A 57671-nucleotide genomic window follows, 5' to 3' on the forward strand; every position below is an offset into this window, starting at 1 on the left:
GGCCATGGATGGCCTATCTAAAGCGTTAGCTATTTTCGAATAAGCATGAAGCTTGCTCGCTTTTCAGAGCAATTTCGTAGGGGCGGCAAAGGATGTCGAGAAGGGAAATGCTGTTGTTTCCCTTTCGTCGGGTGTGGGCGAAGCGCCACGATTTTGATTTTTGATAAGGGCAATATCCGCTTTTTTGGAAGCAAAAAAGGTTAGCCTTTACCTAGCATACCCATAGTCGTTTTGACTTTCTGGTTGCTTGTTCAATAACGAGTTAATCACTTCTTGTTGGCTGACCAACAACTTGCCATTTTCTTCGTTAAACTGTTGGCTTTCTTTTACTAAATCAACCAAGTTGCGCCACAATAACAGTACTTGTTTTTGGCTGGCTTGAGGCAGTCGGGCGATGAGGTCTTCCATACCTTTGCTGTTACCCGTAAAACCTAAAGCAACTAAGGTTCTTGAGCGGTTTTTAGCGCGCTCCATTAGCTTTTCACACAATTGTGTTTGCGCTTCATTATGCAACGCTAAACCAGCATTATCACGGCGTTTCATTAATTCACGTTGGTGGATTAATAAGCCATGAAGCTGTTTGTAGCCATCAATATCCACTCTTATTCCACGCAATAACCCTTGTACTTGCTCCCGCTTAGATACTGGTGCAGCCGAACCTTGATGTGATTGTTCCACTTGATTACCCATGATTTTGCTTCATCGCCTCTGCTATTTTTTTCACATCTAAACTGAATGTGCCGTTTTGCAATGCTTGACGTAATTCAGCCACTTTTGCGGCGTCAAAGTCGTCCATACTGGCTAGGTTAGGCTGGTTTTTTTCAATCAGTTTCCAATCATCACTCACGGTACTTTGCACAGGCATTTTCCGTGTTTTAAGCTCGGCAACTTCATGCTGTTGCGAGGTATTGGATTTGCTTTTCGTTGTGCCCATGTCAGCGGTGACTGCGCTAGAAATTTTGTTGATATCCATAATGGTTCACCATATATGTCGTCGATATCTATTAAAGGCGGCTAATAAACAAGAAAACTAAAATATCATCATCATAAAATCAGCCTGATAACTTAAGCGGATTGATGCGCAATTTAGCCTATGGACGTTGACAAGCTTTGAGCTGTAATACTGAACATGAAATTTGATAGCTAAGACTGAAAAGTTCGCAGGTCAGTGGGTCTATTTGACCTGCTTAAAATAAGGTCTTCACTCTGCCTTTCGCAGTGGGGTAAACATGAATAATTTTACCAGAACTTAAATTGCGGACTCGAATGGTGGATCCTTCTCCGCCAGACTCCAATGCTTCTCCTGGCATATTGGCATAAAAGCCATTCATTTTAGCTTCTATAATCACCCGGTCACCAATATTAATCCATTGAGGATTAGTCACTTGGCTGGTTTTAATCGCTCTGAACCGACGCAGTTTGTGGCTGACTTGATGACCGATTAATTGCGATTTTTGAGTAATAAGATCTCGGTCTGCTGGAGTCAATTTAAGCCATTGCAGCTCAATATCACTGGCAGAAATATGCTCGCCTCTTGCCAATGGTCTATTTGCCACAGGGACATTGGCAGTGACATCAACACGAGCACGAATAAATAAACTCCACCCTAATGATTCACATGTCACTCGACGTTGAACATTGCCAAAAGGCAATCTAGCACCGCTGCTAATCACAAGCGCGTTTGGGCATTGCTGCAAGTTAGCAGCCCCTGAAGGTAAATGCACATCAATCGTGTGTTTGATGGCATCAAGCCCTGCTTGTCGCTGCCAGTTGGCTAGTTCCTTTTCTACCATTTGCGTAAAAGACTGCTTTAGTTGCCCTGTGGCATTGCTGTGATCTTGCGCATGTATTGTCAGCGGAAGCAAACAGGATGCCGCCAGTGTCACACAGGAAACTAGCGTTCCGATCTTATCTTTAAAATAGTCACAAACCATTGATAAAACTCGCTTTAAACTTTTGGCACACTAATTGGATAGACAAGGCAAATATTGAAATCGTCCATACCATACTAGGAGTTTTAATGGCTATCAACCTCGACACCGCCTTAGGCATTCACGCACAAACATTAGATTTTCGAGTCGAGCGAAGCAAGATGTTGGCGGGTAACTTAGCCAATGCTGAAACTCCTGGTTATAAAGCGAAGGATTTAGATTTCAAAGCTGTCATGACGCAAATCAATGCGGGAATGGATGTCGGTCGAGACTACCAAACAGCCTACCGTGTGCCTTACCAAAGCTCTGCGGATCACAATACCGTTGAGCTGGGTAAAGAACAGGCGAGGTATTCGCAAAATGCCATGGATTATCAAACGAGTCTCACCTTCTTGAACATGAAAATTTCCGGCTTACGCTCGGCTATCGAAGGACAATAGGAACTGATATGTCATTTGGAGAAATATACCAAATTGCGGGTGCAGGTATGCACGCACAAACCATTCGTTTAAACACCGTGGCCAGTAACTTGGCTAACTCAGGTGCTGCGGCAGAAAACCCTGATGATGCATATCGTGCATTAAAGCCGGTTTTCTCAACGATCTACAACCAAACCCAAGAAGGCAAAGCCGCTGGTGCACAAGTTGAAATCGCCGCCATTGTCGAAACCGATGCTCCGTTAGATATGCGATACGAGCCTGATCATCCCTTTGCTGACGAACTCGGTTATGTCGCCTATTCAAACGTCAACACAGTTGAAGAAATGGCTGACATGATGGCAGCAAGTCGTTCATTTGAAACCAATGTAGAAGTGATGAACCGTGCTCGTTCTATGCAACAAGGGCTCTTGCAGCTAGGAAACAAATAATGAATGTTACCCCAAGTACAACCAGTAATGACCCTGCTGCAACTGCCACAGAAGTCATGAATTCACCAGGCAATGATGCTTCATCTATCCGCAATGAATTTCTAACCCTGATGATTGCGCAAATTCAAAATCAAGATCCTACCAACCCTATTGATGGCACTGAGTACGTCACTCAACTGGCACAGTTCTCACAAGTAGAAAGTCTTGAGCACATGCGCGCAAATCAAGCCACCAGCATGGTTATGATGGAAAATTTAGCCATTGTGCAATCAGCGCAACTTGTAGGCAAAACGGCCATGGTGCCAGCATCAGAGCTTGAAATAGACGGCTTACCTGTTGATGGCAAAGTCTATCTAGGTAATGCGGTTGAAGAGCTCAGTATCGATATCATCGATGAAAATGGTGATGTGGTACATACCTTAGAGTTAGGTTCTCAAGAGCCTGGTGATGTGGCCTTTACCATTGATCCAGAAGCCCTAGATTTGCCTGCTGGCGAATACAGTATCGAAGCCAATATCACTGCTGATGATGTTACAGAAACCGCAGATACCTTCATCGCTGCAACCATTGAAAAAGTTCACTTTGTCAGTGCTTCCGGCGTCATGATGGCCGAATTAGGTAACGGGCTTGGCACCGTTTCTGTTCTCGAAATCTCTGAAGTCTCATAACAAAAATTAATAGGATTACACCATGTCGTTCAATATCGCATTAAGTGGTTTACAAGCAACAACACAAGACTTAAACACCATCAGTAACAACATTGCTAACGGTTCTACTGTTGGTTTCCGTAGTGGCCGTAGCGAATTTGCAGCCGTTTACAATGGTGGCCAACCTGGCGGTGTAAATACCATGTCGACTAGCCAAAACTTCTCGATGGCAGGCAGCCTTGCGTACACAGGTCGTCAACTTGATATGGGAATTCAAGGTGATGGATTCTTTGTTCTTAGCGGTCAAGATGGCAGCACCATGTACTCACGTGCAGGTATGTTCAATCAAGATGCCAATGGCTATGTAACCGATCCAGCGGGTAACCGTTTACAAGGTTACAGTGTCGGACCTGGCGGGCAATTACAAAACGGTAATGTCACAGACTTACAAATACAAGCAGGCTCATTACCTGCTTCAGCAACCAGTACCATTAGCTTAGTGTCTAACCTCGACTCTCGAGTCGATGCAATCGACCAAACTGACACTCCGTTTGATAAAGATGATGCATCGACGTATCACTCTTCAAGTACTGTGACGACCTATGATTCACAAGGTAATGAGCACGCACTAACGCAATACTTTGTTAAAACGGATGACAATGAGTGGTCAGTTCACTATGTGATGGGCGATGAAGATATTACGCCAGCTGCGGGTCATCAACTGTCATTTGATGAAAACGGTTTACTGACTGCTGGCGCTGATTTTGAATTAGACATCCCACGAGATATTACTGGCGGTGCAGCCGCAATGGTATTGGCACTCAGCTTTGATAAAAGCACCCAATACGCTTCTGACTATAACAACTCAAGCCTAAGCCAAAACGGTTACACATCAGGTGAGCTTAACGGTATTCGCCTTGACGATGGCGGTAACTTGTACGGCACTTACACCAATGGTGAAGAGCAACTTCAAGGGCAAGTGGTATTAGCCGATTTCAACAACCCAAATGGTTTAAGCCCTGTAGGTCAAAATGCGTGGGTTGCCACTAACTCAGCGGGCCAACCAATGATTGGCACGCCAACAACAGGCACCTTAGGGTCAATTAATGCAGGTTACCTAGAAAGCTCAAATGTCGATAACACCGCTGAAATGGTTAACTTAATGACAGCCCAGCGAAACTACCAGTCAAACGCCAAAGTGTTAGATGCCAACTCGACTATGCAGCAAGCATTACTAAACGTTATTTAAGGCTGAACCATGGATAAGATGCTGTATACCGCTGCAACAGGCGCGACCAGAGTCATGGAAGCCCAAGCTATCAGAGCCAACAACCTGGCAAATGCTGATACCACTGGCTTTAAGGCAGATCTTGAGCGTGTGAATGCCAAAGTGGTCACCCCCACAGGTAATAGCTTACACACTCGAGTCTTAGCGCAAACTGAAAGTAGCGGCTTTAGCCAACAGGCAGGTGTCCTCAACCCAACAGGCAGAACATTGGATTTAGCCATCAATGATGGCGGTCTATTTAGCGTGATGACACCTGATGGAGAAGCTTATACCCGCTCTGGTGTCGTCGTGCCTGATGCTGCGGGGCAATTAACCATAGATGGTCGCCCTGTCGCAGGCGTTGATGGTCCAATCGTGCTACCGGAATACCGAGAGCTATTCATTGGTGATGATGGTCGCATCAGTATCGTTGCCGACACAGGCAACATTACCGAAGAAGTCGGTCAGCTAAAACTGGTTAACCCAGACTTACAGCAAATTCGAAAAGGCCAAGATGGACTGTTTTACAGTAACGATGGAATGCCATTAGCCGCAGACGATGAAGTGCTAGTGCGTAGCGGCTTTCTTGAGGCCAGTAATGTTAAAGCGGTAAACGAACTCATAGCGTCAATGGACTTAAGCCGCCAATTTGAAGTGCAAGTGAAACTGATGCAAAGCGCCGAGAAACTGGCTGAATCAGGCAATCGTTTAATGCGTGATGCATAACAAAACACGCATGACAGAATAAAATAAAAGGAATCACATCATGCAATCTGCATTATGGGTAAGTAAAACGGGCCTTAGTGCTCAAGACACTAAAATGACCACCATTGCCAACAACTTGGCTAACGTTAACACCACAGGTTTTAAGCGTGACCGTGTGGCATTTAACGATTTGTTTTATCAAGTACAACGCCAGCCTGGCGGCCAAGTTGATGAGCAAAATGAATTACCTTCTGGATTACAACTAGGTACAGGTACCCGTGTCGCTGGTACCCAAAAAGTATTTACCACAGGCGATATTCTCACTACAGGCCAACAGCTAGACATGGCGATTCAAGGCCAAGGTTTCTTCCAAATCGAAGAAGCAAATGGTGACTTAGGTTATACCCGTGATGGCCAATTTTTCCGTAGTAGCGACGGCTTAATGGTGACATCACAAGGTTTGCCTTTAGTACCCAATATCGAAATTCCGGAAGATGCGTTAACCGTAACCATTGCATCAGACGGCCAAGTGTCTGCACAAATGGCGGGCCAAGCCGAAGCACAAGAATTAGGCCAAATCACCTTAGTTAACTTCACCAACCCTGCTGGTTTAGAGGCGCGCGGAGACAACTTATATCGTGAAACAGGCGCATCTGGTGCAGCGATTGAAGGGGTTGCAGGCGATCAAGCTATTGGCCAAATTCGCCAAGGTTCTCTTGAAGGTGCCAACGTTAATGTTGTTGAAGAGATGGTTGAAATGATCTCGACTCAACGTGCCTATGAAATGAATGCCAAAGTCGTGTCCTCATCAGATGACATGCTCAAATTCTTAAACCAAGCACTGTAAACACTCACGACAGGTATTGAGCAAGGCATAACCTTGCTCAATACCCTTGTAATACTTTGACTCATGGTCAGGTTAACTTCGTCTCGACAAGGAATATTATGCGACATAGCTGGATTGCGATAGTACTACTGCTATCGGGTTGTGCATCTCACCTTCCTGAGCCAGAAACGGCACCGGGTAAGCCAGAGTGGGCTCCCCCAGAAATTGATTACAGCTTGCCAGAAGCCAGTAATGGTAGTGTTTATCGTCAAGGTTATATGTTGACACTTTTTAAAGATAAACGGGCATTTCGTGAAGGCGATATCCTCACTGTGTCACTGGATGAAAAAACTTATTCGAGCAAAAAAGCTGATACCAAAACCAATAAAGAAAGCTCGATGTCTATTGGCGCACAAGGCTCGTCAGGCAACAGCAGTTTTGCTGGCAGCGGTGGCGCAGATACGGGACGTTCATTTAACGGCACAGGTTCAAGCACTCAACAAAACCAATTAACCGGTTCCATTACTGTCACGGTCGCCAAAGTGTTACCTAACGGCGCCTTGCTCATTCGAGGCGAGAAATGGCTCAGGCTGAACCAAGGTGATGAGTACCTTAGATTACTCGGACTGATCCGCACCGATGACATTGGCAACGACAATACTATTTCATCTCAACGTATTGCTGATGCCAGAATTATCTATGGCGGTCAGGGTGCAATTTCAGACAGTAACCAAATGGGTTGGGCGTCTCGATACTTTAATAGCCCTTGGTTTCCGCTGTAATGACACGACTTGCACAGCGTCATCTCATCCAGTTTACTTTTGTTAGTGCCTGCCAATTCGTGCAGGCATGGAGCGTTAAATGAAACAAGCTATCGCATTTTTTGCGAGCGTGTTAATGACTATTTTGTCATTTCAAACCACTGCTGCACCGCAAACAGAACAAGCCATTCAAAATCGTTATTTGATGGATATTGTTGATGTGCAAGGTATCCGTGATAACCAACTCGTAGGATACGGTTTAGTTGTGGGGCTCGATGGCACCGGAGACCGTAACCAAGTGCGCTTTACCAGCCAATCTATCGTTAATATGCTCAAGCAGTTTGGCGTGCAAATTGATGATAGAACCGACCCTAAATTGAAAAATGTCGCAGCGGTCGCTGTACATGCCACTATTCCACCACTGGCAAGTGCGGGCCAAACCATTGATGTGACCGTGTCATCTTTGGGTGATGCAAAAAGTTTACGTGGCGGCAGCTTACTGATGACCCCGCTACGTGCTGTCGATGGTGAAGTATATGCCGTGGCACAAGGTAACTTGGTCGTTGGCGGCATTTCAGCTCAAGGTCGCAACGGTACGTCTTTGACTATTAATACCCCGACCGTAGGGGCAATTCCTAACGGTGCGCTGCTAGAGGCAGAGATCCACAGTAACTTTAACGAAACCGAACACATTGTCCTTAACCTGCGCGATCCCAGTTTTAAAACTGCCCGCAATATTGAGCGAGCTGTGAATGAGTTATTTGGCCCTGATGTCGCAGAAGCCGATAGCAGCGCTAAGGTTTTAGTTCGTGCGCCTGAATCAAATCGTGAGCGTGTGACCTTTATGTCTATCCTTGAAGAGCTGCAAATTGAACAAGGGCGAAAATCCCCCCGCGTAGTGTTTAACAGCCGTACAGGCACAGTAGTGATGGGTGGCAATGTCGTTGTTAGAAAAGCAGCAGTCAGCCACGGTAACTTAGTCGTTTCCATTGTCGAGCAGGAATTTGTCAGCCAGCCCAATGCGCCGTTTATAGGCCAAGGGCAAGGTCAAACTGTGGTTGGTAGTGACAGTGATATAGATATTGATACGGGCGATGGGCATATGTTTGTGTGGCCAGAAGGCATTGCACTCAATGATGTTGTAAGAGCAGTCAATAGCTTAGGCGCCTCACCAATGGACTTAATGGCAATCCTGCAAGCGCTTAATGAAGCTGGCGCATTAGAAGCTGAATTAGTGGTGATTTAATGAAATTAGATAATAACCACGGTTATCTGAATAACCTCAATGCAAAAGACTTAATCGAAGCCAATGGTGAACACGGTGCTTTAGAGCTGGTGAGCCAGCAATTTGAAGCCCAATTTTTACAGACAGTGCTCAAACAAATGCGCTCGGCATCTGATGTCATGGCCGATAAAGACAGTCCATTATCATCTCAAAATGATGGCATGTACCGAGACTGGCATGATGCTGAATTGGCGGGTCGATTAAGTCAGCTACAAAGCACCGGCCTTGCTAGCGTAATGACAAAACAATTGTCCGCTGGGCTTAAGTCGGCTCCTGATAGTGTCGCTTCTAATAACCATACTGAACACGTCACTCAAGTTGAGAATACCAGCGCGCAAATACCTGCAAAAACTGAACACAGTTCAATGATGACTGTGAACACAACAGCCATGCAGCCAGCGTTAAATATTCCACTAATGGCCAAACCGAACAAATAACAGCGGCGAACAATTCGCAATATCGACAGGGTTCGACGCTGTGACATGAGGATTAGATATGAGCATGCTCAATATTGGGATGTCAGGCATTAATGCCAGTATGGCAGCACTCAATGCCACATCAAATAACATTGCCAATGCAATGGTACCAGGCTATTCACGCCAATCTGTATTGATGAGTTCTGTAGGCAGCAGTGCTTACGGTAGCGGAATGGGGGTCATGGTTGACGGTGTTCGTCGTATTTCAGATCAGTATGAAGTGGCGCAACTGTGGAAAACCACCAGTGATGTCGGCTTTACCAGTGTTCAAGCCAGTTATTACACTCAAGCCGAGCAAATATTTGGTTCTGAGGGCAATAACATTTCCGCTGGTTTAGATTTATTGTTCGCTTCGCTCAACTCAGCTATGGAGCAACCCAATGAAATTGCCCATCGTCAGAGTGTATTAAATGAATCTCGTGCCTTGACCCAAAGATTCAATTCTATCAGTGACGGTATCGACTCACAGCTTAAGCAGGTCGAAGGACAAATTAACGCCTCAACTAAAGAAATCAATGCTTTGCTTGAGACGATTGCCAGCTTTAATGCAGAAATCCAATCATCAGGAAGTAATCCACCGCTGTCGTTACTTGATGCGCGCGATGCTGCGATTGATGACTTAGCCGTGATTGTTGATATCCGCGTCGTTGAAGATTCTCAAGGGATGAAGAACATCTCATTGGCTCAAGGACAGCCGTTGGTTTCTGGCACTCAGTCTTCAACGCTATCAACTCAGCCAGATCCTGATAACCCACAATTATCTAAGGTCAGTATCCAGTTTGGTAACTCCAGTTTTCCGATTGATGAAACCGCCGGAGGTAGCTTTGGAGCATTACTCGATTACCGTGATACCAGCTTAGCTGAGTCAATGGCGTTTATTAACGAACTCGCACAAACCGTCGCTGACGAGTTTAATGCAGTATTGCGCGAAGGTACGGACCTTAACGGCGAAAAGCCGACCCTGGATTTATTCACTTACGACCCGAGTAACCCTGCGGGCACCATCAAAATCAGTGACGGCTTTACCGCTGAAATGCTGGCATTTGGTAAGGATGGTACACCCGGTGATAACGACAACTTAAAAGACATATTAGAACTCGCCAATACCGAGTTTACGTTCGAGTCTATGGGTGTCACGACCACTATGGGTGATGTTTATGCCAGTAAAGTCGGTCAACTCGGCTCAGCCTCTCGCCAAGCGCAAATGGCCCAGGACACGGCATTAAAACTGCAAATGGAAGCGCAATCACAATGGGCGAGTACCAGTGGCGTCAGCATGGATGAAGAAGGGGTGAATCTGATTATTTATCAACAATCTTATCAAGCCAATGCCAAGGTCATCTCTACCGCTGATCAATTGTTCCAAACGCTTTTAATGTCTATCTAACTGAAGGAATTCTGTAATGCGCGTTAGCATGATGAATATGTACAGCCAAAACCTACAAAGCATGCAAAACCTCACCAGTGATGTGGCTAGAGTGAATCAACAAATGGCCACAGGTAAGTCCATTTTGCGTCCTTCAGATGATCCTATTGGCATGGCTAAGGTCATCACAACCCAGCGAGATTTAGCGTCTACATCGCAATACTTACAAAACACTGAATCACTTAGTACCAGTTTAGATCGCTCTGAAACCTACCTTTCAAGCATGACTAACCTGCAAATGCGGATGCGCGAAATCACCATCGGTGCCAATAACGGTGCGCTATCTCCTGAAGATAGAGCCGCTTACGCTGCCGAGCTAAGTGAATTATTAGAGTCATTTGTGGATGTGGTTAATGCAAAAGATGACGGCGGAAACTACCTGTTTTCAGGTAACGAGACAGGGACAGCTCCTATCGGTATTGATGCTGATGGTAACTATTTTTATCAAGGCGATGATGGCCACCGAGAAGTACAGATATCCGGCTCAGCTTGGATGACGGGTAACGTGACTGCTCAAGAATTTTTATTCTCATCAGGCGGCACTGATATCCTGAATCAAACCAAGCAATTCATCGACGTACTGAATGACCCAGATTTAAGTCCTGGCGATGATGATTTTAGGCAAGCAGCTGAAGATATGTTAGCGACATTAGATGACTCTTTAGCAAGCATTAGCGGCGCTATTACTGATATTGGTGGTAAACAAAATGCCCTTAGTTTGATGCAAACAACTCACACAGAGCGCATTTTATTCAGCGAAGAAGTCATCGGTGAAACCGAAGGCTTAGATTACGCTCAAGCCACAGCTGAGTTTAATTTGAAGTTGACCACATTACAGGTGACGCAACAGTCTTTTGTGCAGGTAAGTCAGTTATCATTGTTCAACCACATGTAAGTTAGTTAACCAAATCCATGCTTAAAGGTATTTCCGAGAGTCTCAATGTATTGCAGCGCAACCAAACGGTTGCGCCAGCACCTACCGCTGTGCCAAGCTCACAGCCAGCGACAACCAAACCTGCGCCTTCGATTCCAACCCACAGATTAGCAAGCTACCAAAAGTGGGCGAAAGTCACTCAAGGTCAACATGCTATTTCAGCCAATCAAGTGGCTGAGCAAGGCTTACTAAAGGTGTCGCAATTACTCAAAAAACTGCAAGTTCCTCTCAGTAATGCCTCTTTGCAGCATGGTCTGTCAGAACAACAATCTGATACCGCAAAGCAACTCCAACAACAACTAGCAACACTCGATATCAGTTATCAACAGCAACCGTTAGTTGATCACCAACTGAACTTAATCAATAACCAGCGCCCAGCAGCTAAGCATTTCTTTCAACTAAAGTCGGTTGATTTAATTGGGGTAAAAACCCGTGATGAACGCATTACCGTGCAATATGGAAATCAAGCTGCAAGTGCGTTATTACCCGCGCATCAAAATAGCCAGTACTTAGCCAAGCAACTGACTCATGCTTTAAAAGACATTGGGATAACGGTACAAGCACCTGCACGAGATTCAGCTATGCTCAGCAGTGAACATAGTGAATGGCAACAGATACAAGCGGGTTTACTGATGTCAGGCCAAGGACAACGCCTGCCAGCTGGCGAAGCTCGCACAGTAAAAGTGGTAGAGATATTATCTTGGCAAGATCCAAAAGAGTGGCGCTTCGATAAGCCCGAAGACATTAAACAAACACAGGCTAAAATTGCTAAAACTCAGCAAAAAGTGACTCAACAGTTGATGGAGTTACGCAGCAGCAAACAAAAAGTGCAGCAGCAATTAAAGCGAACTAACTACCAAGAACAACTTCATGGCAACCTTGATAACAACATGGCTAAACTCAAAGAGCTGATGCAGCCTACACCTTTTTCTGCCCAGGTGACGTCCTTAATGGCGCAAGCTAATGTCAGCCGTGACCATGTATCTTCACTTCTTACTAGTAACAAAAAGTAATCAATATATTCACTCAACGAAGAGATATGAAGGGTTAAGGTTTATGACACAAATTTTATCACTAATTGGACGCCGCGCCCCTTTACTGGAATCTGATATGCTTAAGCATAAACAAGCGTTAAAACATATCGTCTCTCATGCTAAATTCCTCGTTTTGGGTGGGGCGGGGTCTATTGGACAAGCTGTTACTAAAGAAATTTTCAAACGAAATCCTCAAAAATTACATGTTGTCGATATCAGTGAGAATAATACCGTTGAGTTAGTTAGGGATCTTCGCAGTTCTTGTGGGTATATCGATGGGGATTTTCAAACCTTTGCTCTTGATATTGGTTCTATCGAATATGACGCTTTTATTAAATCCGATGGAAAGTACGACTATGTGCTCAACTTGTCAGCCTTAAAGCATGTTCGTAGCGAGAAAGACCCCTTTACTTTAATGCGTATGATTGATGTCAATATATTTAATACTGACAAAACCATTCAGCAATCAATAGATGCAGGGGTGAAAAAGTACTTTTGCGTATCGACAGATAAAGCAGCGAACCCTGTCAACATGATGGGAGCTTCCAAGCGAATTATGGAAATGTTTCTACTAAAAAGAAGTGAACAAATTTCCATTTCCACGGCTCGTTTTGCTAACGTTGCCTTTTCAGATGGCTCACTTTTACACGGTTTTAACCAGCGCTTACACAAAAGCCAACCCATTGTCGCTCCTCATGATATAAAGCGTTACTTTGTGACTCCGCAAGAGTCAGGAGAATTGTGTCTAATGTCATGTATTTTTGGTGAGAATCGTGACATTTACTTTCCAAAACTAAATGAAGCATTACACCTTATATCATTTGCAGATATTGCGACTAAATTTCTGGCGCAACACAAAATGACTCCTTATCCGTGTAACTCTGAAGACGAAGCTCGCGAATTAGTAAAAACCTTGCCAAGACAAGGACAGTGGCCTTGTTTATTCACTACCAGTGATACGACTGGAGAGAAAGACTTTGAAGAGTTTTATACGAAGGAAGAAACTCTGAATATGTCGCAATATGAGAACTTAGGAGTCATTAAAAATGAAGCCATCTACTCTCCTGAACGAATAGCCCTATTTGAGCAACAGATTCAACAAATGAAATTAGCCCGTAAATGGAGCAAGGATGAATTAGTCAAGCTGTTCTTTATCATGCTGCCTTCTTTTGAATATAAGGACAAAGGTAAGTACCTTGACAGTAAAATGTAGGTACATATCTCGAGAGAAACAGCGGCATTACAAAAATAACAGGAAAAGTCATGAATCAAACATCCATCATCGAATTTATTCGCGACACATATAAAACTAATGACTTTATCCCACTTCATGCCCCCACTTTCTCTGGTAATGAACAAGCATATGTACTCAAAACCCTTGAAAGTACTTTTGTTTCTAGTATTGGGCATTTTGTAGATCAATTTGAACACCAAATTGCAGCATACACAGGTTCCCAAAAAGTAGTTGCAACAACAAATGGTACTGCAGCATTACACACTGCGTTATATATCGCCAACGTACAAAGAGATGATCTTGTCATCACTCAAGCACTTACCTTTGTCGCCACCTGTAATGTGCTGCATCATATGGGAGCTAAACCTATTTTTGTGGATGTATCACCAATCAGTTTAGGCTTATGCCCAAAAGCTGTTGATGCATATTTAACTGATAATGCCCTATTAACTAAAACAGGCTGCATCCATAAACAAAGCCGCCAACCTATCAGAGCTGTATTACCTATGCACACCTTTGGGCACCCTGTTGAATTAGATGAATTAAGTACCGTTTGCCAAAAATGGCATCTTACTCTCGTAGAAGATGCAGCAGAAAGTTTAGGTTCTTTTTATAAAACCAAACATACTGGAACCATAGGAGATTTTGGTGCCATTAGTTTTAACGGTAACAAGATTATTACCACGGGCGGTGGTGGCGCGGTGCTATGTAAAACAACAGTAACCGGTGACCGAGCAAAACATATTACAACCACAGCTAAAACAGCGCATGCATATGAATTTTTTCATGATGAAGCAGCTTTTAATTATCGAATGCCAAATCTAAACGCCGCGCTGGGTTGCGCACAAATGGAAGTATTAAAACAACATCTCAAACAAAAACGCTCACTCGCGAGTCATTATTATAATTTCTTTAAAAATAGTGACTATCAGTTCGTTCTTGAGCCCCATTATGCTCAATCCAACTATTGGCTAAATGCGGTTATTTGCCCATCAAAAGAAGCACGAAACGACCTACTCAAACACACTAATGATGCTAACGTGATGACACGTCCCATTTGGCAATTAATGCACCACCTGCCTATGTATCAAGATGCGCTTAGAGGTGATTTGCCAAATTCTGAACACTTTGCGACGCACTTAGTTAATTTACCAAGCAGCCCAGTCGTACTTTAACTTTGGTTAATTAGAAGCCTTAATCAGAAAACAAGTAAAATAGGAAAGATTTATTCTCGATGAATATTCCATTACAAAGTCAAACAATCACGAGTAAAAATGTCACAGTATTCACGGGAACAAGAGCTGAATACGGCTTACTATTTTGGCTACTAAAAGACATACAACAAGATGTAGACTTAACATTACAGCTACTCGTTTCAGGTATGCATTGTTCATCTGAATTTGGTGAGACTTACCGACAAATTGAACAAGATGGATTTACAATAGATGAAAAAGTTGAAATATTACTATCCTCAAATTCTAAAGTGGGAACGGCAAAAAGTGTCGGTCTTGGTATAATAGGTTTTGCTGATAGCTTAGCCCGTTTACAACCTGATGTCTTAGTGATTCTTGGCGATAGATTTGAAGCATTCGCTGCTGCTCAAACAGCCATGCTAATGCAAATTCCCATATTGCATATACATGGAGGCGAGATCACCGAAGGAGCATATGATGACGCTATTCGTCACGCGATAACAAAACTTAGCTATTTGCATGCCACCTCCAATGACGCCCATCGTCAACGAGTTATTCAACTCGGAGAGTCTCCTGATAGAGTAAAAAATGTTGGTGCAATAGGACTCGAACATATCAAACGCACCCAGTTAATGAATATTAACCAGCTATCGGACTCGCTCAACTTTACCTTAAACTGTCCATTTTTCGTAGTCACATACCATCCAGTGACGTTAGCAGAAGAATCACCAGAAACGAGCTTTCAAGCCCTTCTAGATTCACTCGACTCCTTTCCAGATTACCAAGTAATTTTAACTTACCCAAATGCGGATGATGGCGGACGCCTTATTATCCCATTATTAGAGCAATACGCCCGCGATAACCCATTAAGAGTTCACGCGATTCAATCCTTAGGTCAAGTACGCTATCTAAGTGCAGTAAAACATGCTGCAGCCGTCATCGGCAATTCTTCTAGTGGTATCATTGAAGTGCCAATATTCGACGTTCCAACCGTGAATATTGGTAGTAGGCAGCTAGGGCGCATTGCAGCAAAAAGCGTGTTGAACTGTGAGCCCAACGTCAATAGTATCTGCAGCACAATCAAGTATGCATTAGCTCATGGCTATAAACTCCAAGGTGAAATCATTCAACAACCATATGGACAAGGAAATACCAGCCAAGAGATTGTTGAAATGATCAAAAGCCTCAATTTCAATCCTGTAAAAGTTTTTCACGATCACAAGCCGCATTAATACTAATAAATCTTTAAATTCTTTTACCTAGAAAGAGTAAAAAATAATGACATTAATTATTGCTGAGGCAGGCGTTAATCATAATGGTGATGAAAATATGGCATTAGACCTCATCACGGCTGCCTACCATGCTGGAGCTGACATTGTAAAATTTCAGACATTTAAAGCTAAGAATTTAGTTACTGCAGAAGCTCAACAAGCTGAATACCAGATAGCCAATTCACAACAAAAAGAATCACAATTGGCAATGCTATCTCGCTTGGAGCTTTCTTATCATAGCCATCATCGGCTAATTTCTCATTGTAAGTCTCTTGGTATTGAGTTCCTTTCCACGGCATTCGATGCTGAAAGCTTAGACTTCCTTGTTAACGATCTTGGATTAACGCGCTTAAAAATTCCTTCAGGCGAAATCACTAACGCACCTTTAATACTTGAGCATGCCAGAACAAACTGCGACTTAATTGTCTCTACCGGAATGGCAACTCTTGCAGAAGTAGAGGCTGTATTGGGAGTGATAGCATTTGGATACATTGCAGAGCACAACACTCCTATTAACGAGAGTGAATTTCAACAAGCCTACGCGTCAAAGGCAGGACAACAAGCCCTAAAGCAAAAAGTCACCTTATTACATTGTACAACTGAATACCCTGCTCCTATGGCAGAAATCAACCTAAACGCAATGGAAACATTAAGTCACGCATTTGACTTGCCAACAGGTTACTCCGATCACAGTGAAGGGATCATTATTCCTATTGCCGCCGTAGCGAAAAAAGCTGTTGTTATCGAAAAGCACTTCACTCTAGATAAAAATATGCCTGGTCCAGATCACAAAGCCTCTTTAACACCAGATGAATTAACTCAAATGGTTCAAGCCATTCGCCAAATCGAAACAGCATTAGGCTCTAAAGTAAAAAGCCCCACACTATCTGAAGCGCGAAACAAAGTCGTGGCCAGAAAAAGCCTAGTTGCAGCCAAAAGCATTCAAGCCGGTGAATTGTTTAAACATGACAACATCTGCATCAAGCGACCAGGATCAGGGCTCTCACCCTTTCGCTATTGGGATTTGCTTGATAAACCCGCACATCATTCTTATAACGAAGGTGATTTAATTCTTGAGTAAATCAGATTTAAAGTCGCTTATTGTTATAGGAGGCGGAGGCCATGCCAGTGTGCTTGTTGATATTTTACGTTCACAACAACGCCAAATATTAGCTGTTGTCTCACCAGAAGATATACACCTAAGACATGTCTTTCACGGTTTGACTCACTTAAGAAATGACCATGATGTACTTCAGTTTAATCCAGATGAAGTAATGCTAGTCAATGGTGTGGGAATGCTACCTGGTTCCAAATTAAGGCGACAACTTAGCGAATATTATTTGTTACTTGGCTATCAGTTTGAAACCGTTGTTTCTCTCAGTGCACATGTCTCTAATTACGCCAGCATCGAAGTTGGAGCACAGGTTTTTCCTGGTGCCATTGTACAAGCAGGTGTAAAGGTTGCCAGCCAAAGTATTATAAATTCAGGAGCAATAATTGAACATGATAGCAATATAGGTATGTACAGTCACGTCGCGCCTAATGCAACTTTATGCGGTCAGGTCACTGTAGGCGAAGAGGTTTTTATTGGCGCTGGAGCAACGATAATACAAAACATCACTTTGGCTAACAATACCATCATTGGCGCTGGTGCAACCGTAACCAACAATTTAAATATCAACGAGACTTGCTATCCAAACAGGTCAATCATTAAACATGCAAAATAAAGGTTATCTATGAGCCATTGTTGGAAAAACATATTAATAAAACCAACTAGCACGCTTATCGAAGCATTAGAAACCATGAATAATGAAGCTTTGAGAGTTGTGCTTGTTACAGATGAAAATGCTTATTTAATGGGTGTCGTCACTGACGGTGATATTCGTCGAGGGCTGTTAAAAAAGTTGCCATTAACGACTGAGGTCTCCCAGGTGATGAATATGAAACCATTGACTGCAGATTTAAATACTACTCGCGATGAATTAAAAGCCCTCATGGACAGCAAAGGGATCTTATCAATTCCAGTATTAGATAAAGGTAAAGTCGTCGGTTTAGAAACCTTACATGGTGTGCTCAGTCAGCCCACTTATGAGAACCCTATTTTTTTGATGGCTGGTGGGTTTGGTACTCGATTGCGACCACTTACGGACACCTGCCCTAAACCCATGCTGAAAGTCGGTGACAAACCGATTTTAGAAACCATTATTCGCAGTTTTATGAAAGCTGGTTTTGTTAATTTCTATATCTCGACACATTATATGCCAGAACAAATTGAACAACACTTTGGCGATGGTAAACACTTGAATATTAACATTACCTATGTCCATGAAGAACACCCTTTGGGCACAGGTGGAGCATTGGGGCTACTCCATGAAAAACTGCCACCAGACTTACCATTAATAATGATGAATGGCGATGTCTTAACTAAGGTCGATTTCCAACGTCTATTGGAATATCACATCGAAAATAAAGCTGATGCAACTATGTGTGTACGTGAGTATGACTATCAAATCCCTTACGGTGTCATTCAAGGTAAAGACAACAAAATTACCAGTATGGAAGAAAAGCCGATACAACGATTTTTTGTTAACGCTGGAATATACGTTGTTTCACCTGAAGTGATTAAATCAGTACCGAAAAATTACTCCATTGATATGCCGACCTTACTTGAGCAACATATCAAAGCTCGTGAAAACGTTTTAATGTTTCCCATTCATGAGTATTGGTTAGATATTGGTCGAATGGATGACTTCAATCGTGCGCAAGCTGATATACACAGTTTAGGTTTATGCCAATGATAAACAATCAAAAAGTTCTCGCTATCATTCCGGCTCGTGGAGGCAGCAAAAGGCTACCAAGGAAAAATATATTGCCCTTTATAGGCAAACCACTGATTGCTTGGTCTATAGAAGCCACCAAAAAAAGCCAATGGATTGATGAGGTTTTAGTTAGCACTGATGATGATGAAATAGCCCAAACAGCCGAACAATTTGGCGCCTGGGTACCAGAGCTTCGGCCAACTGAGCTTTCTAGCGACACAGCAACAAGCCAAAGTGTTCTCAAGTATACACTTGAACGGTTTGGTAAGGGGTATGACATCGTTATCTTACTCCAACCGACATCACCTCTTCGCCAAGTAAAGCATATCGATGAAGCATTGACTCTTTTTTTCAAAAAAAATGCGCACTCAATCGTCTCGGTCACACCGTGTGAACACAATCCTTTATGGGCAAATACACTGCCGCCTAATGGCTCGATGCAAGATTTTATACAAACTAGCAGTCACATTCGCTCACAAGACCTCAATGCGTTCTTTCGTCTCAATGGCGCTATTTATATATATAAAACACAATCGATATTACAGGGGAATGGCTTAACTTATACCTCAGATACATACGCATACCAGATGGAAAACATTTACTCTATTGATATTGATAACAAAATAGATTTTGAAATGGCTGAGTTTTTTGCAGAAAAACTAACTACAATCGACTAAAACGTATTAAGTAGCTCGGGCACACCGATTCCATATTTGACAGCCGATGATCATCAAAAAAATGAAAATCAACAAGTAAATAGAATCAATTTTCACTATTTTTGCATTGTTTTTTTACAAGTAGTTCAGTTTTAGTTTCCAGTGTCGTTTTAATTAGTGGTAACACCAATAACTTTAATCCTATAGGAAGACATTATGTTATCTGTACATACTAACAATGCATCTTTGATTGCACAAAACTCTGTCACTAAAAGCAACGATTTAATGACTAACGCGATGGAGCGTTTATCAACAGGTCTTCGCATTAACAGCTCATCAGACGATGCTGCTGGTCTACAAATTGCGACACGCTTAAACGCAAACGTAACAGGCATGCAACAAGCAAGTCGTAACGTAAGCGATGCATCTTCTATGCTACAAACTGCTGATGGTGCACTAGAAGAACTGACTAACATCGCAATGCGTCAAAAAGAGCTAGCAACTCAAGGTGCTAACGGCGTGAACTCTCAGAGTGATATGAAAGCTATCGCTGATGAGTTTAATGAATTAAACGCCGAAGTAACGCGTATTCTTGATGACACAGAATACTCAGGCCAGTCTTTATTTGATGCTTTAGAGAGTGGTGTCGACTTCCAAATCGGTGCTGGTGCTGGTGAACAGTTAAATGTATCTATCAACGCAATTACAGAGCTTGCTGATATTGTTGCTGGTAGTGGTACTGGTGCAGTGATTTCAATTGGTTCTGCTGAGATCCAAGCTGTTGATGCATTCATCGATGCAGTTGGTGAAGAGCGTTCAACTTTAGGTGCAAATATTAACCGTTTAGGACATACAGCCTCTAACCTAACTAACGTAACTGAAAATACAATTGCAGCTGCAGGTCGCATTATGGACGCCGATTTCGCGGTTGAATCAGCAAACATGACTAAGAATCAGTTATTAGTTCAAGCAGGTACAACTGTACTTTCTAACGCTAACCAAAACACTGGTTTAGTTATGGGTCTATTGCGTTAATTTCGTCATTCGTCTCAATAAAAATGCCAATAGTTTTTGCTATTGGCATTTTTTGATTTTTCAGTATTCTTTTATTCTTTCAATTGAGTATTCACTATGTGAATAATTGAAACCAAATCAAACTGGATAAAGTCCGCCATACCACACCAATCTCGCCTCTCTTGCGCGGCGGATATGCTTGACATAGTATTGGCAAGTAGCTGAAGTATAGTATTTTTTAGTTTATCAACCACATTACTTTTATTAATGACCGCTATCAGCTCTTTAATATCACTATTGGTATGATCTTTAAGTTCTACTCCCGCTTCCCATTCATACCCCATTCTGAATTTGTTCGCAGTTAGTAACAATTTTTCAGTAAGGTCACGGGCTGTAAAAATTGTCATCTATATGCACTCCTTGTATTTAGCACCATTAATTTTTGCCCCTTTAAGACTAGTTTGAAAATAACAAACTTGGGATGTTTGACTAATATAAGCCTCTAAGCTGCGTAGATAGCCGCGGAAATTTAAGTTAGTTACGACTTTTTCTCCTCTACTATTAAACACCCAATGTGGATTTTTACTTGTCACAGTGGTGTTAAGCGCACCCTCTTTCCAGTGAGCATGTGTTTTATTATCAGGAAAACAAAAATCAGCACCAAATAATGTCAATTCTTTAGCACCTAAAAGAACAGCCAGATCAACTGCAGGATGAATAACACTACCGCTAGAAAATAACCGAATTTTCTTATTCTCTTCATTTAAATCATCAAATAGTGAAAGCTGTGAATAAGCCATATACTTCGGCCCAGGCCAATTATCAAGCAAATTTGTAGTTACAGTTGGAAAGCATACTAAAGCCGTTTTTTCATCAACATTGTCAGGGAAATACTTCATACTGATAAGAGAATCAATGCTTACTACAATATCAGGAATAATACCATTAGAGGCTAAGGCCATATATGCAGTATCAACAGCCACCAATAAAGGCCTGTCTTTCATTAAGGATTGATTCTTTAAAAAATCATAATGTTCTTCTAAGGTAGGCCCTGCACCAATAACGTAAATATGCTCATGTTTACGTTCTTTAATTAATAACCTTGCATCAGGTATATTCTCAATAAATGAGGCATTATCTTTAAAGCGTTGTAAGTTCTCTCCATGCTTCTTACCATGCTGTTGATTAATAAAAGGAAGTACATTTTCATGTACCAGAACGTCCCTCATTGCAGCATGAGCATCATCAGCCAACTCTAAATCAGGTGCAATAGTAATCCGTGTACGTTTTACATCTAAGAAGTTGGTATCGAATACCAGCGTCACTTTCTTATTCTGCAGCCATTGGGTTTGATCAGTAAAATTTAGTAACATCGCAAATAGCGCATAATTTAACGGGTATACATGGATTATTTCTACGTCTGTAAATAATAACTCTGTAGGAACATCCCCCATCCCAACACCGTATACAGCAACTCGTTTTTTAGTTAAATCCGTATTTCCGATCAATAGCTTAGCTTCACCCACTCTGTCATAACAACTACTGAGCTGAATACCATTAACTCTAATGGTCTGTTCATTACCCCTGACTAAATTGGTTTCCAAATGTTCGAATGTTCGCTGAGAAAGAATCGCTGCAATTGCTGGCCAGCGTTTCGATATTATTTGCATATTTTTCAATAATAATTCTGACATGTAACTTACCTAAACGGGAGGAGATAGACGTAGCTCTAATAGCTTTACTCCAACTAAGGCGACCAACCCCCATAAAAGCTTAAGCTTCTTTAGTTATTCAATTTCCACCATAAAAAACTATCTCTCTTCAGTCCCCTAGCTAATTTGTCGCTATAACTTCTTAGGTTTCTTTACCCTTGCTGCACCAAGAAGGCAGGTTAAGCCACCTGCGGAAAATAAGATTCCTCACGCATCTAACCCAACGGAAGCCACGCTTCCTAAAAGTGAACTTTATTCATTACAAAACAATAACTTAAAGTTGGCCCAAAAATTGATAACCATAATTAAAGAATAGGAGTTGCCATGATTTCAGGTATGAGTGCCGCCTCATTTGCCGAGCAATTAGTTGCTGCAGAACGAATGAGTAAAGATGCTTTATTTAAAAACAACTTAGATAACAGCAAAGCACAAATTGATGCTTATAAAATTTTAGAACGCACCTTAAACAAGATGACCAGTAATCTGGAAAACTTAAACGGTGATGCCTTCGAAGGTAAAACGTCTGAAATTAGCGATGATAGTGCCATCATCACAGTAGACAGTGATGCACCTGCTGGCGTGTACGATTTGTACGTTAAGCAACTCGCTCAAGCCCACCAAATCACTAAATCCTTCACAAGTGAAGATGAAATTCTACCAACCACTGGTGTGGTCAGCATCGATGTCGGTGGTAATAGCATCAACATTGATATGGCTGAGCTTAACGCTTCAGGTAACGCAACGGTGAGTGACTTACGCGATGCGATCAATAATCATCCTGACAACCCTGGTGTCACAGCTTCTTTAGTCAGAACAGGTGGTCAAGTTGAATTGATGCTGACTTCTGATGAAACCGGAAAAGACAACATTGTCACCATGGAGATGGATGACATTGACTGGGGCACTCAAGAAAGAATTAAAGCCCAAGATGCAGAATTTACCCTTAATGGCATTGATATCACCAGTAGCAGCAATTACCTCGATAACGTCATTGATGGCGTCAATATCGAGCTGAAAAAAGCCCATAACGTCGGTGAAAGCGCCACGATTACCATAGGTAACGATACCGAAGGCACCGAAAAAGCCGTTAATGATTTTGTTGATTCTTTCAATGAATTAATGACGCAACTAAACCAACTCACCCGCTCAATGGGGAGCTCGGTTTTAGATGATATTAATGATGACAAAGACAAAGATGATGACGATGAAGACGATGATGATGAAAACTCATCCGTCGGCGAAGATCAGATCGGTATTTTAAAAGGCGATTCAAGCCTACGAATGCTGCAAAACAATATTCGTAATGCCATTTTCGATGAAGCACCCAATGGCATGCGCCTCTCTGATATCGGCATTGAAATGGGTCGTGATGGCAAGCTGTCTGTCGACGATGAAAAGCTCTCTCAAGCCATTAGCAGTGACTCAGAGGCGATCAAAGAAATGTTTACCGCTGACGGTAGTTACATTGATCGTATCGATTCAATCATCGACCCATTTACTAAAAACAATGGCTATATCGATTTAAAGCAAAAGAACCTTGATTCTCAAGTGGAGCAAATCGAAGACAACATGTCTCGTCATGATCAACGGATGAGTCAACGCTACCAAATTTTACTCACTCAGTTTACCGCAATGGAAAACACCATTAACAAGCTAAACACTGCTAGTGGCCTATTTTAATTAGGAAAAATGAACAATGTTGAACGAATACGATCCTTTTAATGCTTACAAGCAAACCACACTAGACGCCAGAGTCGCCTCAGCTAATCCCCATGAAATGGTGCGTATGTTGTTGGACGGTTTACTGGAAGAAATTGAGCGTACCAGTGGATACATGGAGCGACAAAGCTATGAAGATAAAGGGAAAAGTGTCAACAAGTGTCTCAACATTGTTCATGGTTTGGATTCGATGTTGGATTTAGAGAATGGTGGTGAAGTCGCCATCACACTAAACCGCCTCTACGACTACTGCAGTCGTCAATTAGTGACCGCTAGTGTTGAAAACAGCGTCACTGAGCTTACCCCCGTCATTAAGGTAATTACAGATGTCAGAGCCGGCTGGGCCAACCTCAACTAATCAGTGGCAGCAATTTGAAGCTGCACTGATTAAATATGCCAAAGCAAAAGACTGGAAGAAGGTAGAAAAAGTTAATGAGCTAATGATGATGGCGCTTACCGTTCAGGGTAAGCCCAAAACTCAGCAGCAATTATTGGCTCGCCAATCCCTTTCAATAACCCATCAATTGGTGATTGCTCAGGCTACAGCAGAAAAAGACTTGCTGAATAAAGAGATGAAGCAGTTCCAAGCAACAAAAGACGGTATCTCAGCTTATAAGCTAACCAGTCTTTGCGGTGAAATTTATGATAACTAATGTGTCCAATTTATCTGCGATGGCGAGTCATTCATCATCGCAACCTTTTAGTATTTCAAGTGAGACACAATCAGATTTTGAGCATGAATCTCAAGGCGATATGGGATTTGTGATGCCTTTGCCATCATCCCTTGTCTCACCAGATAAAAACGTCGTCACATTGCCTCAAGAAAATGTGACTGTACAAAATAGTGCGATAAGCCACATCCCTGCCCACCTTATCAGTGAGATAAAGCAAAACCCCTATCTTGCAGGGGCGTTATCGGCATTAACAAATGAATTTGATAGTAAAAATCCAGCGGCATTATCTCAGGCTTCAGAGCAAGTTAAGTCAGTTTTAAGCGAACTTTCGTTAATGCAAAATAGCACGAATTCTCCATCATCAATTAGCCCTGAATTACGTGACTTTTTAGCTTTACTAAACCAGCAAGTTAGCCAGTCGTCAGCGCCATCACAAGCCCAGGTTAATCAATTAGCCTCTGGCTTGCCCAATGGTCAACAGCCGACATCGGTAACAACCTCCTTGGCACCACAAAGCATGCAGCCTGCGATGGAAATGCACCTCAATATGGCTCCAGCAGTGGCAATAACACCGCCAGTGACTGACGGGGTAAGCACAGAGTTAGATAATATTAACCAAGTCATTAACCAACTCAGTCAAACCGCAGCTAAAACACAAGCAACGAGCCAGTGGGGCCCTGTTTCAGTGTCTCAATCTGCGCCCATGTTACAGCAGTCAAACGAGCTGCTATCTCCGCTTCGAGATCAGCTCAGGTTTCAAATTGATCAGCAAATTAAATCTGCTGAATTGCGTTTAGATCCACCTGAACTTGGCAAAGTAGAGCTCAATATTCGCCTTGATGGTGATCGGCTACATATTCAAATGCACGCAGCCAACAATAGCGTACGTGATGCCCTACAAATGGGGTTAGATAGACTGCGTCATGATTTAGAAATGGAACATGGTGGTCAAATTGATTTTGAAATGTCGGACACCTCATCAGAGCAGCAACACACATCGCGTGACCCAATAACGCAGCAATTCATTTCAGAAGAAGCGAATCAACAACATGAGCAACAAGACGTTAGCTCACTCACTCAATCAGACTCATTAAAGCCTGAACAAGTTGATTTACTCGCTTAACAAAGGAAAAACACAATGGCTATAGGTAGCAAAAAAATCGGGAAATTAAGCGGATTAACTATGGTATTTCTTGCCTGGTCTGCAGGGATATTCTGGGTAGGTTGGAAGTCACCAGAGTTGTTCGGCGAGCCTTTCACCGCCTTTGAACCCGCGCCTAAGGTGGCGCAATTTTACCCGCTCGAAAAATTCATATTCTCGGTGCCGGGTAAAGACACCTCGCACTATTTGTTATTAGAGATGGCATTAAAAAGCCGATCTGATGATGCTGCCAACATCATTCGAGATGCTGATCCACTGATAAAAAATGCACTGATGAAAATGTTTTCCCAAAAAGAATATGAAGAACTTCATGCCAGCCACCAACTGGAATTACTGCAAACCGAAGCGCAAGTGTTATTGGCAACGGTGCTAACTGAAAACAATTTTTCCATTGAATTAGACGACGTTTTATTTACCAGAATGGTTATTCAATAAAAGGGGCTGTCATATGCAATCCGGTCAACTCGCTTATCAAGAAGCTTTTGAAGAGAAGCATGTCCACCGCTTATCTGAAGCGCAGGTTATGCAGCAATACTTGCCGTTAGTTAAGAAGTCAGTGTCTCACCTTAGAACCCATTGCGGTGCAGCTTTGGCCATAGAGGACATGGAACAAATAGGCATGATGGCTTTACTTGAGTCAGCAAGACGTTATCCGGGTGAATATGACAATGGGTTTATTTCTTTTGCAGGGCAACGGATCCGCGGCGCTATTTTAGATGAATTGCGCCGCCAAGACTGGCGCCCTCGTCCAGTAAGACAGCAAGCACATGAACTCAATGACACGGTCAGAAAGCTCATCAGAGAACTTGGCCGTGAACCAACTGATGTCGAAGTGGCTAAGTCCTTAGGTCTCAATAAGGAACAGTACCGTGATCGCTTATTTGCGACTCAATCAGAGTCAATGAAGAGTCTTGATGAGTTATTAACCGAAGGGGTTAACTTTAAGGATAAGAGTTGCTTTATTGAGCAAATAACCAATAAAGACACATTATTTAAAGCAATTTCGAAATTAAACAAAAGAGAGCAAGTAATCCTGTCGCTTTACTATCAACATGAACTTAATTTAAAAGAAATCGCTGCGACTCTTGGTTTAACTGAAACACGAATATGCCAACTACATAAACAGGCTATTGCGAATCTTCAGCAAATATATCAACAGTGGGAGCGATAATACCAGGCAGGAAATATGAGCAAGTTAATTGGGATATCGATCATTATTTTTTCAGTATTTGGTGGATATGTATGGGCAGGGGGCAGCCTAACCTCATTATGGCAACCTGCTGAAATCCTAATTATCTTTGGCGCTGGTTTAGGCGCATTAGTTATCGCCTCTCCCCGCGCCGTTCTCGATGAAATGGTTGAGCAAGTCAAATCTGTTTTCTCAACCGAAAAAGAAGATCCAGAGCTATACCCGCAGTTGTTTGGTTTAATGGGTATGCTAATGAGCCAAATCCAATCTCAAGGGCTAAAAGTTCTTGATGAACATATCGATAAGCCCAACGAAAGTTCCCTTTTCTTAATGTACCCAGCAGTGCTTGAACACCCTCAAGTACTGCAATTCCTCATCGACAACTTGCGCTTACAGTCGATTGGTAAGCTGTCACCTCACGATCTAGAACATATGCTAGCTGAGGAGATTGAACGGATTGAAGAAGACAGTCTTAGGCCTTCTCATGCTTTAGCCAAAATAGCTGAAGCCATGCCAGGGTTTGGTATCTTAGCCGCAGTAATGGGCATTATCATTACCATGTCTAATATTGACGGTCCAATTACCATGATTGGCGTCAAAGTCGCTGCCGCGCTGGTCGGTACCTTTATTGGTATTTTCGCCTGTTATTGTTTTTTTGACCCATTATCGAAATCTCTTGAACATTTAGTCGATCGTAAAAGTGCACAACTGCGTTGTGTTGCGGCCGCGCTCACCGCCTTTGCTAAAGGCAAACCTCCGATGCTCGCACTTGATGCCGGTCGCAAACAGATTCAATCAGAAAACCGTCCTTCATTTATTGAGCTTGAACGCTGGATTGAGGAGCAACGTGGCTAATGGCAATTCAACCCGAACCGGTGATCATTAGCCGGAAAAAGCGTAAGAAAAAACATGCCGCTCATGGCGGCGCTTGGAAGGTGGCCTTTGCCGACTTTACCTTGGCCATGATGGCATTGTTTATGGTGTTGTGGATCATGCAAGTGGCCGATCAACGAGAACGCACCTTAATCGTGCAATACCTCAAAGGCGACATGTTCTCATCGGGCCCAATAAACCCGTTTGATTTAAGCAACTCATCGTCCATTATCGATTTAGAAGGCGGCATGAGTATCGAAACCTCTATCGTGCCATCAGCAGGACAAGGTAAGAATGATATCGCTATCGATAAGCGTCACGCTCTAGGTGAACAAAGCTCTCCGTCAGGCAAAGGTAATGAGTTGAACTCAATCTTACCGGGTGAGTTTGAAACCCAAGCACAATTAGAGTTGTTGGCGCGCGAAATCGACAAGATTATTGCCAATGTCGATATGAGCGCCAATGTGAACTTACAAATAGTGCCTCAAGGGATTCGAATTCTTGTTCATGACAATGTTGAGCAATTCATGTTTACCCGTGGCAGTGCCACTATCCAACCTTACTTTGAAGATTTACTACTGGCTTTGGGTGAACTACTAGGGCAAATCAATAACGGTTTGAGTATTTCTGGCCATACCGACTCATTGCCATTTGCCGGTAGTACATTCACCAATTGGGAGCTGTCGAGCCAACGTGCATTACTTGCTAGACGTATTCTTGAGGCCGGTGGTGTTGACTATAAGCAAGTCGTACAAGTTACAGGCATGGCAGATCAGTCGCCTTATGTTCCAGACGAACCTGCAGCGGCGGCAAACAGGCGCATTGAGCTACTGGTATTAACCCAAGAGGCTGAAGACAGCCTGAGGATGATGACAGGGCTACAAAGCCGCCACAGTAAAGATAATCAAGATATTAATCTTAAAGTTGATTCAGCAATCAAAGCTGCCGAACAAAACATGCCAAGAACACGGTATCCAAACTAATGAATACAGATCAAGAGCAGGTGACGGAATTTATTGAGCGAGAGCAACGCGAGGAGACCACAGCACCTGTTGTCACAGATAACCGAGATCATATTAGACACAGTCTAAGAGAGTCCAATGAAGAGCTCGCACAAGCTTGCGATGGGATCAGCGTAAAGTTACATCAAAAAATCTGGTTTATCACTCAAGAGTTAGGGATTGCCAATATCAAAGATATTAGCTTAGGCGGAGTAGGATTAATCACTCCTCTTCAGCTTGAGCTAAATCAATCGATTTGGCTCGAAGTGGAGCAATCCTTATTTGAATTTACCATTATGCGACAGTATCCAATTAACCAAAGATTAAACTTTATTGGCGGCAAGTGGAAATCAAAGCCAGACGACATCAACAAACTCTTGGTGTATATCAATAACGCCAAAGCGTAACGACCGTAAACCACTGAATCACTAATGTTTCTGTCGTAAACGATAGGGAGAGAATTATGCGCGCCAGAGATAGAAGAAAAGGACCTGATGGCTTACAAAAGCTCTTTCTTTATCTGATATTGTTGGAATGGTTTTTACTGATTTATACGACCTCAACAATCAGTAAAATGACTTTTCGCCAAGGGCTGTTAACCTTAGCATTGCTTCTGGGTTTTAATTTAATTCTCGGTAAGCTTTGTACCAAAAGAGCTAAACGCACCACGGACGGTTATATTATTTATCCGGTGATTTGTGGCGGCTTACTGTCATTTTTATTGTTGCTATTCTTTATTTTTTAAATCGTTCGTTATTGATTACAAGGTCGAGAGTCTGCTTTACAGGCTGATAAATTAACCTTAATCCCTGTGGCAGTATCTTGCTGTAAAACCTGTAAACTCAATTGCGCTGCTTTTTGTTTCATCGCAATAAAGTCTGCATCATCGACAGAGCGAAAGGACCACAAGTCACCATCATCTAATGGCTCAGCCTGTGTGGCATCTAGGTGGTTAGCATGCCTATCATTTAAATAGGTAAACTCAACATTAAGTATATTATCAACACCTAAGCGGGTAACCTCAGCAGCGGTAATAGCAGCTTCATCACCCCCTGTCGCATTTATCGCCTGTGTATCAATAATCGCATCAAACCGAGATTGATCAGCAAAATGAAACACCATATTGGGCGACAGATGCTTAAAGGTAAACCCCATTTGATTCGTCATGAATTTACCGGCCTGCCAGCGCTGATAAAGTGACGTAAATGAGGCATCTTGCTGCCACATTTTAACGACCTGTGCTTGGTATTTATCTTGTAATAAGGTCCAAGCTGAAGCGACTAGGTTTGGATCAACCTGAATATTAAACGGGCTAAAGAAATCGTGTTGTAGTAGATATTCCGCCAATACAATGTATTGCTCACGCACAATGTGTGGCAATGTCAGGCGCTTTATCGTGGAGTAATCGGAGAGCTCACAATACCCCTTTGTTGCCGAGCGGCGATAATCGCTACATACTTCCACTTCAAGCTTTTTGACATCAAAACGTCGCACCTCAAAGTGACTAAAGTTGACAACATCAATCTGTTTTTGCTCTCTATCTTGTAAAGCATTAAGCGCCGCATGGTGAAAATCGGCATCTGTACGACAATGATTACATTGGATACTAATTTGAGTATTAAATATATTAGCCTGAATAGATCCACTCATAAGCAATAATGCTATTAAAATAAGCCAAGCAAAGTTAACGCTTTTCATTCAAAGTCCATTTCCAACAACGTCTATCATTTGCAACCACCTAGTAAATGATATTAAGTGTTCACTAAAAACCCAGAAGCAATATTGCACCTAGCCTATCGTATAAACTAACAGTATTACATCAACTTAAGACTGCAATCTCTTAATTTCACCCTATGTTTTACAGCCTTATCAAAGGTTAGATGGGTAACACAGTACGACTGAAGTTTTGTTTAAGCACCACAGTCGATTCAATCCCAGCAACACAATCAATGCTCCCTAAAGCTGACTTCACAAATTGCTCATAACTCAATAAATCGGCTGCCACAATTTTTAATAGGTAATCATGTGCTCCCGTCACCACAGAACACGCCATAACTTGTGGCAATTGAGCAACAGTAGACTCAAACAAGCGCGCCGAATTATCAGAATTTTCTTTTAATCGAATAAAAGCGTATACCACGACATTTAAATCCAACTTTTTAGGTTCTAAGTGGGCACCATACCCAATAATGACACCCTGCTGTTCGAGTTTTTTCACTCGCCGTAAACAGGGAGTGTCTGACATATTTAGTTGGTTAGCTAACTCAGATATCGCAATACGACCTTGATGCTGTAGCACATTGAGTAATTGTCGATCCTTTTTGTCCATCGTGAGTAACCCAGCTTAAAAATGAGTGAATTTCACTCAAATTATCACACTTTTGAGTTAATTCCTGCGCAAAGATGAATTTTTAGCCACTCAGTTTGGTGAATTTCCCCCACGGCATAATGCTAGCCTAGATCCCATTCATTAAACCTATACCAGCATAAGAGTGTCATCGATGAAAACACCGACCCGCCATACCCAAGCTTTTGATGAATGGATCCGTCATCGATTTGTGGCGTTAAATGATCAGCTTGAGCAGGCCTATTTTGAGCAAGCTGATAAAAACAATGTCGAAGGTATTGGCGATGACATAAAACAAATGTTACTCACTCAAGGTAATGACTTAATCAGTCATTTATTGGAGGAAGGCAATACCGATCAAGGATTTGACAGTGCCTTCGATTTGCTCGGTAATGTGGGATTATTTATGGCAGCTTGTCGTCGCCATGAAATTACAGAGCCCTCCAGAGAAACCTACTCGCCTCTGAAACAAGCATCGGCATTAGCGATGCATATTGGCGCCTCTATTGGTGTCACGCCCAGATTCGCAACCGCACATTTAACCACCCACAACCGTGCACTTAATGGCACATATAAACGCTTTACCAGCCTCGAAGACGAGCAGATATTTGTCGACTACAACACCAAAGGGATTTTGGCATATAAACGGGCAGCTGATGCCCTACTAAAAATCCAACCTTTAGGTATTTCCCACCCGATTTGCTTCGACCTATTAACCGTCGCAGAACAGGCATTATCTGAAGTTATAGATTCAAATAGCCGCTTATTCAATAAATTAGATGCAGACCGATTTTTCTATTGTGTTAGACCTTATTACAAACCCTATCGAGTAGGTTCACAGGTTTATCGTGGCGCCAATGCGGGTGACTTTGCGGGTATCAACGTGATTGATTTACAGCTAGGGCTATGTGCTGCCAACGACCAATCTTACTCTCAACTTTTAGTCGATAAATTTTTATACATGATGCCTGAGGATCAGCGGATTTTACGCGACTGTATGCGCCGTCAAAGCATCATGGATGACTTCTTACTTCAACGTTCAGCCAGTCAACAAGGTTGGTATCAAAAAAATCTGCAACAATTTCTTGTGGTGTGCCAACGCCATGGTCAAGGCGCCATTCAGCATCACGACCAACTTGTAAGTAAGTATATTAGCCAGCCATCTACCGACATGGCACAACAACATATGGCAAAAGTCACCGCCAGTGGTCCGCCTTTGCCAGTATTGATTGCAGCGCTAGAGAAGCTTCGAGACCGCCGTGCAGCAAACAAACGTGATGATATACACACTCGTTTTGACGATATAAAAACATTACAGGCCAGCTTAAAATGAATCAATCACAAAGCATGAGCGACACGTTGAAACAGGACTTTTGTTTAGCCGATGGCACATATTTGCTCAGCCATTCGGTGGGCAGGCCGCTTATTAGTGCCCAACAAGCCTTCGGGGAAGCGTTCTGGGCGCCGTGGCAACAAAGCAATATTGAGCCTTGGCAGCAATGGCTTGCAATAATAACCGATTTTCAACACGCCCTAGCTAGACTATTTCATCACCAAGCCGATGCGTTTTGCCCCCAGGTAAACTTGTCAAGTGGACTCACTAAGCTAGTGATGTCCATTCCTCGATTGCAACGTCGTAATAGCGTCATTTTAATGAGTGAAATTGACTTTCCGAGTATGGGATTTGCAATAAAGAAAGCATTACCAGACTGTGAAATTCGTTTTATTCCTAAACAGCTAGATATCACCAATGAAGCTGTTTGGCAGTCGCATATCAGCGAGGATGTAGACATAGTTTTTATTAGCCATGTTTATTCCAATACCGGTCAACAGGCACCAATTCGCCATATAATTAACCACGCAAAGCTGCAAGGTTGCCTGAGTTTAATTGACGTCGCTCAGTCAGCTGGGATCATTCCCATTAACCTAAGCGAACTGAACCCAGATTTTATGATTGGCTCTAGTGTTAAGTGGTTATGCTCAGGCCCGGGCGCTGCTTACTTATGGATTAACCCGTGGCAATTAGAAAATTGTCGCCCGCAAGATGTCGGCTGGTTTTCCCATGAAAACCCTTTCGAGTTTGATATCCATCACTTTAGCTATCACCCGAGTGCACTGCGGTTTTGGGGAGGAACGCCTTCGATTTCGCCATACGCTATTGCGACAAATAGTCTGCAATATTTCCACCGTATCGGCATTGAGCATTTGCGCCAGCACAATCAACAAATGATCCAAAAACTCACTAAGGCCCTTGCTGACTTTACGGTATCACCGCGAGATGCTTCACGCCAAAGCGCAACAGTCATTTTAGATTTTGGAGCGCGACAACAACATATTATGACAATGCTTAAAAAGCATAATATCAGCGTTGATGCACGTAATATGGGAATACGAGTGTCACCACATATTTATACTGATGCTGATGACATCCACACTTTTATTGATCGAATCCAAGCAGAGTACTAAACAAAACCAGCAAACTAGCAGCCAGCAAGATCCCTCTCAATTAGTGGGGTTTCGATGGCAGTTTGAGGCTCTGAGTAACGAATTTCACAGTCATTCACTGAGTAATCTGCAGCAGGCCTGATACGTAAGCCACTTCGGCCACCAATATTGTAACGGGTCAGTTCAAAGTCATCTCCATCAACAATATTTATTGCTCGCGCTATACCCGCTTCAGTGTTTCTTGGATAACCATAAGCTAAACTTATTCGTTCACCTTCAACGACAATAGTATTGCTGCCACTTGCTGGCGCAGTTGAGTCACAATCTCGACTGATAACACACGCTGAGTGAACGAGCTCTTTAGCACTACCAATGGCACCTGACACGCCTTGCATTTGACCTGCGTAAGCATCTTGTTTTAAGTCAATGAATTTCGGCGCAGCAATGACAGATAAAATGCCCAAAACAATAATCACAACGACAAGCTCAATTAAACTAAACCCTTGCTCACGTTTAGAAAAACAAGCCATCTGCTGAGGCTTATTAGGCATATAGAGACTGCGCATATCCCCTCCAAAAATAACAACAAAGCATCATCAACTTGCCACCGCAACTTGGTTTTTACCTTGATGTTTTGCACGATACATTGCGGTATCAGCACGATGAATTAAGCTATCCGTGTCTTTATCTTTCCCTATTGATAGCGCAAGCCCAATACAGGCGCTAATTGCTATCACTTTATCCTCAATAATCAATGGTTCACTGAATAATTGTAGTAGTTTTTCAGCGGCACATTCAGCTGCCACGATAGAATCCATATTTGGCATCAGTACAATAAACTCATCGCCACCGTATCGAGCTAATACATCATCAATGAACAAATGTTTATTGACCTTGTCAGCCAAGGTTTTCAATAAGATGTCACCGACTTTGTGGCCGTATTGATCATTGACGGCTTTGAAACCGTCGAGATCTATAAACAATAAAGAAAAGTGTTTACTCTCGTGCAATAACGACGCTATTTGCTCCCTGATTGCCACACGGTTGGCAAGCCCAGTCACTGTGTCATGGTTAGCTAAATGAAGCGCTTTAGCCTGCGCTTGAGCCAAATCAGCGGTTCTGCGTGCTACTCTAATTTCTAGCTCTTCTCGACCATTACGAATTTCTAATGACATTTGTCTAAAACTATCGAATAACTTGGCAAATTCAGCAGTATGAAAACCACGATAACGTCGAGAAACAGTATCGCTAGCCTCTTCGGTAATAAGACGTGTTTTAGCCGTTAAAATATCAATTGGGCGAGTGATTAAACCAACAATCCACCAGCTAATAGCGCAGCACACCAATAACGAAACAAACGCAATCAATAAGGTCACTTTAATCACATCAAATGCACGTTGATCTAACTCAGTCAATGGCTGCGGTATCATCACGCCCCAACCTGTTGCTGGCACAACATCAAATCCCGCAATCATATCTGCTTTCACTGCAGGTGAATAAAACTGGCTCACGCCAGACTCTCCCGCCATCATTTGCTGAACGATACTGATCTTGCTGATGTTTTTAGCTTCAGACTGCCATTGCTTATTCGGGTGCGCCAATACATTTCCTAACTGATCGACAATAGCAGCATGTCCTTTCTCACCAAAAATGACCGCATTTTGCACTTGTTCAATATAAGTCGCTTTTAAGGTAGCTAACCAAATATTCCCATCTGCGGTTTGACGGATCATGTACAAAGTGGGCACAGCGACACCTTGTTTATGTACAGGAGTAAATCGTGCTTGCGCTAGCCCTGTTAACTCAAAAGGATTGAGCTCGCTGGTTAAGTCCTCAGGTTGAGCTTGCTCTGAGCCCAAAAGCACCCTTTTACGCTGACCATTTGGCTGATACATGGCAATAGATGCGACATCAATGGAGTTCAATAGCAGCTGCATATCATTGTCTAATTCAGCTTTGTTGGCGCTGGTATTGGTCACCGCAGTAAATATGGCTAAGGCATCCACAGCATATCGATTTAATGCCGTGGTAATGTTATTGGCAAGCAATAAGTGCTTGTCATAGACCATCTTATATTCGTTTTCGAGGGCAGAATTTGCAGACCAAAATGAAATTGCTGTAATGGGGATTATTGACATAAAAGTCATCACCAGAAACAGTAAATGACGAAAAGGTAATTTCATTGAGATTCCATGCTCAGGTTACTTCGCTAATTTACGATAATAAAACTGCGTATAGAAACGCGGCTCAGTCATGTCATCACGCATTAGCATCTGTTATACGCCTTAAAATGACGTTTATTTTTCTCATACTTAGTCAATTAATCTACATAATGTTGCATCAGCTAAGTGTAAAATAATGTTACAAAATTTGATGCGCATTGTTACATATGCTCAAAGACTGTTCAACCATTAGCGTCGAAAACTGAATAGTTACTCTAGTTGCAATGAATGGCCTATAGCAATAAGCAGTAAAAGCCATTCTCACAATCATCAAACCTCGTTATTTAGATAATAGAACACGCTGATTGATAAACGATTTAACCGACTGATTCGGCCTGATATTGTTTACCATTAATTCGCTCAATAATCTGCGTTGCGGTTAAATCATGCACTACGTTAATCACAGTTGATGCCGCATCTGTAATTGCTCCCAGAATCACCAAGATAGGGATCACCTCAAGGGGCAGCCCCAAGGTGGTGACAATAAAGATTTCTCCAAGAAAAGCGCCTCCCGGCACTCCGCCAATCACAAACGCAGACAATACCGAAATTAAAATGGTGAGCATGAATACCTCAGAGGTAAACTCCATCCCCAGTAACGAGTATATAAACACAATTTTAAGGGCCGTGATCATTGCTGCACCGCCTTTGTTTAAGTTCACCAATAACGGCAAACTTATCTCAGCAATCTGCTCATTCAAGCCCATTTTGCTGGCACTGCGAATATTGACCGGTAAGGTCGCAAGTGATGAACTGGTGCCCAATGCTGTTACTGCTGGTGCCAGCATATGTTGCCAAAAGCGCTTTACTCCCTGAATACCACCACCAAGCCATGCGTATACTGTTGACCCTAAGGTGAGGTAGACCAGAGTCGCCACCAAGAATAATCCTACGGCACGGGCAAAGGTGCCCATTAACTCTGCATCTTGGCTGGCCATAGTGGCAGCAAAATAGGCTCCTAAGCCAATAGGCGCAAGATACATTAATATGGCAATGATTTTCATGATGACTGTATTTAAGCTATCCAATAACGCAGAAACTTTACGTCCATCTTCGCCTGATTGACCAATGGCAATGCCACTAATCACTGACATAATAATTAATGCTAAAATATTCGATTTAGACAATAACCCCACAAAATCATTCGCTGTCAATAAACTTACAAAATCCATACTCCCTGCGGTTTCCACAGTCTCTTTTAGCTCAAGCGTCACCCCTTGAGCAGGATCATAAGCCAGTGCTAACAACACAATGCCAATTGCGGGGATCATAGCCATCATCACCGATACCGCCATGATCGAGGCGAGAATCGCTCCTAATGCTTTTAAGTCAGTCATTTTGGCAATCGATGACATAACGCTAACTGCAACTAATGGCACGATAATCATGAACAATAAATTCAGAAAAATTTGCCCGATAGGTTTAAGTTTTATTGCCATTTCTGGCAGTAAAAAACCCAATATCCCACCCAGCATTAACGCCACAAGTAGAATTATTGATGAGCGATAAGCTTTAAGTGTGTCCCACATAAATCCATTCCATTATTAACATCCGATTTCAATCTTCATTTCAATGATGCAGAAGTGAATAAAGCCTGTAAAAACAGGCTTTATTCATCTGAACTAGCGACGTCCCCTAGCATGACCTTCTCTTGCCATACCGGATTGACGAGCTTGTCGTGAACGATTCAAACTTTGATGATCAAAGCCGCCAGTAGGACGGCTACGGTTAATTGAATTATTCATATTTGAAGGTCGTGTTGTCGGCCTACTTGACGGCATAGTAGAAGGCCTAGACGTGGGCTGAGTCGATGGACGACTAGACGGCAAAGTTGAAGGCTTGCTTACACTGCTAGGTTTACTCAAATCACGAGTAGACGGCGCAGTATTCCATTTACCATCACTGCGATTTTCCCACTTACCTTGATTATCACGAGCCACGTTGCCGTGCTTATCGGCAAACACATCATTTGTACGATTCTTGTTGTGCGTCGCTTTTTTAAGGTTTTGATTAGCAATTGCAGGGCTGGCTAACCGATCTCGGGTCGCAGGGCGTTGATATAAGTTATCTCGACCGACTCGATTACCATCAATATTAGCTTTATTCATTCTATTGGAAATTTTAGTACGATTACCGACATTGATACTGTTCCCAATGTTGATGTCACCAGTATTGATCACTACAGGACGGCGATAACCGCCACCATAGTAACCACCACAACAACGATATGGTCGATGATAACCATAACCTCCGCCCCACACGACGCCTGCACGGAAAAAACCATTACTCCATGTCACACCCACATTCCAGCCTGTCCAGGGGTTATAGCCAACATGCAAGCCCCAGGTTGGTGGACGAGGATAATAATAGCGGCCCCAATAAGGTGGGTAATACCAACCCGTACCGTAAATCGGTACGCCATAGTATGGATACGACCACATATAACCTGGGGTATATCCAACATAAACCACCTCTGGGGTTGAATCATAAACTTGCACATAGGTCGTGTTATAAACAGGTGAGCTAGCCGGTATTTGCGCGATTTCTTCATTCGGGATCTCATCAGCAACAATCCACGGACCTTTAGCCGTTTTTGATGTAAACCACACACCATTATCAACGGCGTAATACACCTTATTAATCAACAAGACTTGGGTAGAGGTATTCACAGCATAAGAAACGGCTGTGCCAGTTACAGCTTCAAACTTAGGTTCGCCGTCATATTCGACTTCTAGCTTGGCTTCATCACGTTTAATGGCTGCAGTTTGTGGAATTTGCGCATCGAGCATCGCTTGATTCGCTTCATCAGTGCCAGCAACTGATACTCTCAAGCCACCAATATCAGACTCAGGTGGAATATCATTAAAGCTTTCAGGTAATTTATCACCTCTCACAAAGGCCCAAGGACCAGCTTGTTTTTTCGACTTAAACCAGCGTCCAGAAAGCAAAACATACATGTCGCCTGAACTGGTTTCTCTAATCCACGGTGTTTCGGTATTACTAACGTACAATAACTTACCATCAATCAGACTCAGCCATTTAGGGGCACCATCTGTCGAGACTAACTCAGTTGGTTCATCAGAAGTAATAATGTGCGGCGCATTAGCCGTACTTTTAGCTGGCTCGTCATCTTCGGTATTAACCATACTGACCAAGTCTTCAGGTGGATAAAGAGTGACTTGCCAAGGCCCCATTGGATCGTCCGCAACGTACCAATAAGTCCCACTGCTCAAGTACAGTTTTTTAGACTTTTTATCTCTAGCCACTGCGAATGGCGTATTCAGTATTCGCTCGTAATCACTATTGTCGATATCACGGAATTGAGGTTCGCCATCATAAGACAGCAACACACTCAGCCTTGAGCTGAAAATAATTTCTGGCGCGTCATTTTTAATATTATCTAAACTGCGTTTAACTTGGTCTGCGGTTTCTAAACTTGCAGAAAGGCGTGCCATTGAGATTTCAAAACTGGTGCTCGCTAATGCTTCAGATACCGTATCGGTAAAGGTTTGCTGATCTTCTTCAGTTGATGACGGCCAGCGGACTTCAGTCACCTGAATATTACGCACCGTAGTGACATCGTCATTAGTATCGATTCTGGCACTAAACCAAAAAGCACCAAATACCGGTTCAGCTTGGTCTTTGACTTCAAATGACATTGCCGCACGACTTTGCAGCACATTACCTTCAAGCGATTCAGGCTGCGGTTGGTAAACAACTAAAGTTCCTAACTTGGTTTCGACTTCTTGAGGCCATTCGAGAGCAAATACAGAAAAGGACATCAACCAAAGTGAGAAAACACCATAGATTAATCCGAATAATGAACGCGACAGTTTTACTTTCATAACAATTCCTTAGGTATACCCCTATTCACTAACGCTAGCATAACTGAATAATTTTTGAACTAATATGAATGTGCTATTTGCACTTTTTTACAACGAACAAATAAAAAAGCCCTTGATGATAATCATCAAGGGCTTTGAATTTAGCCTATGGCCAATTTACATGAGCGTTAAGCCAAGGCTTATAGGCTGTAGTAAAGTTGGAATTCCATTGGGTGAGTAGTACGAGATACTTGCTCACACTCTTCAGACTTAAGTGCAATGTAAGACTCAATAAAGTCTTTGCTGAATACATCACCCTTAGTTAAGAATTCGTGGTCAGCTGCTAAGTTTTCTAGTGCGTTTTCTAGAGACGTTGCAACTTGTGGGATCTCAGCTGCTTCTTCAGCAGGTAGGTCATATAGATCTTTATCCATTGCTTCACCTGGGTGAATCTTGTTTTGGATACCGTCAAGACCAGCCATTAGCAATGCAGAGAATGCTAAGTATGGGTTAGCGGTTGGATCTGGGAAACGTGTTTCAATACGACGAGCTTTAGGGCTTGGTACCACTGGGATACGGATTGAAGCACTACGGTTACGTGCTGAGTAAGCAAGCATTACAGGCGCTTCGAAATGCGGTACAAGGCGCTTGTATGAGTTAGTACTTGGGTTAGTGAATGCATTCAATGCACGAGCGTGCTTGATGATACCACCAATGTAGTAAAGTGCAGTTTCACTTAAACCTGCATATTTATCGCCAGAGAATAAGTTAACGCCATCTTTAGCTAAAGATTGGTGAACGTGCATACCACTACCGTTATCACCAACAATTGGCTTAGGCATGAATGTCGCCGTTTTACCGTATGCATGAGCAGTGTTATGAACAACATACTTCATGATTTGGATTTCATCCGCTTTGTTTGAAAGCGTGTTGAAACGTGTCGCAATTTCGTTTTGACCCGCTGTAGCAACTTCGTGGTGATGCGCTTCAACTACTTGACCTAATTCTTCAAGAATTAGACACATTGCACTACGAATGTCTTGTGATGAATCAACTGGTGCAACTGGGAAGTAACCACCTTTAACGAATGGACGGTGACCAGTGTTACCATCTTCGTAGCTAGTACCTGAGTTCCATGCCGCTTCTTTCGCGTCAACTTTTACGAAAGTACCTGACATGTCAGTACCAAACTTAACGTCATCAAATAAGAAGAACTCTGGCTCTGGACCAATTAATACAGTGTCAGCAATACCGGTAGATTTTAAGTACTCTTCTGCTTTCTTAGCGATTGAACGTGGGTCACGCTCATAACCTGTCATAGTAGAAGGTTCTAAAATGTCACAACGAATAAGACCAGTCACTTCTTCAGTAAACGGATCAAGTAAGAAAGAAGAAGGATCTGGCATCAATACCATGTCAGATTCGTTAATACCTTTCCAACCGTTGATAGATGAACCATCGAACATTTTGCCATCTTCAAAGAAATCTTCGTTTACTTGATGAGAAGGTATAGAGACGTGCTGCTCTTTACCTTTAGTGTCTGTAAAACGTAAATCTACGAACTTAACTTCTAGTTCTTCAATTTGTTTTAATATTGATTCAACTGACATTCTTAAGCCTCCGGTAGGGTAAAGGGTTGTCCCTTAATATAATCTTGTTATTCGTCAGACAAACTATCTGCTTTGCGAATTTGTTCAATTAAAAGCTATTTCCATGCCAGAAAGGTAAGTGATTGATTTAAAGCTTAATAAAAAAATCACTAGCCATAGAAAAAGCCATATTGCACAAATACGGTGCACCACTATGATCACAATTGGTGCAAAAGTCCATTTCGGTGCAGGGTTTTTAGCGCATGAATTGATCTAGTTCATTAAAGCGTCATTTTATTGCGGCAGTATGATCCTTTTTCGTTTTTATCTTCTATCTTTAGTGTTTAATTTTTTATTAAAAACGACCTGTTCAAAAATAATCCTATCTACTCGGCGCTCGGTGGAGTAGAATGGCACGCTTTTTTATAGTGGCTATACTTATCAGCCCTATAAACTCCTATTTTTTATTTGATGGTATAGAGGTTTTATCCGTGTTAGAGAATTTACGTAACATCGCCATTATTGCTCACGTTGACCATGGCAAAACGACCTTGGTAGACAAGCTATTGGCTCAGTCAGGCACCCTTGAAAGTCGAGGCGAAGCCGCAGAACGTGTAATGGATTCTAACGATCTTGAAAAAGAACGTGGTATCACCATTCTGGCAAAAAACACTGCCATCAAATGGAACGACTACCGTATTAACATCGTAGACACTCCTGGTCACGCCGATTTCGGTGGTGAAGTAGAGCGTGTTCTATCTATGGTAGATTCAGTTTTATTATTAGTAGACGCAGTTGACGGCCCAATGCCTCAAACTCGCTTTGTTACTAAAAAGGCATTCGCACAAGGCCTTAAGCCAATCGTTGTTATCAACAAGATTGACCGCCCAGGTGCACGTCCTGATTGGGTTATCGACCAAGTATTCGACTTATTCGACAACCTAGGTGCAACTGACGAACAGTTAGATTTCCCTATCGTTTACGCTTCTGCATTAAACGGTTTCGCGACTCTTGATCCAGAAGAAACAAGCGAAGACATGACACCGCTTTTCCAAGCGATTGTTGAGAAGGTTTCTTCTCCTGATGCAGATGCTGAAGGTGAGTTCCAAATGCAAATCTCTCAACTTGATTACAACTCATACGTAGGTGTTATCGGTGTTGGTCGTATTAAGCGTGGTAGTGTTAAAACTAACCAGCAAGTCACAATCGTTGATGCTGAAGGTAAAACTCGTAACGGTAAAATGGGCCAAGTATTAGGTTACATGGGTCTAGACCGTCACGAAGTTGCTGAAGCCAACGCCGGCGATATCGTTGCGATTACCGGTTTAGGTAACTTACAGATTTCTGACACTGTTTGTGGTGTTAACCAAGTTGAAGCATTACCTGCATTATCAGTTGATGAGCCAACGTTAACAATGACTTTCCAAGTGAACACTTCTCCGTTCGCAGGTAAAGAAGGTAAGTACGTTACATCACGTAATATCCTTGAGCGTCTAGAACAAGAACTAGTCCACAACGTTGCACTACGTGTTGAAGAAACTGATTCTCCAGATCGTTTCCGTGTTTCTGGTCGTGGTGAGCTTCACCTTTCGATCTTAATTGAAAACATGCGTCGTGAAGGTTACGAATTAGCAGTATCTCGTCCAGAAGTTATCACCAAAGAAATCGACGGTGAGATGTGCGAGCCATTCGAAACATTAACTGTTGACGTTGAAGAAGAGCACCAAGGCACCGTAATTGAAAAATTAGGTATGCGTAAAGGTGACATGAAAGATCTACAACTAGATGGTAAAGGTCGTGTACGTATCGACTTCATCATTCCTAGCCGTGGCTTAATCGGTTTCCAAACTGAGTTCATGACTGCAACTTCTGGTACTGGTCTTATCTACCATTCATTCGACCATTACGGTCCAGTGAAAGGCGGTGACATTGGTCAACGTGCTAACGGTGTATTGATTTCTAATGCAACAGGTAAAGCCCTAACATTCGCATTATTCGGTTTACAAGACCGTGGTCGTCTATTAATCGGTCACGCTGCAGAAGTTTACGAAGGCCAAGTGATTGGTATTCATTCACGTTCTAACGACTTAACTGTTAACTGTCTGAAAGGTAAGCAGCTAACCAACATGCGTGCATCAGGTACTGATGAAGCACAAGTGTTAACTCCGCACATCCAAATGACACTTGAGCAAGCACTTGAGTTCATCGATGATGATGAGTTAGTTGAAGTAACACCTGAAAATATTCGTGTTCGTAAGCGTCATTTAACAGAAAATGACCGTAAGCGTGCTAGCCGCTCTGGTAGCTAAGTTTAGCTAACGTAATTTGAATATGAAAACCCGCTCAGGCGGGTTTTTTATTGCCTGTTATTCTAATAAGTACCAGTACAGCAAATAAAAAACTGATTTCATCTAACCTATAACCTAACAGTCTTTATATTCACTTTAAACGAATATATATTCACCCCTACTTATTATCTCTTAGGTTGGAATATCGCAAAATGTCTGTGATTCAAAATGTTAACGTGGCTAACCAAGCCAATATTTACTTTGATGGTAAAGTCATCAGCCGCACAATTCATTTTACTGATGGTAGTCATCAAACCCTTGGGGTTGTGCTACCTGGTGAATATAACTTTGATACCAGCCAAGCTGAAATCATGAATATCACCTCTGGTAAATTTGAGGTGTTATTACCTCATGCCACAGATTGGACAACCGTCAAAGCAGGCGAATTATTTGAATTAGATGCCAATGTTAACTTTAAAATTCGCACTAACGAAATCAGTGAATATCGCTGCCAGTACAAGTAATTAGCGTCAGCAGTTCATCAGTAATTGCTGATTTTATGTTAAAAAGAAGCTAGTATTAATGTGTTGAACGCCAAAGGTGAAGGAATCCCACATGCGCTTAGTCTTAATCATTAGTCTCATTTTAACCAGTATTGTCCTCTCAAGCAGCCATGCAACGGTTTATCGCTGGGTAGATGAGAATGGTAAAGTCCACTACAGCGACGAGCCAAGGGAAAATGCCGAAACAGTAGAGCTCAATCAAAATACGCAAAATAGCATTTCTGTTCGTGTTCCTGCCGAAGTGGATTCCAATACAAAACCAGCTGAAGCGGTTACCTACAGGGTGAGAATCGTTAATCCCACTCAAGAAGAAACCATCAGAAGTAACCAAGGAAACTTCACTGTTGTCGCCAGTGCGGCGCCAGAACTACCCAATGGTTATTTACTTGCACTGTATATTGACGACATTCTTTATGGTCAGCCTCAATCCAGTGCAATCTTCAATGTCACTGAAGTAAATCGCGGTGAACATAATCTTGTCGTTAAGATTTTGACCCAAAACGGCAAAGTCCTTGCATCAAGTTCTGCTAGAAAGATATTTCTACATCAGGCTTCCATTCTTAATAAACCTAGACCAACACCTAGGACTGAATAAAAATATTGTTTTTCATATAGATAGAGAAACAATATTAAAAGATTATTAAATTGATTGTCGATGTAGAATAAGTTGCTTAGCGCACCATACTGGTGCAACATGGTGGTGCAACTTCAATATGCAGGACAATTGATGGATACAAATAATCTGCTGAATCATTTAGTTACCGCTGTTCTTGTTATCGATAGCAAGCTGATGCCTCATTATGCCAATGCGGCAGCTGAGCAGCTGTTAGGGATCAGTGTAAATAAATTGCGAGAACAGCGTTTGCCTGAACTCTATCAGTTTATGGGAGTAGAGTCTGAACTCTTAATTGATTCGGTAAAAGCCAGCCAAGGGATTACAGTTAATACTGCTGCGTTAATAACCCTTGACGGTGTGCACCACATTATTGATATCACCTTGATCCCCATGGAGCATGAAGATGACTTAAGTCTGCTCGAGCTAAGACAAGTCGATCAGCAACATCGTATCCACCAGCAACTGAACTTAGATGCCCAACAACAAGCTGCGCAATTCTTAGTGCGCAACCTTGCCCATGAAATTAAAAACCCATTAGGCGGCCTAAGAGGTGCAGCCCAGTTACTTTCACGTGAGTTAGCTGAGCCGCAATTAAAAGAGTTCACCGATCTAATTATTGAGCAAGCCGATAGGCTAAGAAACTTGGTTGATAAGCTATTAGGACCACAACGTCCTACCCAGCATACCGAACACAATATCCACCAAGTAGTGCAAAAAGTGTTAAAACTGATTGAGTTAACCCTACCGGATAATGTCACGTTAGCGCGAGATTACGACCCATCCATTCCCGATATGAATATGGATCCTGATCAACTGCAACAAGCCGTGCTTAACATAGTACAAAATGCCACTCAGGCGCTTGAGAAAACCGGTGGCGAAATACTCATTAGAAGTAGAACCCAGCATCAAGTCACTATTGGCACTCAAAGGTTCAAATTAGTATTGGCGCTATCGATTATTGATAACGGACCTGGGATCCCGGCAGAACTACTGGATACATTGTTTTATCCAATGGTAACAGGCAGAGAGGACGGCTCAGGTTTAGGCTTATCGATTGCGCATAATATTGCACGATTACATGGAGGTCGCATTGATTGCGTATCGGCACCAGGGCACACAGAATTCACCATTATCCTGCCATTACAATAACATGCCATTGATGGCTATTGAGGAAGTAACATGAGTATAAGCGAACAAGTTTGGATCCTCGACGATGATAGTTCCATTCGCTGGGTATTAGAAAGAGCCCTACTGGGTGCCAAGATTTCTACTGCCAGCTTTGCTGCGGCCGAGTCATTATGGCAAGCATTAGAAATCTCACAGCCTATTGTGATTGTGTCAGATATCCGCATGCCTGGAACTGATGGCTTAACCTTGCTTGATCGCTTACAAATGCACTACCCGCATATTCCAGTCATTATCATGACGGCGCACTCTGATTTAGACAGTGCCGTCAGCGCTTACCAAGCGGGTGCCTTTGAGTATTTACCAAAGCCATTTGATATTGATGAAGCCATTGCGTTAGTGGAACGCGCACTGACCCATGCAACAGAACAAGTCCCTCCGCCAGCGGAAGAACCCGAAGTGGTGAAAACCCCTGAGATCATTGGTGAAGCACCTTCAATGCAGGAGGTATTCCGTGCGATTGGTCGCCTATCTCGTTCATCCATTAGTGTATTAATTAATGGTCAATCTGGTACTGGTAAGGAACTGGTTGCTGGCGCACTGCATAAACACAGCCCTCGTAAAGATAGCCCTTTTATCGCATTGAACATGGCTGCTATTCCAAAAGACCTAATAGAGTCTGAACTATTTGGTCATGAAAAAGGCGCCTTTACAGGAGCAGCCAATGTCCGCCAAGGTCGCTTTGAACAAGCCAATGGCGGAACTCTGTTTTTAGATGAAATAGGCGACATGCCACTTGATGTGCAAACCCGCCTTTTACGTGTTCTTGCCGATGGGCAGTTCTATCGCGTCGGTGGCCATGTGGCAGTACAGGTCGATGTGCGAATTATTGCCGCAACACACCAAGACTTAGAATTATTGGTACAAAAAGGCGATTTTCGTGAAGATTTATTTCACCGCTTAAACGTGATTCGAGTACACCTACCACCACTGTCGCAGCGTCGTGAAGATATTGCCCAATTGGCCACCCATTTTTTGATTTCTGCAGCAAAAGAAATCGGTGTAGAGCCAAAAGTACTGACAAAAGAAACAGCAACCAAATTAGAGCAATTACCTTGGCCCGGAAATGTTAGACAACTTGAAAATACATGTCGCTGGTTAACGGTGATGGCCTCAGGCCAAGAGATTTTGCCTCAGGATTTACCCGCTGAGTTACTTAAAGACCCAGTCGCTTCAGGTGAAAGAACTGACGGTGTTTCAGATTGGCAAGTGGCATTAACCCAATGGATTGATGAAAAGCTATCTGCGGGTGAAAGTGATTTGCTCACAGAAGTGCAACCAGCCTTTGAGCGGATATTATTAAAAACAGCGCTCAAGCATACTCAAGGCCATAAGCAAGAAGCAGCAAAACGTTTAGGCTGGGGGCGAAACACCCTTACGCGTAAACTCAAAGAATTAGAAATGGATTAATTTACGACAAGAGTTAAAACAAAAAGGATAGCGAAAGCTATCCTTCTTTATTTACACTCGCTTTATCTTTTTATACTAAGAGCACTCAGTTTAAAACTGGTAATGCAGCCCCAATGCTAACTGCGAAGTATCTGCATCAATATCTAGCATTTCAGAACGATCGGCATCTAAGTCACCGGTGGCATACTCATAACTTAAACGTAAGCGCAGTGATTCGGAAACAGCAGCTGTTATGCCAACACCGTAAAGCACATTAACACCACTCCAATCGGCAGTATCAAAGCCTTCGTCATAATCGTAATCTGGGTCAACTTCGAGTGCACGAATCGCTAAGCCCACTTTACCAAAAACAGAAAAGGTATCATTGATAGCCCAAGTAAATTTCGGCGCAGCCGAAAAAACAGCTAAACCAAGATCAACACGACCATCTTGTAGATCATTGGTCAGCATCCATTTTCCTTCGATGCCAAACCAATGATTGAAGTTATAACCACCATAAGCACCGAAACCTGCACCAGAATCGTCAAAACTGCCGACTTCCAGTTGTACATTACTCAGTTCACCACCCACATACCAACCCGTATCGCGGGCTTTGTGTTCTTCGGCTGTGACATTAAAAGATAAACCAACCATTAATATTGCACTTGCTACTACAGATAAGCGTTTCATTATCATTCCTTAATAATTCTATCAGCGCAGGCAGCATAGCAGAAAGCACTCACTCATCAATCATTTCAAATGTAGGTATTTGTTCGAAAATGTGTCAATAACGATAAGCTAATAAAAAGGAGCATTGCTGCTCCTTCTTATCATTAACTAATAGATTAATACTGGCTTAACGTATTAAAAACCTGAGTTCAGACTAGATAATCATGCTCAGTACACCGACAATAATAAAGGCGATAGTCCCAAGTAATGTTTCCATCACGGTCCACGTCTTTAAAGTGGTTTTCTCATCCATTTCCATTAAACGACCCACAAGCCAGAAACCTGAATCATTAAAGTGAGACAATACCGTCGAGCCACCAGCAATGGCAATGACAATAAAACAAAGATCAAACTGTGTCAGACCCGAAGTCACAGCGACCATAGGCGCAATTAACGCTGCTGTTGTGGTTAATGCAACCGTTGCCGACCCCTGCGCTACTCGCAAACATGTTGCAATGACAAAGGCTGCTACAATGATGGGCATACCGGTATCGTTTAATACTCCAGCTAAGGCTTCACCAATACCACTGGCACGTAATACACCACCAAACATACCACCAGCGCCTGTCACTAAAATTGCACCACAAATAGGAGCGAGCGAATCACCACACAATTTCTCAAGCTGCTTCATACCGTAATCTTTAGCAAACACAGCAAGACAAACGAGTAAGGTTATTAGCAATGCAATGGGAGTTTTACCTAGCATTCGCAGGCTTTCAACCCAAGTGGCACTGCCATCTATCACACCTGCTACGCTCAAGGTGTTCAAGCCTGTATCTAAAAATATTAGCAATACTGGTAACAATAAAATCATCAGAACCGTAATGAATTTAGGCTGTTTAGCCGGGTCAATCACGGTTTCAGAGCTTAAAAAGACTTTGGATAATGGAATATCAAACTTCTTGCCTGCATATAAGCCAAACAAATAAGCCCCTATATACCAAGTTGGGATTGCCACTAAAATACCAATCATTAGCAGCATACCTATGTTTGCCCCAAGTAAATCAGCTGCGGCAACCGGGCCTGGATGCGGTGGCACAAAAGCATGCATTACCGCAAAGGCACCTGCAGATGGCAGCGCATATTTTAATGGTGAACCGCCAAAACGTTTGGCCACACTGAATATAATCGGCATCATCACGATTAAGCCCGCATCAAAAAAGATAGGGAAACCAAACAAGAGTGAGGCAACACCCAATGCCAATGGCGCTTTTTCTGCACCGAAACGGCCTATGAGGCTGTCGGCTAATACCTGCGCCCCACCTGTAACTTCTAAGATTTTACCAATCATGGCACCTAAGCCTACTAAAAGCGCGACAGCTGCCAACGTGCCACCAAAGCCTGACATCATCGTCGGCACGACTTGTTCAGTAGAAATTCCTGTCGCAAGGGCAGTTGATAAACTCACTAATGTTAACGCCACAAAGGCGTGCATTTTGAGTTTTATGATCAATAAGAGTAAAGCAGTTATAGCCGCAGCAGCGACCATTAGTAGGTAGGTAGGATCAGCAGATTGAGCTAAAGTGTCCATGGTATGTTCCATCGTTCTTTTAGGTATTCTTTATCAAGTTGATTAAATCTAATCTAGTCAAAAAAAATCAACTCAACGCGGTACTATCACTCAGCTTCGAGATATACTTTCGAAACGGCTAAAGTATATAGATCAACCCTGATTTGAGGTACGTAAATGACCGGTAAAACCATTATTGTGATGGGTGTGTGTGCTTGTGGTAAAAGCACCGTTGGCGAAAAGTTAGCAAATAGCTTGAATGCGAAATTTATTGATGGTGACGACCTGCATCCACGAGCTAATATTCAAAAAATGGCCCGTGGCGAGCCATTAAACGATGATGATCGCGCACCATGGTTAGAGCGCGTTCGAGACGCGGCTTACAGTATCGAATCAAAAAATGAAACGGCCATCATTGTTTGCTCTGCACTAAAACAACAATACCGAGACACCATACGAGAAGGTAACCAACAAGTCGCTTTTCTATATCTACAAGGCAGTTACGATCTTATCTTGGCAAGAATGCAGGCTCGAAGTGGCCACTTTATGAAACAAAACATGGTCGACAGCCAGTTTGCTACCCTTGAAGATCCTAGCCAAGAAAACTTAGTCGTCACTGTTAATGTCGATAACAGTATCGACAATATTGTTTCACTCGCTGTTAAGCAATTTAAACAGCTAGGTTATTAGCCTATCTTGCTCAAACAGACATAAAAAAGCCGCTAACAAATTAACTTGTTAGCGGCTTTTAGTCTTTATATGAATCTAGTAGCAATCTAAATAACCTGAACTCGGGATAAGAGTTCAATAAGTTATGTTTAAATAGCCATATTCACTCTTTTAAAATAAATCAGTTAAATTCAAACTTGAGCTTTGCGCTGATAACAAGGCGAATTTACGCGTCAATAGCGGGTCTATTGCAAGTAAATTCAACACAGTTAGCGTTGCAAAGAGCTGTTTGATATGCATTTAATCGATAGGGTCTTGGTGAATTATCACTTCCGCACTATCAAACGCTTCACATAAACGTTTCTCAGTGTTGTCGGTTATTTCATGGGCTTCACGTAATAGTAATGAGCCTTTTAACTCGATATGAAACTGGATAAACGTGGTCTTACCCGCTTGTCGAGTACGTAAGTCATGTAAGCCATTCACTCTAGGGTCTTGCTTAACAATTGCGATGATGTCTTCACGGGTTGCTTCATCTAGCTCACGATCAAGCAAGGACTGAATAGAGCGATAACCTAAATCTATTGCTTGATGACCTATGTATAAAGCAATTAATACCGCAAATAAACCATCAGCCCACCACCAGCCATATTGTGCCAGTACTAAAGCGAGTAACACTGCCCCATTTAAAAATAGGTCAGATTTATAATGCAGTGAGTCCGCTTCCACCACAGTACTATTGGTTTTTGCTAACGCTTTTTTCTGCAGTATCACCAAGGCAAATGTCATCACTAGCGCAATGATAGACACCACCATGCCTAAACCAGCATGAGAGACTTCAACAGGATTGAATAACCGCTCTCCACCATAAAACAGTAATAAGAATGCTGAGCCTAAGATGAAGGCAGATTGAGCAAGCGAGGCTAATGGTTCAGCTTTTCCATGACCATAACGATGATCACTGTCAGCAGGCAAAATAGCATAACGGATGGCAATAAAATTAACGATTGAGGCAAGTGCATCGGCAAACGAATCGGTTAACGATGCAAGCATGCTCGCAGACCCAGAATAGAGCCATGCGAGCAATTTGATCACAATAAGGATTAACGCTGTGGCTACAGCTGCGCGACTAGCTAACTTAACCCAAAAATCGTAGTCTGAATCTGTTGTCATAATAGAGGTCATCACGCCTAAATAAATGCAGTGGTAACCTCCAGTATAACGGAGTCAGTTAACAATTAACCACGACCTTTACCTTTGGTTTTGGTAAAACGTGAGTCAAACTTCTCTTTTTGCTCTTCAGTCAGTAGCTGGTAGATTTCATTTTGCATTTTCATGAAGTTTTTCATGCCTTCTTTTTGCTTCAACTGTTTCGCTTCAATGATTGAATCAGCCTTGGCATCGTCAAAGTTTGCATTACTGATAAGCGCTAGCATTTCAGTTTTATGTGCAGCACGTTCTTCTGCTGATGGACGCTCGCCTTTCTCTTCTTTGTACTTCTCAATAATCGCTTTTACATCTGTGCGTTGAGTGTCAGTTAAATCAAGTGAACGTAGCATTTTACGCATACTTTTATGCATGCTCTTGCCATGGTGCTTACCACCATGTGCTCGCTCACCCTTTTCTTGAGTCTGTTCAGTTTGAGTATTGGTGTCTGTGCTTGTTGCGTACACTTGACCAGCTAATAATGCTGAAGTAGCAACAAAGGCTAATAAACTATTTTTTACTGTTAAACGTGATTTCATAATGTCACCTATCTATGTGCTTTACTCAATTAAAACAATGGGCTAACAGCGCTTAATCCCTTTTTTAAGTAACACTGCTAACAGAATGTCGTCTTCAATATCCCAAAACGAATTTATGTGTATTTAATGCGTTTTTGATATGAAGCTAGTTTAGCAATTGCAATGTCAGTAAGGGTTTAGCCTCGGTAAAGCTATGTAAAGATCTCATTTCTGGAACAAAAGTAATCTCATACACCATAATGGGAGCCAGTTCACGTATATAAAAAGGGATCATTTTCATACTGAACCTACATAGGACATATGTATCTGAGATAACACTAATTGAACGTTTTAATAAGGTGTATAAGTTGAGGTTATGGATGAGTAAGATTTTCAGCCGATTGATTTTGTTATGTGGTTTATTGCTCTCTTTTGCCGGTATGGCGCAGGCAAATGATGATGCTTTATGGATAGATAATAGCGCCGCTGAACCCTCGGTAAATTTACATTTTTTCTGGTCAGAAACCTGTCCACACTGCCGTAAAGCACACCCATTCATTGATGCACTTGCTGAGCGATATAGCTGGATAAATCAACATGATTACCTTATATCAGAACCAGGCAATGTTGATAAACTGATGGCCATAGGCGAGAAAACCGGCGTCGAGCCCAAGTCAGTGCCTTACTTTGCCGTCTGTGGCGAAGCCATTACAGGCTATAATAGCCATGATGTGACTGGTCGCTATATTCTTGAACGCCTAGAAGCATGTTATCAGCGAAATGGCGGCACCATGCCTGCTGAAGATTTAATGGGTGATTTTTATGAAGATAAAACCACCGCTGATGCACCGTTATTTGAAACTTGCTCGGATAATTCAGATCCAAACAACCCTAGTACCTGTGATATGGATTTTGGTTCAAATGCAGCAAGCCAAGCCAAACTAGATGATACCCCTCACGTACAGCCTGTTGATATTCCACTGATCGGTGCTGTTCAGCCTGAAAAAATGTCGCTACCTGTATTGACCTTAGTGCTAGCTGGCGTCGATGCCTTTAACCCTTGCGCCTTCTTCGTATTGCTCTTTTTATTAAGCATCATGGTGAATGCGGGCAGTCGTGGACGCATGCTATTAGTGGGCGGAATTTTCGTTTTCTTCTCAGGCTTTATTTACTTCATCTTCATGAGCGCATGGCTCAACCTGTTCCAATTACTAGGTGGTGGAGACGGAGGCTGGATTATCACAGGTGCGGGATTAATTGCACTGGTGGCCGCCTTGGTCAACATAAAGGACTTCTTCTTTGGTAAGGGCGATGTCAGCTTGTCTATGTCGGTTGAAAACCGTGGCAGCTTAATAAAGCGGATGGGGAAATTGTCTAAAACCAGCTCTTTACCAACCTTAATATTCGGTTCTGCGTTATTGGCGATTATGGCCAACGCTTATGAGTTACTTTGTACTGCTGGTTTCCCGATGATTTACACGTCTGTGTTATCAATTTCGGGATTAGATACCATTGAGCGTTATATGTATCTCATCGCTTATAACGTCATTTACGTTATTCCATTAGCAACCATTGTGATTGTATTCGCAGCCACTCTTGGCAAGCGTAAGCTAACGGAAAAAGAAGGCGAAGTACTTAAACTAATGTCGGGTATTATGATGTTAGGTTTAGGCAGCATGCTTGTTATCGACCCGATGGCGCTGCAAAACGTGGTGTTCTCTGTAGGCTTGATTGTAGGTTCTATCTTGCTGACTTATGTCATCGTTAAGATTAAACGCTTGAAGCAAAAGTCTTAATCTCGCTATAAAAGCTCAGTAACCAGTAAAGCGAGTCTTATACCTAAGACTCGCTTTTGTTATTTAGTTTTCCAATAAACTTTATTGGTAAGCTCCAGCCGAGTAAGTTAACTCATAGCTATGGCTATAGATTTCTAAAATATTGCCGAAAGGGTCTTCCATGTAAATCATCCGATATGGCTTCTCACCAGGGTAATAATAACGAGGCGCTTTCATGCGTTTTTTACCCCCAGCGGCAACAATTTTTTCAGCCAAACCTTCAACATCAGGATCTTGAACACAGAAATGGAAAATACCTGTTTTCCAATACTCAAAATTATCGTCAGGGTTTTGCTGATTTTTAAATTCAAACAACTCCACTCCAACTCGGTCGCCAGTAGATAAATGGGCTATCTTAAATCGCTCCCACCCTGGACCAAAAACGTCGGTACACATCTCACCGATGGCTGAATCATCTTCAACAATTTCTGTCGGCTCCATGATTAAGTACCAACCTAAGACTTCAGTGTAAAACTTAACTGCAGCCTCTAAATCTGGCACCGAGATACCGATATGAGAAAAGGTTCTAGGGTACGGTGTAGGTGAATCTGGCATTGCTGCGGCCTCAGCAGTAGCCTCTTGTTGCGAGGTGGCAGACGCACAACCCGTTAATGCCATAGGCAAAGCGGCGGCCCCTAAACTGACACCCAGTAACTTCATGAATTCTCTTCGACTGGGATGATTGATAAACATAGTGTGTTCCTATAACGGCGATACAATAGAGGATGTCTAACAGATTGAAAACGGGGATTACGAAAAACCTAATAGCCTCCATAAGCCCCTGTGAATGTTATTTATATGCACCACTGGCATAATGTAATTCATAACTGTGGCTGTAGATTTCTAGGATATTTCCAAATGGATCTTCCATGTAAATCATGCGGTACGGTTTTTCACCTGGGTAATAATAACGCGGTGCTTTCATTCGTTTTTTGCCACCAGCAGCAACAATTTTCTCTGCTAGTCCTTCAACATCAGGATCTTGAACACAAAAGTGGAACACGCCAGTTTTCCAATATTCAAAGTTATCTTCTGGATTCTTTTGATTCTTGAATTGAAACAGTTCGACGCCGATACGGTCACCGGTAGAGAGATGGGCAATGTTAAAACGCTCCCAACCTGCACCAAATACATCCGTACACATTTCGCCAATGGCAGAATCATCTTCAGTAATTTCTGTTGGTTCCATAATTAAGTACCAACCTAGTACTTCGGTGTAGAACTTCACTGCCGCTTCTAAATCAGGTACTGAAATACCAATATGAGAAAACGTTCTTGGGTAAGGTATAGGTGCAGACATATTTATCTCTCCAGTTGTTGTTCATAAAGTCGGGCTAATTTCGATGAGAAAAGTATAGGAGAACTACAACCAAAAAGTTAAATTATCAATATTTATGTTTTTAATAATATTTTGTAATAGCTAAATTTATGAAGTGCTGGATTATGCCGATTTGTTTGATACTGTTTCTCACCAAGTGGTCTTTTTGTATTTCCTTTAGCAACTATAATTGACTGATACTTTGAGATTAATTTTAAAAATCTTATTTTAATCACGATATTCAGCACCGACAGAGATCGCAAACATGAATCTATTACACACAGTATTACCGGCTATTTTACTCAGCACTTTACCTGCCACCGCTGTCTTTGCAGAAACCTCCCCTCAGTCAGAAGTCATCACGACAGCTGATATTGACTGGGGATATTTAAACCCACTTCGTGGCGATAAAAGCCCTGGGGCGGCCAACCTTTGGGGCGATCGCACCCAAAATGTGCCAACGGGTATGTTAGTAAAATTCAATAAAGGGTTTTCCTCACCTCCCCACATTCATAACATTACTTATCGTGGTGTGGTTATTGAGGGGAAAATGCATAATGACGATCCCGATGCCGCAACCATGTGGATGCCAACAGGTTCTTTTTGGACACAACCTGCTGGCGAGAACCACATCACTGCAGCCAATGGAGAAGACAACCTCATCTTCCTTGAAATTGATAGTGGCCCTTATTTGGTTAAACCATCTAGTGAGCAATTTGACAATGGAGAACGACCAATAAATCTTCATCAATCAAATCTTGTTTGGCTAGACCAAACCGACATGAAGTCTATCAATGGAAATAATGCTGAAATAACCGCATTATGGGGCAGTAACAAAGTCGGGGAGCTCGGCGGTGCAATGATAAAATTGCCAGCCAACTTTAGTGGAACACTGACAAGCGATGCTGAAGAGTTTAGAGCCATTGTTATCAAAGGTAGCCTTAACTATCAATCTGTTGAAACACCAAACAGTAAAGGATTAACCGCGGGCAGTTATTTTGGCTCTAACGGTAAATTCAGCCATAACGTGACAACGTCAGCGCAAGGGGCAATGGTATATATTCGCACTGATGGAAAATATCACGTCGCAGAAAAATAGTGCGGCTAGGTGATAACGCATAGCAAAATTTATGTCGCACTTACTCATCTTTATGTAAAAGAGTGCAATGTTGCTAAACTTGGATCCTCATTCGTTATATAGTGCAATTAATAAAAGAGTGAGGATCGCAATGAGTCGTATTTTATTAGTTGATGATGACGCAGGTTTATCAGAATTATTAGCCCAGCTTTTGGTACTTGAAGGGTTTGAATTGACCCAAGCATTTGACGGCCAACAAGGCCTTGATTATGCACAGAACCAAGATTTTGATTTAATTTTACTTGATGTAATGCTACCAAAACTTAATGGCTTTGAAGTCTTACGTGCCCTCAGAACTCAAAAGCAAACGCCAGTACTCATGTTAACTGCTCGTGGTGATGAAATTGACCGCGTGGTTGGCCTTGAAATTGGCGCTGATGACTACCTACCAAAACCGTTTAACGACCGTGAGTTAATTGCACGTATGCGCGCGATTTTACGCCGCTCGGTTTTAACTCAAGCTGACAAAAATGAGCAAGTTAGATTAGATTTTGGTGACCTCAGTTTAGACCAAGCAAGACAAGAGCTTTATTGTAACGAACAACTTATTATCTTAACGGGTACTGAGTTTTCCTTACTGCATAGCTTGATCACCCAAGCGGGCGATTTGGTCACAAAAGAACAACTTAGCGAAACCGTACTCGGTAAAAAATTAATGCCATTTGATCGCAGCTTAGACATGCATTTATCTAACTTGCGCAAAAAATTACCTGAACGCAGCGATGGCCGACCAAGAGTAAAAACCATCCGTGGTAAAGGCTATATTTGGATCCCGTAATGACATTCCTCTCTTCTATAAATCGCTTATTTGTTAAGTTATTACTGGGTTTTTGGCTATGCAGTTCGCTCATCATCGCCTTTGTGGCGATTTTGCCTTTTTTACAGCAAAGCCATGATCAACTCCCTTTGTCGGACAAACAAACACAACTGCTCAAACGTGCGGCAGAGCACTTTATAGAAGAGCCGTCGCTACTTGAAGATGAACAAGCGTTAAGACGTTTAAATCGTCACCGAAATCGTGATGGAAAAAGCTTTAAGTTTTATATTCTTGACGAGCAAAGCAGGGTGTTAAATACGAACAAAGTACCACGTACTTTTCGTGAGTTTTTACTTATCAGCGAAGACAATGGTGCCCCTATTAGTCACCAATTCCGCACTGAGTTAATTTTCGGTCCTTACGAATTTATAGCAGGTGAGAAGCCTTACCGCGTCTATGCACGTATTTCAGATAATCACCCACGCCCTTGGTTTTTCTTTTTCAGTGATAACAAGCTGCTGACAGCCATTATCGCCATGTTAATGTCTGGTCTACTGTGCGGCCTTTTAGCTTGGAACTTAGGTAAGCCATTACGTTCACTCAAGCAAAGCTCTAATGCGCTAGCGCGAGGAGACTTATCAAGCCGAGTCGAAACCAGCGTGGTAAAACGTGGGGATGAAATTGGCGAGCTGGCCCAAGCATTTAATACGATGGCAGAGTCCATCGAAACCATGATGAATAATCAACAACGCTTAATGGGTGATATTTCTCATGAACTACGTACGCCGTTAACCCGGCTGCAATTGTCATTGGCATTAGCCCGTAAGAAAGATCAAAGTAGCCCTG

At 42.4% G+C, this 57671-nt stretch carries 60 protein-coding genes (1 of these 60 running past the window's edge); 42 read left to right on the plus strand and 18 right to left on the minus strand.

The features are described from left to right. Positions 1 to 207: 207 nt before the first annotated feature. The 3 genes from flgN to flgA form a co-directional block, all read right to left on the minus strand. Positions 208 to 690: a flagellar export chaperone FlgN gene (gene flgN, locus AN944_RS14235; RefSeq protein ID WP_055025306.1), complete on the minus strand. Its 483-nt coding sequence runs from the start codon at positions 688 to 690 to the stop codon at positions 208 to 210. Further along, a complete protein-coding gene (gene flgM, locus AN944_RS14240; protein WP_055025307.1) occupies positions 683 to 973 on the minus strand; it encodes a flagellar biosynthesis anti-sigma factor FlgM in 291 nt (96 codons plus the stop codon). The genes flgN and flgM overlap by 8 nt, the downstream gene beginning before the upstream one ends. Positions 974 to 1187: 214 nt before the next feature. Further along, a complete protein-coding gene (gene flgA, locus AN944_RS14245; RefSeq protein WP_225442148.1) occupies positions 1188 to 1865 on the minus strand; it encodes a flagellar basal body P-ring formation chaperone FlgA in 678 nt (225 codons plus the stop codon). A gap of 155 nt (positions 1866 to 2020) precedes the next feature. On the opposite strand from flgA, the gene AN944_RS14250 reads away from it, so the two are divergent. The 20 genes from AN944_RS14250 to AN944_RS14345 all read left to right on the plus strand — a co-directional run bounded on the left by AN944_RS14250 (position 2021) and on the right by AN944_RS14345 (position 20368). Then, positions 2021 to 2371 (plus strand): flagellar basal body rod protein FlgB, encoded by a 351-nt coding sequence (locus AN944_RS14250; RefSeq protein ID WP_055025309.1) that lies wholly within the window; start codon positions 2021 to 2023, stop codon positions 2369 to 2371. 8 nt (positions 2372 to 2379) lie between these two features. Further along, the gene (gene flgC / locus AN944_RS14255; RefSeq protein ID WP_055025310.1) at positions 2380 to 2799 is read left to right on the plus strand and encodes a flagellar basal body rod protein FlgC; all 420 of its coding nucleotides are present in this window, start codon (positions 2380 to 2382) and stop codon (positions 2797 to 2799) included. After that, on the plus strand, positions 2799 to 3467 hold the full coding sequence (locus AN944_RS14260; RefSeq protein ID WP_055025311.1) for a flagellar hook capping FlgD N-terminal domain-containing protein: 669 nt from the start codon (positions 2799 to 2801) through the stop codon (positions 3465 to 3467). Before flgC ends, AN944_RS14260 begins: the two co-directional genes overlap by 1 nt. Before the next feature lie 22 nt (positions 3468 to 3489). Next, a complete protein-coding gene (gene flgE / locus AN944_RS14265; RefSeq protein WP_055025312.1) occupies positions 3490 to 4695 on the plus strand; it encodes a flagellar hook protein FlgE in 1206 nt (401 codons plus the stop codon). A 9-nt stretch (positions 4696 to 4704) separates the two neighbouring features. Continuing rightward, entirely contained in the window at positions 4705 to 5439 is a 735-nt protein-coding gene (locus AN944_RS14270) for a flagellar basal body rod protein FlgF (protein WP_055025313.1), read from the plus strand. Between the two features lie 40 nt (positions 5440 to 5479). After that, a complete protein-coding gene (gene flgG / locus AN944_RS14275) occupies positions 5480 to 6265 on the plus strand; it encodes a flagellar basal-body rod protein FlgG (RefSeq protein WP_055025314.1) in 786 nt (261 codons plus the stop codon). 98 nt (positions 6266 to 6363) lie between these two features. Further along, positions 6364 to 7026: a flagellar basal body L-ring protein FlgH gene (flgH, locus tag AN944_RS14280; protein ID WP_055025315.1), complete on the plus strand. Its 663-nt coding sequence runs from the start codon at positions 6364 to 6366 to the stop codon at positions 7024 to 7026. A gap of 115 nt (positions 7027 to 7141) precedes the next feature. Further along, on the plus strand, positions 7142 to 8251 hold the full coding sequence (locus AN944_RS14285) for a flagellar basal body P-ring protein FlgI (protein WP_372036384.1): 1110 nt from the start codon (positions 7142 to 7144) through the stop codon (positions 8249 to 8251). Beyond that, a complete protein-coding gene (locus tag AN944_RS14290) occupies positions 8251 to 8727 on the plus strand; it encodes a rod-binding protein (protein ID WP_055025317.1) in 477 nt (158 codons plus the stop codon). The genes AN944_RS14285 and AN944_RS14290 overlap by 1 nt, the downstream gene beginning before the upstream one ends. A 58-nt stretch (positions 8728 to 8785) precedes the next feature. Then, positions 8786 to 10153 carry a flagellar hook-associated protein FlgK gene (gene flgK / locus AN944_RS14295; RefSeq protein ID WP_055025318.1) on the plus strand — a complete coding sequence of 456 codons (1368 nt, stop codon included), beginning with the start codon at positions 8786 to 8788 and terminating at the stop codon, positions 10151 to 10153. A 16-nt stretch (positions 10154 to 10169) separates the two neighbouring features. After that, positions 10170 to 11087: a flagellar hook-associated protein FlgL gene (gene flgL / locus AN944_RS14300; protein WP_055025319.1), complete on the plus strand. Its 918-nt coding sequence runs from the start codon at positions 10170 to 10172 to the stop codon at positions 11085 to 11087. A 17-nt stretch (positions 11088 to 11104) separates the two neighbouring features. Then, positions 11105 to 12139, plus strand: coding sequence for a hypothetical protein (locus AN944_RS14305; protein ID WP_055025320.1), 1035 nt, complete (start codon positions 11105 to 11107; stop codon positions 12137 to 12139). A gap of 43 nt (positions 12140 to 12182) precedes the next feature. Continuing rightward, the gene (locus AN944_RS14310) at positions 12183 to 13373 is read left to right on the plus strand and encodes a UDP-N-acetylglucosamine 4,6-dehydratase (RefSeq protein WP_055025321.1); all 1191 of its coding nucleotides are present in this window, start codon (positions 12183 to 12185) and stop codon (positions 13371 to 13373) included. A 50-nt stretch (positions 13374 to 13423) separates the two neighbouring features. Then, positions 13424 to 14569: a LegC family aminotransferase gene (locus tag AN944_RS14315; protein ID WP_055025322.1), complete on the plus strand. Its 1146-nt coding sequence runs from the start codon at positions 13424 to 13426 to the stop codon at positions 14567 to 14569. A 59-nt stretch (positions 14570 to 14628) separates the two neighbouring features. Then, positions 14629 to 15819 carry a UDP-N-acetylglucosamine 2-epimerase gene (neuC, locus tag AN944_RS14320; RefSeq protein ID WP_055025323.1) on the plus strand — a complete coding sequence of 397 codons (1191 nt, stop codon included), beginning with the start codon at positions 14629 to 14631 and terminating at the stop codon, positions 15817 to 15819. A 46-nt stretch (positions 15820 to 15865) separates the two neighbouring features. Next, on the plus strand, positions 15866 to 16939 hold the full coding sequence (gene neuB / locus AN944_RS14325) for an N-acetylneuraminate synthase (RefSeq protein WP_055025324.1): 1074 nt from the start codon (positions 15866 to 15868) through the stop codon (positions 16937 to 16939). Further along, positions 16932 to 17585 carry an acetyltransferase gene (locus AN944_RS14330; RefSeq protein ID WP_055025325.1) on the plus strand — a complete coding sequence of 218 codons (654 nt, stop codon included), beginning with the start codon at positions 16932 to 16934 and terminating at the stop codon, positions 17583 to 17585. The genes neuB and AN944_RS14330 overlap by 8 nt, the downstream gene beginning before the upstream one ends. Positions 17586 to 17594: 9 nt before the next feature. Then, complete coding sequence (locus AN944_RS14335; protein WP_055025326.1) at positions 17595 to 18656, plus strand: nucleotidyltransferase family protein; 1062 nt, start codon at positions 17595 to 17597, stop codon at positions 18654 to 18656. Beyond that, positions 18653 to 19354 carry a cytidylyltransferase domain-containing protein gene (locus AN944_RS14340; protein ID WP_055025327.1) on the plus strand — a complete coding sequence of 234 codons (702 nt, stop codon included), beginning with the start codon at positions 18653 to 18655 and terminating at the stop codon, positions 19352 to 19354. Before AN944_RS14335 ends, AN944_RS14340 begins: the two co-directional genes overlap by 4 nt. Positions 19355 to 19549: 195 nt before the next feature. Next, entirely contained in the window at positions 19550 to 20368 is an 819-nt protein-coding gene (locus tag AN944_RS14345; RefSeq protein ID WP_055025328.1) for a flagellin, read from the plus strand. A 71-nt stretch (positions 20369 to 20439) separates the two neighbouring features. Here the strand turns inward: AN944_RS14345 and AN944_RS14350 are convergent, their stop codons facing one another. Further along, entirely contained in the window at positions 20440 to 20754 is a 315-nt protein-coding gene (locus tag AN944_RS14350) for a hypothetical protein (protein WP_055025329.1), read from the minus strand. Next, positions 20755 to 22041, minus strand: coding sequence for a motility associated factor glycosyltransferase family protein (locus AN944_RS14355; protein ID WP_055025330.1), 1287 nt, complete (start codon positions 22039 to 22041; stop codon positions 20755 to 20757). Positions 22042 to 22383: 342 nt separating this feature from the next. Between AN944_RS14355 and fliD the strand changes: the two genes are divergently transcribed. From fliD to AN944_RS14405, 10 genes are read left to right on the plus strand one after another with little or no spacing between them, the layout of a single operon-like run. Next, positions 22384 to 23739: a flagellar filament capping protein FliD gene (fliD, locus tag AN944_RS14360; RefSeq protein WP_055025331.1), complete on the plus strand. Its 1356-nt coding sequence runs from the start codon at positions 22384 to 22386 to the stop codon at positions 23737 to 23739. 16 nt (positions 23740 to 23755) lie between these two features. Then, positions 23756 to 24136: a flagellar export chaperone FliS gene (fliS, locus tag AN944_RS14365; protein WP_055025332.1), complete on the plus strand. Its 381-nt coding sequence runs from the start codon at positions 23756 to 23758 to the stop codon at positions 24134 to 24136. Continuing rightward, entirely contained in the window at positions 24105 to 24431 is a 327-nt protein-coding gene (locus AN944_RS14370; RefSeq protein WP_055025333.1) for a hypothetical protein, read from the plus strand. Before fliS ends, AN944_RS14370 begins: the two co-directional genes overlap by 32 nt. Beyond that, a complete protein-coding gene (locus AN944_RS14375; protein ID WP_055025334.1) occupies positions 24421 to 25575 on the plus strand; it encodes a flagellar hook-length control protein FliK in 1155 nt (384 codons plus the stop codon). The genes AN944_RS14370 and AN944_RS14375 overlap by 11 nt, the downstream gene beginning before the upstream one ends. 15 nt (positions 25576 to 25590) lie before the next feature. Continuing rightward, positions 25591 to 26049, plus strand: a complete 459-nt coding sequence (fliL, locus tag AN944_RS14380) for a flagellar basal body-associated protein FliL (RefSeq protein WP_055025335.1) — start codon at positions 25591 to 25593, stop codon at positions 26047 to 26049. 13 nt (positions 26050 to 26062) lie between these two features. Continuing rightward, positions 26063 to 26785 (plus strand): RNA polymerase sigma factor FliA, encoded by a 723-nt coding sequence (locus AN944_RS14385; RefSeq protein ID WP_055025336.1) that lies wholly within the window; start codon positions 26063 to 26065, stop codon positions 26783 to 26785. 15 nt (positions 26786 to 26800) lie between these two features. Then, positions 26801 to 27658 carry a flagellar motor stator protein MotA gene (gene motA / locus AN944_RS14390; RefSeq protein ID WP_055025337.1) on the plus strand — a complete coding sequence of 286 codons (858 nt, stop codon included), beginning with the start codon at positions 26801 to 26803 and terminating at the stop codon, positions 27656 to 27658. Further along, complete coding sequence (locus tag AN944_RS14395; protein WP_055025338.1) at positions 27658 to 28659, plus strand: flagellar motor protein MotB; 1002 nt, start codon at positions 27658 to 27660, stop codon at positions 28657 to 28659. The genes motA and AN944_RS14395 overlap by 1 nt, the downstream gene beginning before the upstream one ends. Next, the gene (locus tag AN944_RS14400; protein WP_055025339.1) at positions 28659 to 29084 is read left to right on the plus strand and encodes a hypothetical protein; all 426 of its coding nucleotides are present in this window, start codon (positions 28659 to 28661) and stop codon (positions 29082 to 29084) included. The genes AN944_RS14395 and AN944_RS14400 overlap by 1 nt, the downstream gene beginning before the upstream one ends. Before the next feature lie 56 nt (positions 29085 to 29140). Further along, entirely contained in the window at positions 29141 to 29422 is a 282-nt protein-coding gene (locus tag AN944_RS14405; protein ID WP_055025340.1) for a hypothetical protein, read from the plus strand. A gap of 8 nt (positions 29423 to 29430) precedes the next feature. Here AN944_RS14405 and AN944_RS14410 read toward each other — a convergent pair whose 3' ends face one another. Together AN944_RS14410 and AN944_RS14415 are read right to left on the minus strand one after the other, a co-directional pair. Next, positions 29431 to 30375: a hypothetical protein gene (locus AN944_RS14410; RefSeq protein WP_055025341.1), complete on the minus strand. Its 945-nt coding sequence runs from the start codon at positions 30373 to 30375 to the stop codon at positions 29431 to 29433. A gap of 178 nt (positions 30376 to 30553) precedes the next feature. Further along, positions 30554 to 31006 (minus strand): Lrp/AsnC family transcriptional regulator, encoded by a 453-nt coding sequence (locus tag AN944_RS14415; RefSeq protein WP_055025342.1) that lies wholly within the window; start codon positions 31004 to 31006, stop codon positions 30554 to 30556. Between the two features lie 172 nt (positions 31007 to 31178). Between AN944_RS14415 and AN944_RS14420 the strand changes: the two genes are divergently transcribed. Together AN944_RS14420 and AN944_RS14425 are read left to right on the plus strand one after the other, a co-directional pair. After that, positions 31179 to 32357: a monodechloroaminopyrrolnitrin synthase PrnB family protein gene (locus tag AN944_RS14420; RefSeq protein ID WP_055025343.1), complete on the plus strand. Its 1179-nt coding sequence runs from the start codon at positions 31179 to 31181 to the stop codon at positions 32355 to 32357. Positions 32358 to 32371: 14 nt separating this feature from the next. Further along, positions 32372 to 33490, plus strand: a complete 1119-nt coding sequence (locus AN944_RS14425) for an aminotransferase class V-fold PLP-dependent enzyme (RefSeq protein WP_055025408.1) — start codon at positions 32372 to 32374, stop codon at positions 33488 to 33490. A 14-nt stretch (positions 33491 to 33504) separates the two neighbouring features. Here AN944_RS14425 and AN944_RS21980 read toward each other — a convergent pair whose 3' ends face one another. From AN944_RS21980 to glnA, 5 genes are all read right to left on the minus strand, one after another. Next, on the minus strand, positions 33505 to 34035 hold the full coding sequence (locus tag AN944_RS21980) for a type II secretion system protein (RefSeq protein WP_055025344.1): 531 nt from the start codon (positions 34033 to 34035) through the stop codon (positions 33505 to 33507). A gap of 30 nt (positions 34036 to 34065) precedes the next feature. Further along, positions 34066 to 35652, minus strand: a complete 1587-nt coding sequence (locus tag AN944_RS14435; RefSeq protein WP_055025345.1) for a sensor domain-containing diguanylate cyclase — start codon at positions 35650 to 35652, stop codon at positions 34066 to 34068. A gap of 356 nt (positions 35653 to 36008) precedes the next feature. Continuing rightward, positions 36009 to 37220 carry a dicarboxylate/amino acid:cation symporter gene (locus AN944_RS14440; RefSeq protein ID WP_055025346.1) on the minus strand — a complete coding sequence of 404 codons (1212 nt, stop codon included), beginning with the start codon at positions 37218 to 37220 and terminating at the stop codon, positions 36009 to 36011. Positions 37221 to 37313: 93 nt separating this feature from the next. After that, positions 37314 to 39536, minus strand: a complete 2223-nt coding sequence (locus AN944_RS14445) for a hypothetical protein (protein WP_055025347.1) — start codon at positions 39534 to 39536, stop codon at positions 37314 to 37316. 179 nt (positions 39537 to 39715) lie between these two features. Then, positions 39716 to 41125, minus strand: a complete 1410-nt coding sequence (glnA, locus tag AN944_RS14450) for a glutamate--ammonia ligase (protein ID WP_055025348.1) — start codon at positions 41123 to 41125, stop codon at positions 39716 to 39718. Positions 41126 to 41595: 470 nt separating this feature from the next. On the opposite strand from glnA, the gene typA reads away from it, so the two are divergent. The 5 genes from typA to glnG all read left to right on the plus strand — a co-directional run bounded on the left by typA (position 41596) and on the right by glnG (position 47166). Next, on the plus strand, positions 41596 to 43413 hold the full coding sequence (typA, locus tag AN944_RS14455; RefSeq protein ID WP_055025409.1) for a translational GTPase TypA: 1818 nt from the start codon (positions 41596 to 41598) through the stop codon (positions 43411 to 43413). A gap of 191 nt (positions 43414 to 43604) precedes the next feature. Further along, on the plus strand, positions 43605 to 43916 hold the full coding sequence (locus AN944_RS14460) for a pyrimidine/purine nucleoside phosphorylase (protein WP_055025349.1): 312 nt from the start codon (positions 43605 to 43607) through the stop codon (positions 43914 to 43916). 91 nt (positions 43917 to 44007) lie between these two features. Further along, positions 44008 to 44550 carry a DUF4124 domain-containing protein gene (locus AN944_RS14465; RefSeq protein WP_055025350.1) on the plus strand — a complete coding sequence of 181 codons (543 nt, stop codon included), beginning with the start codon at positions 44008 to 44010 and terminating at the stop codon, positions 44548 to 44550. 132 nt (positions 44551 to 44682) lie between these two features. Next, positions 44683 to 45720: a nitrogen regulation protein NR(II) gene (gene glnL, locus AN944_RS14470; RefSeq protein ID WP_055025410.1), complete on the plus strand. Its 1038-nt coding sequence runs from the start codon at positions 44683 to 44685 to the stop codon at positions 45718 to 45720. A 30-nt stretch (positions 45721 to 45750) separates the two neighbouring features. Beyond that, positions 45751 to 47166 (plus strand): nitrogen regulation protein NR(I), encoded by a 1416-nt coding sequence (glnG, locus tag AN944_RS14475; RefSeq protein ID WP_055025351.1) that lies wholly within the window; start codon positions 45751 to 45753, stop codon positions 47164 to 47166. 90 nt (positions 47167 to 47256) lie between these two features. On the opposite strand, the gene AN944_RS14480 is transcribed toward glnG, so the two are convergent. Together AN944_RS14480 and AN944_RS14485 are read right to left on the minus strand one after the other, a co-directional pair. Beyond that, positions 47257 to 47835, minus strand: coding sequence for an outer membrane protein (locus AN944_RS14480; protein ID WP_055025352.1), 579 nt, complete (start codon positions 47833 to 47835; stop codon positions 47257 to 47259). Positions 47836 to 48028: 193 nt separating this feature from the next. Further along, positions 48029 to 49405 (minus strand): GntP family permease, encoded by a 1377-nt coding sequence (locus AN944_RS14485; RefSeq protein WP_055025353.1) that lies wholly within the window; start codon positions 49403 to 49405, stop codon positions 48029 to 48031. Positions 49406 to 49561: 156 nt separating this feature from the next. Between AN944_RS14485 and AN944_RS14490 the strand changes: the two genes are divergently transcribed. Further along, positions 49562 to 50074, plus strand: a complete 513-nt coding sequence (locus tag AN944_RS14490) for a gluconokinase (protein WP_055025354.1) — start codon at positions 49562 to 49564, stop codon at positions 50072 to 50074. Positions 50075 to 50353: 279 nt separating this feature from the next. Here AN944_RS14490 and AN944_RS14495 read toward each other — a convergent pair whose 3' ends face one another. Together AN944_RS14495 and AN944_RS14500 are read right to left on the minus strand one after the other, a co-directional pair. After that, positions 50354 to 51226: a cation diffusion facilitator family transporter gene (locus AN944_RS14495; RefSeq protein WP_055025411.1), complete on the minus strand. Its 873-nt coding sequence runs from the start codon at positions 51224 to 51226 to the stop codon at positions 50354 to 50356. A 65-nt stretch (positions 51227 to 51291) separates the two neighbouring features. Continuing rightward, the gene (locus AN944_RS14500; protein ID WP_055025355.1) at positions 51292 to 51798 is read right to left on the minus strand and encodes a Spy/CpxP family protein refolding chaperone; all 507 of its coding nucleotides are present in this window, start codon (positions 51796 to 51798) and stop codon (positions 51292 to 51294) included. Positions 51799 to 52157: 359 nt separating this feature from the next. Between AN944_RS14500 and AN944_RS14505 the strand changes: the two genes are divergently transcribed. Further along, positions 52158 to 53573, plus strand: coding sequence for a hypothetical protein (locus AN944_RS14505; RefSeq protein ID WP_055025356.1), 1416 nt, complete (start codon positions 52158 to 52160; stop codon positions 53571 to 53573). Between the two features lie 81 nt (positions 53574 to 53654). Here the strand turns inward: AN944_RS14505 and AN944_RS14510 are convergent, their stop codons facing one another. Together AN944_RS14510 and AN944_RS14515 are read right to left on the minus strand one after the other, a co-directional pair. Beyond that, on the minus strand, positions 53655 to 54167 hold the full coding sequence (locus AN944_RS14510) for a lactoylglutathione lyase family protein (protein WP_055025412.1): 513 nt from the start codon (positions 54165 to 54167) through the stop codon (positions 53655 to 53657). A gap of 235 nt (positions 54168 to 54402) precedes the next feature. Then, positions 54403 to 54912: a lactoylglutathione lyase family protein gene (locus AN944_RS14515; RefSeq protein WP_055025357.1), complete on the minus strand. Its 510-nt coding sequence runs from the start codon at positions 54910 to 54912 to the stop codon at positions 54403 to 54405. A 283-nt stretch (positions 54913 to 55195) separates the two neighbouring features. On the opposite strand from AN944_RS14515, the gene AN944_RS14520 reads away from it, so the two are divergent. The 3 genes from AN944_RS14520 to AN944_RS14530 form a co-directional block, all read left to right on the plus strand. Then, positions 55196 to 56029 (plus strand): DUF4437 domain-containing protein, encoded by an 834-nt coding sequence (locus AN944_RS14520; RefSeq protein WP_055025358.1) that lies wholly within the window; start codon positions 55196 to 55198, stop codon positions 56027 to 56029. Positions 56030 to 56159: 130 nt separating this feature from the next. Then, positions 56160 to 56846: a response regulator gene (locus AN944_RS14525; protein WP_055025359.1), complete on the plus strand. Its 687-nt coding sequence runs from the start codon at positions 56160 to 56162 to the stop codon at positions 56844 to 56846. Beyond that, positions 56846 to 57671, plus strand: partial view of an ATP-binding protein gene (locus AN944_RS14530; protein ID WP_055025360.1) — the 5' portion only. The gene runs 551 nt beyond the window's last position; 826 of the gene's 1377 nt are visible here — the first part of the coding sequence; the start codon lies at positions 56846 to 56848; the stop codon falls past the right edge of the window. Before AN944_RS14525 ends, AN944_RS14530 begins: the two co-directional genes overlap by 1 nt.

The sequence above is a fragment of the Shewanella sp. P1-14-1 genome (genome assembly GCF_001401775.1).
GTDB classification, from domain to species: domain Bacteria; phylum Pseudomonadota; class Gammaproteobacteria; order Enterobacterales; family Shewanellaceae; genus Shewanella; species Shewanella japonica.

Excerpts from the sequence above, each read along its gene's own strand:
- flgN (WP_055025306.1), bottom strand. The coding sequence starts at position 690 with ATGGGTAATCAAGTGGAACAATCACATCAAGGTTCGGCTGCACCAGTA.
- flgM (WP_055025307.1), bottom strand. The coding sequence starts at position 973 with ATGGATATCAACAAAATTTCTAGCGCAGTCACCGCTGACATGGGCACA.
- AN944_RS14250 (WP_055025309.1), top strand. The coding sequence starts at position 2,021 with ATGGCTATCAACCTCGACACCGCCTTAGGCATTCACGCACAAACATTA.
- flgC (WP_055025310.1), top strand. The coding sequence starts at position 2,380 with ATGTCATTTGGAGAAATATACCAAATTGCGGGTGCAGGTATGCACGCA.
- AN944_RS14260 (WP_055025311.1), top strand. The coding sequence starts at position 2,799 with ATGAATGTTACCCCAAGTACAACCAGTAATGACCCTGCTGCAACTGCC.
- flgE (WP_055025312.1), top strand. The coding sequence starts at position 3,490 with ATGTCGTTCAATATCGCATTAAGTGGTTTACAAGCAACAACACAAGAC.
- AN944_RS14270 (WP_055025313.1), top strand. The coding sequence starts at position 4,705 with ATGGATAAGATGCTGTATACCGCTGCAACAGGCGCGACCAGAGTCATG.
- flgG (WP_055025314.1), top strand. The coding sequence starts at position 5,480 with ATGCAATCTGCATTATGGGTAAGTAAAACGGGCCTTAGTGCTCAAGAC.
- flgH (WP_055025315.1), top strand. The coding sequence starts at position 6,364 with ATGCGACATAGCTGGATTGCGATAGTACTACTGCTATCGGGTTGTGCA.
- AN944_RS14285 (WP_372036384.1), top strand. The coding sequence starts at position 7,142 with ATGACTATTTTGTCATTTCAAACCACTGCTGCACCGCAAACAGAACAA.
- AN944_RS14290 (WP_055025317.1), top strand. The coding sequence starts at position 8,251 with ATGAAATTAGATAATAACCACGGTTATCTGAATAACCTCAATGCAAAA.
- flgK (WP_055025318.1), top strand. The coding sequence starts at position 8,786 with ATGAGCATGCTCAATATTGGGATGTCAGGCATTAATGCCAGTATGGCA.
- flgL (WP_055025319.1), top strand. The coding sequence starts at position 10,170 with ATGCGCGTTAGCATGATGAATATGTACAGCCAAAACCTACAAAGCATG.
- AN944_RS14305 (WP_055025320.1), top strand. The coding sequence starts at position 11,105 with ATGCTTAAAGGTATTTCCGAGAGTCTCAATGTATTGCAGCGCAACCAA.
- AN944_RS14310 (WP_055025321.1), top strand. The coding sequence starts at position 12,183 with ATGACACAAATTTTATCACTAATTGGACGCCGCGCCCCTTTACTGGAA.
- AN944_RS14315 (WP_055025322.1), top strand. The coding sequence starts at position 13,424 with ATGAATCAAACATCCATCATCGAATTTATTCGCGACACATATAAAACT.
- neuC (WP_055025323.1), top strand. The coding sequence starts at position 14,629 with ATGAATATTCCATTACAAAGTCAAACAATCACGAGTAAAAATGTCACA.
- neuB (WP_055025324.1), top strand. The coding sequence starts at position 15,866 with ATGACATTAATTATTGCTGAGGCAGGCGTTAATCATAATGGTGATGAA.
- AN944_RS14335 (WP_055025326.1), top strand. The coding sequence starts at position 17,595 with ATGAGCCATTGTTGGAAAAACATATTAATAAAACCAACTAGCACGCTT.
- AN944_RS14340 (WP_055025327.1), top strand. The coding sequence starts at position 18,653 with ATGATAAACAATCAAAAAGTTCTCGCTATCATTCCGGCTCGTGGAGGC.
- AN944_RS14345 (WP_055025328.1), top strand. The coding sequence starts at position 19,550 with ATGTTATCTGTACATACTAACAATGCATCTTTGATTGCACAAAACTCT.
- AN944_RS14350 (WP_055025329.1), bottom strand. The coding sequence starts at position 20,754 with ATGACAATTTTTACAGCCCGTGACCTTACTGAAAAATTGTTACTAACT.
- AN944_RS14355 (WP_055025330.1), bottom strand. The coding sequence starts at position 22,041 with ATGTCAGAATTATTATTGAAAAATATGCAAATAATATCGAAACGCTGG.
- fliD (WP_055025331.1), top strand. The coding sequence starts at position 22,384 with ATGATTTCAGGTATGAGTGCCGCCTCATTTGCCGAGCAATTAGTTGCT.
- fliS (WP_055025332.1), top strand. The coding sequence starts at position 23,756 with ATGTTGAACGAATACGATCCTTTTAATGCTTACAAGCAAACCACACTA.
- AN944_RS14370 (WP_055025333.1), top strand. The coding sequence starts at position 24,105 with ATGTCAGAGCCGGCTGGGCCAACCTCAACTAATCAGTGGCAGCAATTT.
- AN944_RS14375 (WP_055025334.1), top strand. The coding sequence starts at position 24,421 with ATGATAACTAATGTGTCCAATTTATCTGCGATGGCGAGTCATTCATCA.
- fliL (WP_055025335.1), top strand. The coding sequence starts at position 25,591 with ATGGCTATAGGTAGCAAAAAAATCGGGAAATTAAGCGGATTAACTATG.
- AN944_RS14385 (WP_055025336.1), top strand. The coding sequence starts at position 26,063 with ATGCAATCCGGTCAACTCGCTTATCAAGAAGCTTTTGAAGAGAAGCAT.
- motA (WP_055025337.1), top strand. The coding sequence starts at position 26,801 with ATGAGCAAGTTAATTGGGATATCGATCATTATTTTTTCAGTATTTGGT.
- AN944_RS14395 (WP_055025338.1), top strand. The coding sequence starts at position 27,658 with ATGGCAATTCAACCCGAACCGGTGATCATTAGCCGGAAAAAGCGTAAG.
- AN944_RS14400 (WP_055025339.1), top strand. The coding sequence starts at position 28,659 with ATGAATACAGATCAAGAGCAGGTGACGGAATTTATTGAGCGAGAGCAA.
- AN944_RS14405 (WP_055025340.1), top strand. The coding sequence starts at position 29,141 with ATGCGCGCCAGAGATAGAAGAAAAGGACCTGATGGCTTACAAAAGCTC.
- AN944_RS14410 (WP_055025341.1), bottom strand. The coding sequence starts at position 30,375 with ATGAAAAGCGTTAACTTTGCTTGGCTTATTTTAATAGCATTATTGCTT.
- AN944_RS14415 (WP_055025342.1), bottom strand. The coding sequence starts at position 31,006 with ATGGACAAAAAGGATCGACAATTACTCAATGTGCTACAGCATCAAGGT.
- AN944_RS14420 (WP_055025343.1), top strand. The coding sequence starts at position 31,179 with ATGAAAACACCGACCCGCCATACCCAAGCTTTTGATGAATGGATCCGT.
- AN944_RS14425 (WP_055025408.1), top strand. The coding sequence starts at position 32,372 with ATGAGCGACACGTTGAAACAGGACTTTTGTTTAGCCGATGGCACATAT.
- AN944_RS21980 (WP_055025344.1), bottom strand. The coding sequence starts at position 34,035 with ATGCGCAGTCTCTATATGCCTAATAAGCCTCAGCAGATGGCTTGTTTT.
- AN944_RS14435 (WP_055025345.1), bottom strand. The coding sequence starts at position 35,652 with ATGAAATTACCTTTTCGTCATTTACTGTTTCTGGTGATGACTTTTATG.
- AN944_RS14440 (WP_055025346.1), bottom strand. The coding sequence starts at position 37,220 with ATGTGGGACACACTTAAAGCTTATCGCTCATCAATAATTCTACTTGTG.
- AN944_RS14445 (WP_055025347.1), bottom strand. The coding sequence starts at position 39,536 with ATGAAAGTAAAACTGTCGCGTTCATTATTCGGATTAATCTATGGTGTT.
- glnA (WP_055025348.1), bottom strand. The coding sequence starts at position 41,125 with ATGTCAGTTGAATCAATATTAAAACAAATTGAAGAACTAGAAGTTAAG.
- AN944_RS14460 (WP_055025349.1), top strand. The coding sequence starts at position 43,605 with ATGTCTGTGATTCAAAATGTTAACGTGGCTAACCAAGCCAATATTTAC.
- AN944_RS14465 (WP_055025350.1), top strand. The coding sequence starts at position 44,008 with ATGCGCTTAGTCTTAATCATTAGTCTCATTTTAACCAGTATTGTCCTC.
- glnL (WP_055025410.1), top strand. The coding sequence starts at position 44,683 with ATGGATACAAATAATCTGCTGAATCATTTAGTTACCGCTGTTCTTGTT.
- glnG (WP_055025351.1), top strand. The coding sequence starts at position 45,751 with ATGAGTATAAGCGAACAAGTTTGGATCCTCGACGATGATAGTTCCATT.
- AN944_RS14480 (WP_055025352.1), bottom strand. The coding sequence starts at position 47,835 with ATGAAACGCTTATCTGTAGTAGCAAGTGCAATATTAATGGTTGGTTTA.
- AN944_RS14485 (WP_055025353.1), bottom strand. The coding sequence starts at position 49,405 with ATGGACACTTTAGCTCAATCTGCTGATCCTACCTACCTACTAATGGTC.
- AN944_RS14490 (WP_055025354.1), top strand. The coding sequence starts at position 49,562 with ATGACCGGTAAAACCATTATTGTGATGGGTGTGTGTGCTTGTGGTAAA.
- AN944_RS14495 (WP_055025411.1), bottom strand. The coding sequence starts at position 51,226 with ATGACAACAGATTCAGACTACGATTTTTGGGTTAAGTTAGCTAGTCGC.
- AN944_RS14500 (WP_055025355.1), bottom strand. The coding sequence starts at position 51,798 with ATGAAATCACGTTTAACAGTAAAAAATAGTTTATTAGCCTTTGTTGCT.
- AN944_RS14505 (WP_055025356.1), top strand. The coding sequence starts at position 52,158 with ATGAGTAAGATTTTCAGCCGATTGATTTTGTTATGTGGTTTATTGCTC.
- AN944_RS14510 (WP_055025412.1), bottom strand. The coding sequence starts at position 54,167 with ATGCCAGATTCACCTACACCGTACCCTAGAACCTTTTCTCATATCGGT.
- AN944_RS14515 (WP_055025357.1), bottom strand. The coding sequence starts at position 54,912 with ATGTCTGCACCTATACCTTACCCAAGAACGTTTTCTCATATTGGTATT.
- AN944_RS14520 (WP_055025358.1), top strand. The coding sequence starts at position 55,196 with ATGAATCTATTACACACAGTATTACCGGCTATTTTACTCAGCACTTTA.
- AN944_RS14525 (WP_055025359.1), top strand. The coding sequence starts at position 56,160 with ATGAGTCGTATTTTATTAGTTGATGATGACGCAGGTTTATCAGAATTA.